Below are 55,074 nucleotides of genomic sequence, written 5' to 3'. Positions count from 1 at the left end.
TCTATGTCGGCTCGCTCTTTGCTCTCCTGCTGCAGAGCTTCTTCTCGATCGACGACTTCTCCGGCCTGATCAATTACGAGTTCACCTTCGCCACCTACCGCCAGCTGCTGAGCGAAACCAATCTCGACATCATCCTGCGCACCGTATCAATGGCGGCAATCGTGACGCTCGCCTCGGCGCTCATCGCCTTCCCGATCGCCTATTACGCGGCGCGCTACGCGCAGGGAAAATGGAAGGTGCTGTTCTATCTCGGCGTCATGCTGCCGCTCTGGTCGAGCTACCTGGTCAAGATCTATGCCTGGAAGCTGATCCTGGCCAAGGAAGGCATCGTCACCTGGTTCCTCGCGAAGCTGCATCTTCTGTGGGTGCTCGATGCCTGGCTCTCGCTTCCCGTCGTCGGGGGCAACTCGCTCTCGGTCAGCTACACCGGCACCTTCATCGTCTTCGTCTATGTCTGGATGCCGTTCATGATCCTGCCGATCCAGGCAGCGCTGGAGCGCGTGCCGACCAACCTGATCGAGGCCTCCTCCGATCTCGGCGGCACGCCGGCCCAGACCTTTCGCCACGTGCTCTTCCCGCTGGCGCTGCCGGGCATCGTCGCCGGCTCGATCTTCACCTTCTCGCTGACGCTCGGCGATTACATCATTCCGCAGATCATCGGCTCCTCCCGGCTGTTCATCGGTCAGGCGGTCTATGCCCAGCAGGGCACTGCCGGCAACATTCCGCTTGCCGCCGCCTTTACCGTGGTGCCGATCGTCATCATGGGCGCCTATCTCTGGATGGCCAAACGCATGGGGGCCTTCGATGCGCTCTGACCGCCTCAACCGCTCGCCCCTCGGACTGAAGATCGCAGCTGCCGCCGGCCTCGCCTTCATGCATGTGCCAATCCTGCTGATCTTCCTCTATGCCTTCACCACGGAGGAAAAGAGCTACCAGTTCCCGCCGCCGGGGCTGACGACACAATGGTTTGCGGTTGCCTGGAACCGGCCGGATGTCTGGGCGGCGCTGACGCTCTCGGTCAAGGTCGCCTCGATCGCGACCGCGGTCGCCCTGGTGCTCGGCACGCTCTGTGCCGCCGCCGTCAGCCAGACCCGCTTCTTCGGCCGCGAGACGATCTCGCTGCTGGTCATCCTGCCGATCGCGCTGCCCGGCATCATCACCGGCATCGCGCTGCGCTCGGCCTTTTCCATGGCGGAGATGCCATTCTCCTTCTGGACGATCGTGCTCGGTCACGCGACCTTCTGCATCGTCGTCGTCTACAACAATGCGGTGGCCCGTTTCCGCCGCATATCGGGCTCGCTGATCGAAGCCTCGATGGACCTGGGTGCCGACGGCTTCCAGACCTTCCGCCACATCATCCTGCCGAACATCGGCACCGCACTTCTTGCCGGCGGCATGCTCGCCTTCGCGCTGTCCTTCGACGAGGTGATCGTCACCACCTTCACCGCCGGCCAGCAGTCGACGCTGCCGATCTGGATGCTCGAAGAACTCATCCGCCCGCGCCAGCGACCGGTGACCAACGTGGTCGCCATGATCGTGGTGCTGGTCACTTTCCTGCCGATCCTCGGCGCCTACTACCTGACCCGCGACGGCGACCAGATCGCCGGTGCCGGCAAGTGAACTCGACTTTCAAGGGAGAACAGACATGGACACCCAGCTTTTGATCGGATCGCGCTTCGAAGCCGGAACCGAGGCCGAAGAGCATATCCTGAACCCGCGCACCGGCGGAAAGATCATCGACCTCGCCGAAGCCTCGCACATTCAGGTCGAGGCGGCGGTGAGCGCGGCAGAACGCGCCTTCGTCTCCTGGTCGATGACGACACCCGGCGAACGCTCCGGTTACCTGCTCAGGATCGCCGACGCGATCGAAAAGCACGCCGACGATTTCGCAGCCCTTGAAGCGCTCAACTGCGGCAAGCCGATCAATGCGGTGAAGAACGACGAACTGCCGGCGATCGTCGATTGCTGGCGCTTCTTTGCCGGCGCCATCCGCAATCTGCACGCGCCGACATCGGGCGAGTATCTGCCGGGGCATACCTCCATGGTTCGTCGCGATCCGGTTGGCATCGTCGGCTCGATCGCGCCCTGGAACTACCCGCTGATGATGATGGCGTGGAAACTGGCACCGGCGATTGCCGGCGGCAACACCGTCGTTTTCAAGCCGTCCGAACAGACGCCTTTGACGGCGCTGAAGCTCGCCCGTCTGCTCGCCGACATCCTGCCGGAAGGCGTGGTCAACGTTGTCACGGGCCGCGGCGAAACCGTCGGCAACGCGCTGATCAACCACCCGAAGATCGCGATGGTCTCGATCACCGGCGACATCGCCACCGGCAAGAAGGTGCTGACGGCCGCCGCCAAGACGGTGAAGCGCACGCATCTGGAGCTCGGCGGCAAGGCCCCTGTCATCGTCTATGACGACGCCGACCTCGAAGCCGTCGTCAACGGCATCCGCACCTTCGGCTATTACAATGCCGGCCAGGACTGCACCGCCGCCTGCCGCATCTATGCCGAAGCCGGCATCTACGAAAAGCTCGTCGCCGACCTGAGTTCGGCCGTCTCCACCATCCGTTACAATCTCGCCGACGACACCGAAAACGAGATCGGCCCGCTGATCTCGCGGCGCCAACGTGATCGCGTCGCAAGCTTCGTCGAACGTGCGGCCGACCAGAAGCATATCGAGATCACCACCGGCGGTGCTCCTGGCAGCGCCGACGGTTTCTTCTTCCAGCCGACGGTGATTGCCGGCGCGACGCAGGAAGACGAGATCGTCCGTCGCGAGGTGTTCGGCCCTGTCGTCTCGGTCACCCGCTTCACCGGCAAGGACGATGCCGTCGGCTGGGCCAACGACAGCGATTATGGCCTCGCCTCTTCGGTCTGGACGAAGGACATCTCCAAGGCGATGAAGGCCGCCTCGCGCCTGCAATATGGCTGCACCTGGATCAACACCCACTTCATGCTGACCAACGAGATGCCGCATGGCGGCGTCAAGCAGTCGGGCTATGGCAAGGACATGTCGGTCTATGCGCTCGAGGACTACACTGCTGTCCGTCACATCATGATCAACCACGGCTGACGCCGGCAGGACGTTGGCCGCGGTGCGGACAAAGCATGCAAACGAAGATAAACGGGAGGAAAATGCCATGTATCGCCGTCAACTGCTTGCTGCTGCAGGTGCATTGGGTCTGAGCACACTTCTTCTGGCGCCCGCCGGCCTCGCCGCCGACGCGGCGCCTGATGTCGTCGGTGCCTATGTCGCAGCGTGGAATGCCCATGACTCGAGCAAGGCCGCATCCTATTTCGCCGACGACGTCACCTATTACGACGCGTCCGTCGGCAAGCCTGTCACCGGCAAGGATGCCGCCAAGACCGGTGTCATCGACAATTTCCTGAATGCGGTTCCCGACGCCGTCTGGACCATGAAAGGCGACCCCATCGCCGCCGGCGACAAGGTCTCCTTCGAATGGGAATTCTCCGGCACCAACTCAGGCGCCTGGGCCGATGGCACGGCCGCGACCGGCAAGAGCTTCAAGTTCACCGGCGCCTCGGTCTTCACGGTCAAGGACGGCAAGATCGCCACTCAAAGCGACTATTACGACGCGCTCGGCTTCTACAAGCAGCTCGGCCTGATGTAGGCGGCCGTCGAGCCCGCGGCACCGGCCCTTCAGTAGCCGCAAGCCCGAGCTTGCGGCTGTCTCGCGCCTCGCCCGCGCATTAAAACATGCGGACAAAACTCATAAAATAACTTGCACAACGAATAAACATGAGTAACACGATCATCTTATGAATGTCTGACCCGTTCAGAAGGTGTCGCATGGTTGCAAGATGGCGTCTGTCCGCCCCCGCATTTGTGTTCGCGACGGCTCCGCGCGGCAGGCCTCGCAACGGCAGTGGGCCGGCCACGGGCCACACGCGGGTGCCCCAATGACTGCCGTATCCGAAGCGATCATGGAGACAGGCGCCCCCAAGGTTCTGTCTGCTGCCTTTTCCGGCCCGCACGCCTGGTGCAACGAAAAGATGGTGCTGTCGGACGATCTTTCCGACGGCATGGTCCTGCCCGAGTTCTTCGCCTCCGGCGCCTTCGACCGCGCCCTCGACACCTACGCTGAAAGGTCCGGCGGCACCGACCGCCGCGCGATCGCCTCCATGTGGTCGCTCTACTACTTCTCGGCGCTCACCATCCCCTATCTCGTTGCTCGCGTGCTCGACCATCAGGTGTTGCCGGTCGCCTTCAACCGCATGAAGGTGGCGCTGGCAGAAGATGGCCTGCCCCGCGCCTTTGGCGTCGCCGATGCCGGTAACTGGCAGGCGGGCGATGACGACGACGTGTTTGCCACCCTGGCGCCGCTGATGGGCGAGCACCTGCGCGAAGTGGTCGGCTACCTCAAGTCGAGTGGCGGCATCGCGCCGAAACTCGCCTGGAACAACGCGCTGGTTTACATCGACTATGCCCTGCGCGCCGCCGGCGTCGAGCCGCTTCATGCCCAGGCCGAAGCCCTCATCGGCAGCAGATCCCTGCCCGACGGCTCGCCCAACCCCTTCTTCGATTGCCTGCGTCACGAGGAAGAGGACGGTGCGCGGGTGTGCCGGCGCAAGATCTGCTGCCTGCGCTATCTGCTGCCGGGGGTCCGCAGCTGCGGCAGCCTCTGCGCCCTTCCCACCCAACGGAAACAGTAGTTTTGCTTCTCCTATCGCGATCCACGGTCCGGGCCTTGCTGGCCATCTTCGTCACCACCACGCTTTTCGCCACTGGCGCCCGGGCCGAAAACCGATGGCCGCTGACGGTGAAGGACGCGGCCGGGCGCGAGGTGACGTTAGCGGAAAGGCCAAAAGCCATCCTGCTTGGCAGCGGCTTCAACCTGGTCGCGCTTTCGCTCATTCATCCGGACCCCGTCAGCCTGCTGGCCGGCTGGTCCGGAGACATGAAGGGCGACAACCCTGAGATCTACGAGAGCTTTCGCAAAAAATTTCCTGCAATCGCCGACGTGCCGCTGATCGACGACGGCGGCACCGGCGCCGCACTGTCTTTCGAAACGCTGCTGACGCTGAAGGCCGACCTCGCGATCCTCGCCAACTGGCAGGCCGACACCGAGCCGGGCCAGCGCGCCATCGACTATCTCACCAGCACCGGCGTGCCGGTCATCGTCGTCGACTTCAACAGCGATCCCCTGAAGAGCACGCCGGATATGATGCGGCTCCTTGGGCGTATCTTCGAACGCGACGAGCAGGCCGAAGCCTTCGCACGCTACTACGAAGACAAGCTGGCGCTGATCCGCTCCCGTGTCGCCGCCAAGCCCGAACCGCGCCCAACCGTGCTGATGGATGCGTTTCCCAAGCCTGACCGTTGCTGCTGGGCCTATGGCGTCGGTGGGCTCGGCGAATTCCTGACGATCGCCGGCGGCCGCAACATCGCCGAAGGCGCGCTGCCGCGCGTCGGCGGCACCGTCAATGCAGAAGCGGTGATGGCGGCAAACCCCGACGTCTACATCGCCACCTCTTCGCCCGGCGGCACCTATAGCGGCTTCTCCATCGGTCCCGGCGTTGCCAGGCAAGAGGCGCAGCAGACCTTGGCTGCGGCCGTCGCAACGCCGGCGCTATCGAGCGTTGCGGCGGTCGAGAACGGCCGCGTCCATGGCGTCTGGAACTTCTTCAACGCCATCCCGCTCAATATTGTCGCTGCCGAAGCCTTCGCCCACTGGCTGCGGCCCGACATCTTCGCCGATCTCGACCCGGAAAAGAGCCTCGCCGACATCAACGAACGCTTCGCAGCCGTTCCTTTCGAGGGCACCTATACCGTCAGCCTTGGGGCCGTTACGCCCCGGTAGAAGCGCCCAAAAGCCCGCAACATTTGCAATCGCCGCAAGGGGTTGACGAAATCGCTCGCCGTTCAATCCACCAAATGTCGCAAGCGTGACCTTCGACCAGAGCCACGCGATGTTGCCACCCGCTCCTCACACTATATAAGGGTCGACGAGGAGGAGCTTCATGCTTTGGTTGGTAGCGTTGGTTGGCGTGGCGATCGTGTATCTGGCGGCGCGTTTCAGCCGCTTTCGCCGGTGGGCCGAGCCCATCCTCTCGGTCGCAGTGGCGATCGCCCTGCTCTCTGCCTTCGTCGTCTGGATCAGCGACCGCGGCGAGCGCAAGGCTGCAGCACCTGAGCCGGTGGCGACGGCCCCGGCGGCTCCGGCCGCCCAGAACATCAGCCTCGACGGCATGACGTTCGAACAAAGCCAGCCGGAGCGCAGCTTCCGCCTGCGCGGCACCGTCAGCAACAATGGCGCAACACCGCTCGAATATTTCCGGCTTTCCGTGACGCTCGAAGACTGCCCGCAGGACGCATGCGCGAAGATCGGCGACGACTCAGCCCTGGTTCTCGCCCGCGTGCCCGTCGGCCAGGCAAGGCCTTTCGAGACTTTCCTCACTTTCCCGAGCCGAGAGGGCGAAAGCCTGACGACGCCGAAATGGACCTACCAGGTACTGGAAGTCCGCGGCGCCGCCAGCCGATAAGCCACTGCACGCGTTGCGGCGTCCTTACGCTGCCGACGCCGGCCGCATGGCCGAAATGATTGCCGCCGTGGTCGTCACCTCCGCGAATTCCGCCCGCAGCGTTGCGACATGGGCACGGTGGATGTCCCGCGCCGGGATCATGTCGCCGTCGCCATCCGGCTGGTCGAAGCAGTCGCAGGCATCTTCCACCAGGACCACCCGGTAACCGAGATTGGCGCCGACCCGCACCGAGGTCGAAACACACATATCAGTCGAGATGCCGAAGAGGACGATCGTATCAACGCCGAGCCGGCGCAGGCGAAGATCGAGATCGGTGCCGATGAAGGCGGCGTTGACGCTCTTGTTGACGAGCGGTTCGTCGCCAACGGGCTCGAAGCCCGGGCGCGGCGCGTTGCCAGACGCACCCGGCCTCAAGGTCGAGCCCGGCGCGACGCTGTCGTGCCGCACATGGATGATCGGCCGGCCGGCCGCGCGCCAGGCGGCAAGCAAGGCGCGGCCGTTGTTGTCAACGTCCCCGTTCCAGCGTGGCGGCCAGGGAGCGGCATCAAATGCCTGCTGCATGTCGATCGGGATGAGGACGGCATTGTCGGGAAGTCTCGGAATGGTCATGGCTAACGCTCCCTGATTGCCTCGGGAAGCTAGCCGTCCTATCGTCCGGTTTCACTGGACATGATGGCGGAAGACCGGACGATTGTCCGGCAAAATGACCAAGGGGACGACACATTGACCGAACTTGATGAAAAGGACCGGCTGCTGGTGGCCGCCCTGCGGCAGGATTCGCGCCAGAGCCTGGTGGCGCTTGCCCGCCATGCCGGCTTGTCACGCAGCGCCGCCCATGAACGTCTGCGCCGGCTCGAAACCAAGGGCGTCATCGCCGGCTATACGATCCGCATCGGCATCGAGGACAAGGCGCCGGTCGTGCGCGCGCTGATCGCGATATCCTTCCAGCCCGGTAAGAACTGCGACCACATCGTACCGCATCTCGCCGGCATGCCGCCGGTCGTCAGCTGCTGGTCGCTCGCCGGAGAGACCGACCTGATGCTGCTGGTCGAATGCGCTTCGAACGGCGATCTTGACACCATCCGTCGGCGGATCTCGTTGATATCGGGCGTCGCCACCGTGCAGACCCATGTGGCGCTGCGCACCCATTTCGATAGGCGTGACTGATCGCGCTGCGCCGGTAGACGATGCCTGGCGTTGTTTCGGCCTCCATGCCGCAACTGAGACCACGGATACCTACCTCATTCCTGTGCTCGTCACAGGAATCTAGCGACGGCGCGTCCGCGCCGTCAGTGACATTCTTCGTCACATCAGGCGTTTTCAGAATTCTTTCACACCGCCGACGCGGCGCTGCTGGATCCCTGTGACAAGAACAGGGATGATGGTTGCGAAGGCCGGCTGATCTCGTCGAGATACCAGTTGATGTAGCGCAGCTCGTTCTGCTCCATCGGCGCGATCGGGCCCGGCACGAAATAATGCGAGCGCACGCCGCGCGAGGTGTGCTCGATGATCGCCTTGTCCTCATCGGTCGTGACCTTCCACAGCCAGGTGAGCTTTTCGAGGTCGTAGTCCTGCCCCTCCTCGGCCTTGCCGTCGACAAGCCAGATCAGCTCCATTTCGCAGGTGCCCGCCGTCTTCGGAATGAAGCGGTAGATCATGCCGTGATCGGGATAGCAGACGAGGAAGGTCGTGCCGCCGAGGTGGATGGAGGTGACGCCGCCGTCGAAATCGCTGAACCGGCCCATCAGGGTGCTAAGCGGCTGGCCGTCCTTGCTGCCGGTCTTGACGCCGTCATAGAGCGCATAGCGGAAGGCATGCACCGTCTCCTTGCCGCCGGCGGAACTCTGCCAGTGATCGCCGGAACCGACCTCGATGCCGAGAGCGCAGGTGCGCGCCTCCATCTTGGCGTTCAGCTCCTCGATCATGTGCAACGGCTGTTCGAGCGCGTGCGTCTCGGAATACTCAGGATGCGCCGGGCCGCAATGGTAGCACTCGACATAGTTCTCGACCGCGAGCTTCCAGTTGGCGTCGACAGGATAGGACTGCCGGTGCGCGACCTTGGCCTCGGCCCAGCCATATTGGCCGCAGGTGGCATGCAGCAGGTTCTCGACCTCGGTGAAATCGAGCGGCTGTTCGGCAAAGGAGATGAAGATCAGCCCCTCGACGACGCGCACATGAAGCTTCTTCAGCCCATGGTCCTCACGCTTGAAATCCTTCGGCATCAGCCGCGCCGCCTTCAGCGCACCGTCATTGCCGTAGGTCCAGGCGTGGTAGGGACAGACGAAGGCGCGGGCGTTGCCCTTTTCCTTGGTGCAGACCTCGGCGCCGCGATGGCGACAGACGTTCAGCATCGCATGGATCGCGCCCGTGGCCGTGCGGGTGACGATCACCTGCTCGGCGGCCATGCGAAAGACTTCGAAGTCATTGGGGTTGGGGATCACGCTTTCATGCGCGACGCAGTGCCAATGGCGGCGAAACACCCGGTCGAGATCACGCTCGTAGATATCCTCGTCGTGGTAGAAGGCCCGCACCAGCCCATGGCCCGGCCGATGCGCAGCGACCAGCTGATCGATGCGGTCGCCCGCGACAGTCGTATTGGAAAGGTCCGATGCGAACATGGCCCTGAACTCCTGAAAGAAGAACCGGAAGAACCGCGTCCCGGCGCGCGCATGCTAAATTTGCCTTGATGTACGAGGCTGCCCCCACCCCCACCCTCTCCCCGCACGCGGGGGAGAGGGAGAGCGCTCCACCCGCACCTCAACCGCGCCCTTACTCAGGCACGGCGGTCGCCACACGTCTCCTTCTCCCCGTCAAACGGGGAGAAGGTGGCCGGCAGGCCGGATGAGGGGCAGCCTCAAACGCCGTCGTTACATCCTCACCCGCTCGGAACGCGGATCGTACATCGCCTTCAGCGACGCCTCCGCCTTCACCCGCGTGCCGGCGATCTCGATCTCGAAGCTGGAGCCGAGCACGTCGGCGTCGCTTTCGCCTTCCGACGGCACATAACCAAGGCCGATGGCACCGCCGAGATGGTGGCCGTAGTTGCCCGAGGTGATGGTGCCGACGATCTGGCCGTCGCGCACGATCGCTTCGTTGTGGAAGAGCAAAGGCTCGGGATCGGCCAGCCGGAATTGCACCAGCCGGCGCGAAAGCCCGCGATTGTGCTTGGCCAGCACCGCCTCGCGACCGATGAAATCGCCCTTGTCGGGTTTCACCGCAAAACCGAGCCCGGCTTCGAGCACATGGTCCTCGTCGGTGATATCGTGGCCGAAATGGCGGAAGGCCTTTTCGATACGGCAGCTGTCGAGCGTGTGGATGCCGCAGAGTTTCAGCCCGACATCCTGCCCCGCCTCCTCCAGCGCCTCGAACACATGCGCCGTCTGGTCGGTCGAGACGTAGAGCTCCCAGCCGAGTTCGCCGACATAGGTGACGCGGTGGGCGCGGGCGAGCCCCATGCCGATCTCGATTTCGCGCGCCGTGCCGAAGGGATGCGCCGCATTCGAGAAATCGTTCGGGCTCACCTTCTGCATCAGTTCGCGCGCCTTCGGCCCCATGACGCAGAGCACGCTTTCGCCGGCACCGACATCGGTGATGACGACGAACTCGTCGCGCACATGCTTGCGCAGCCAAGCAAGATCACGTTGAAGCGTGGCGCCCGGAACGACGAGCAGGAACGCGGTTTCAGAAAGGCGCGTGACCGTGAGGTCGCTTTCGATGCCACCACGGCCGTTGAGCATCTGGGTGTAGACGATACGGCCGGCCTCGACATTCATCTCGTTGGCGCAAAGCCGCTGCAGGAAGGAAAGCGCATCGCGCCCCTCCACCCGGATCTTGCCGAAGGAGGTCATGTCGAACAGGCCGACGCCGTTGCGAACCGCCAGATGTTCGGACTTCTGGTTCTCGAACCAGTTCTGCCGTTTCCAGGAGTAGCGGTATTCGCGCTCCTGGCCGTCATTCGCAAACCAGTTGGCTCGCTCCCAGCCGGCCACTTCGCCGAAGACCGCGCCACGCGCCTTCAGATGCTCGTGCAGCGGCGAGCGGCGCACGCCACGCGCCGTCGCCATCTGGCGATAGGGGAAATGGTCGGCATAGAGCAGCCCCAGCGTCTCAGAGACCCGATCCTTGAGGTAAGCGCGGTTCTTCTGAAAGGGCTGTGCCCGGCGGATATCGACCTCCCAGAGATCGAAGGGCGGCTCGCCGTCGTTCATCCATTGGGCGAGCGCCATGCCGGCGCCGCCTGACGATACGATGCCGATCGAGTTGTAGCCGGCCGCGACCCAATAGCCTTTCACTTCCGGCGCCTCGCCGAGATAGTAGCGGTCGTCCGGCGTAAAGCTTTCCGGCCCATTGAAGAAGGTATGGATGCCCGCCGTCTCCAGCATCGGCATGCGGTTGACGGCCATTTCGAGGATCGGCGAGAAATGGTCGAAATCGTCTGGCAACTGGTCGAAGCAAAAATCCTCACGGATACCGTCCATGCCCCAGGGTTTGGCCTTCAGCTCGAAGGCGCCGACCAGCATCTTGCCGGCATCCTCCTTGTAGTAAGTGCATTCATCCGGCACGCGCAGCACCGGCAGGCGCTTGAGGCCGGGGATCGCCTCGGTGACGATGTAGAAGTGCTCGCAGGCATGCAGCGGCACGGTGACGCCGGATTGTCGCGCGAACTCCCTGCCCCACATGCCGGCGCAGTTGACGACGTTGTCGGTTTCGATCGTATAGCTTTCGCCGTTCTGCTCGCAGGTCACGCCCGTTACCCGGCCGTCCTTCTTCAGAACCGCGGTCACCTTGACGCCCTCGATGATCGTCGCGCCGTTCTGCCGCGCACCCTTGGCGAGCGCCATGGCGATGTTGGCCGGGTCGCACTGGCCGTCGAGCGGCAGATGCACCGCCGCCTTCACATCCGAGGTGTTGAGATGCGGATACATCGCCTTGACTTCGTCAGGCGTGATTTCACGCACATCGACGTTGAAGGCGCGCGCCAGCGAAGCCTGGCGGTAGATCTCCTCCTTGCGTTCTTCCGTCAGCGCCACGGTGATCGAACCGTTCTGGCGCATGCCGGTGGAGATGCCGGTTTCGGCCTCCAGCTTGACGTAGAGGTCGGCGGAATATTTTGCCAGCCGCGTCATGTTCTGCGAGGCGCGTAGCTGGCCGATCAGGCCGGCCGCATGCCAGGTCGTGCCCGACGTCAGCTGCTTGCGTTCGAGCAGCACCACGTCGGTCCAGCCGAGCTTGGCGAGGTGATAGGCGACCGAACAGCCGGAGACGCCGCCACCGATGATGACTGCCCGGGCTTTCGAGGGAATCGGCTTGGTCATGCGCGCAGTCTTTCATTGGAGGGATCCCAGAGCGGCTGGTCGGCCTCGACGGTCGCCTTGAAGCGGTCGCCGAAGATCTCGACCTCGATCTCGTTGCCGGGCACGGCGAGATCGGCGCGCAGCATGCCGAGCGCAATCGACTTGCCGACGCGGTAGCCCCAGTTGCCCGAGGTCGTTTCGCCCACCACCTGGCCGTCCGACCAGAGCGTCGACATATACGGCGCGTCGCAGCCGTCGGCGGCGACTGTCAAAGTGACGAAACGTTTGCTGACACCCTGCTGCTTTTCGCGCTCCAGCGCCGCCTTGCCTTTGAAGCCGGGCTTTGCCCAGTCGACGAAGCGCTCCAGCCCGCCCTGCAGGATGGTGTAATCGGTGGAAAGGTCGCCCTTCCAGGCGCGGTAGCCCTTCTCGATGCGCAGGCTGTCGAGCGCCTCCATGCCGAAGGGTTTCAGGCCATGTTTCTCTCCGGCAGCCCAGACGGCATCGAAGATCGCGGCGGTATCGTCCACCTTGGTGTGGATCTCCCAGCCGAGTTCACCGGCAAAGGATACCCGCACCAACTGGCAGTAGCGCCCGGCAATCTGCGCTGTCTGGTGCGTGAGCCAGCCCTTGGCGAGATCCGCATCGCTGACATCGGCAAGGATGTCGCGCGATTTCGGCCCGGTGAGGATCTGGCAGCTAAACTGCGTGGTGACATCGTCAAGCGTGAACGCGGCATCGGCGGGCCGATGTTTCTGCAGCCATTCGAGATCGTGCCACTGCGCCGTTGCCGCCGTGATCAGGAAGAAGAAATCCTCGTCCAGCATCATCACCGACATTTCGGTGACGATGCGGCCCTTGTCGTCGGAGAAATAGGCAAGGCCGATGCGGCCCGGCTTCGGCACCCGGCCGGTGATCAGGCCCGAGAGCCATTCGGTCGCGCCCTTGCCCTTGATCCGGAAGCGCGAGAACCCCGGCAGGTCGAGGATGCCGGCGGCATCGCGCACGGCGAGACACTCTTCCTCGATGCGCTTGGCCCACGGCCCCGCCCGCCCCCAGGTCTGCGTTGCCTCTTCGGAGGTGTCGTCACCTGATTTGGCGTACCACATCGCCCGTTCCCAGCCGTTATAGGGCTTGAATTGCGCGCCGAGTGCCTGGATCCGGTCGTGGATCGGCGACAGCTTCTTGCCGCGACCCGCCGCCCAATAGTGCTTCGGAAAATGCATCGCGTACTCGTGGCCGTAGATCTCCATGCCCTTGGCGATGCAATAGTCCTGGTCGGTATAGTCGGTGTACCGGCGTGGATCGCAGGACCACATGTCCCATTCCGTCTGGCCCTCGGTGATCCACTCAGCCAGCACCTTGCCGGCGCCGCCGGCCTGGCAGATGCCGAAGGTGAAGACGCAGGCCTCAAACGCGTTCGGCACGCCGGGCATCGGCCCGATCAGCGGATTGCCGTCGGGCGCATAGGGGATCGGGCCGTTGATGATCCGCGACAGCCCCGCGGTCCCAAGGATCGGCACGCGCTCGACAGCGTCGTTCAGATACCATTCCAGCCGATCGAGATCGTCAGGGAAGAGCTGGAACGAAAAGTCCTCGGGCATCGGATCGTCTGATGTCGTCCAGTGTGCTCGGCAGTTACGCTCATAGGGCCCGAGGTTCATGCCGTTCTTCTCCTGGCGGAGATAATAGGAGCTGTCGACATCGCGCAAGAGCGGCAGCTTGTGTCCGACCTCCTTCGACCAGGCGGCCAGTTCCGGGATCTCGTCGAACAGCACGTACTGATGGCTCATCACCATCATCGGCACGTCGCGGCCGAACATCTTGCCGACCTCGCGGGCATAGTAGCCGGCGGCGTTGACGACGTATTCGCAGCGGATTTCGCCCTGCGGCGTCGAGATCACCCATTCGTCGTTTTCGCGGCGCGCCGCCGTAACGGGACAGAAGCGGATGATCTTTGCGCCCATGTCGCGCGCGCCCTTGGCCAGCGCCTGCGTCAGCTGCGCCGGGTCGATGTCGCCGTCATAGGGGTCGTAGAGCGCACCGGTCAGCTCGTGCGTTTCGAGGAACGGATAACGGCTGCGCATCTCGTCGGGCGTCAGGATGTCGAGGTCCATGCCCTGGTAGCGACCCATGCCGACGACACGCTTGAACTCCTGCAGCCGCTCCTTCGAGTGGCCGAGCCTTATCGAGCCGGTGACGTGGTAGTTCATCGGATAATCGACGAGCGCACCGAGATCGCGGTAGAGCGAGGCGGAATAGCGCTGCATGTTCATGATCGACCAGGACGACGAGAAGGTCGGCACGTTGCCGGCCGCATGCCAGGTCGATCCGGCCGTCAGCTCGTTCTTTTCCAGAAGCACGCAGTCGGTCCAGCCGGCCTTGGCAAGATGGTAGAGCGAGGAAGCGCCGATCGCTCCCCCACCGATGATCACGACACGCGCGTGAGACGGCAAATTCGACATGCACTGTTCCCTCGTTTTGCCGGAATTCTTGCCGTCGAAACGAGGCGCCATCAAGCGATGGAAACAGGCTTTATTGATCGAAGAATTCGATTAGATTGAGTGGAACTTCGAAACCGGATGGGATGCCGATGCAAGTGGATCTGATCGAGACGTTTCTGGACCTGATGGAAACCCGTTCCTTCAACCGCACGGCCGAGCGGCTGAACATCACCCAGTCCACCGTTTCCCACCGCGTCAAGGCGCTGGAGGCACAGTTCAATCGCAAGCTCTTTACCCGCAACAAGGGTGGAACCGTGCCGACAGCCGCCGGACTCAGGTTTCTAGACTACGCAATAGCCTTGCAAAACCAGTGGCATGAGGCAACGCGCGCGGTCACCAATGCCGGCGCGCTGGAGCGCTCCATGCGGCTCGGCATCCAGCACGATCTGGCCGAAGCCTTTGCCGGCGAATGGCTATTCACGATCAGGCGTGAGCTGCCGACAACCGAAATCTACATGGAAGCGGATTATTCCAACCAGATGAACCGGGATCTCGGCGCCGGCAACCTCGACCTCGCCATGCTCTATACCCCGCACTATCTGCCCGATCTTCATTACGAAAGGATCGGCGATCTGCATTACATGATGGTGAGCACGGAAGCGGCTGCGCTATCGGATATCAGGGTCGAGACCTATATCCAGGCGATCTATTCGCCGGCCTTCGATCGCGCTCACCGGCTGGCTCTGCCGCATCTCTCCGCAGCGCCTGTTGCGACCGGCCAGAACATGGCGATCACCATGCTCCTGCATTCGCTCGGCGGAGCCGCCTATGTCACCACCGCAACGGCCAGACGGCTGACGCAATCCGGCCACGTCGCCCTTGTTGCCGATGCGCCGGTGATCCCGCAGACGGTCTACGCCGCCACCAGTCTGCGCACCCGTCATGCCCATCAGCACCGCAAGATCATCGGTGCGATGGAGGTGCTGCTTTCCGCAGGAAATGAGGAGGAAGCCTAATGTACGTTACGCCATTCGGCGCTGGATCAGCCGCTGTAAAAACATCAGGATCGAGACGATCGCAAGATAGTAGACGAGTGCTGCCGAATACCATTCGACGAAGCGGAAACTCGACGCGATCGCGTCGTTGACGACGGCCATGATCTCCCGCATCGAAATCACATAGGCAAGCGAGGTCAGCTTGATCAGGTTGATGAACTCGTTGACGAGCACCGGCATGACGATGCGCAAGGCCTGCGGCAGGACGACGAGGCCGAAGGTCTGCAGGCGGTTGAGCCCGAGCGCGCGTGCCGCATCTGTCTGCCCCTGGCCGATCGCCGCGAGCGCCCCGCGCATCGCTTCGGCCATATAGGCGGTCGTCACCAGCGTGAAGGCGATGAAGGCGGCGGCAAAGGGCGTGTACCAGGGCGCGCGCGTCAGGCCGGGAAAGAGCTGCGGCGCACCGTTCCAGACGATCAGCAGCACCAGGATGAGCGGCGACGAGCGAAACAGCCAGACATAGAGCTGGGCCGCCGTGCGCCGCACCGCCGCCATCGAGTTCAGGGCGACGGCGAGCGGCAGGCAGAGCAGAAACGAGGCGACCTGAACCAGGATGGACAGCAGGATCGCGATGGCCGCCCCCTGCAACATGACCGGCATGGTCAGGGCATCCAGAAACAGTTTCGTGTCGAAGTTCATGCCCTGTCCACCTTTTCAAGCCTCAACGATCGTAATCGACGTCGAACAGCGCCGGGTCCAGCCCGTATTTCTTGGCGATGCCGGCAAAAAAACCCTGCTCCTTCAGGGCCTTCAGCCCAGCCTTGACCGCGGCCGCATCGCTGCCTTCCTGGCGGCTGTAGATGCCGTAGGTGAAATCCGATGCCCACGTGTAGGGAAGCTGCAGCGTCCCGTCGGAACGCGAGGCGCGGTAGGCGCCTTCGGCCTCTTCGGTCATCGTCGCATCGACGCGGCCGACGAGGACCTGCTGGTAGGCCGCCTGCTGGGTCGGATATTCCTGGACCTCGACCGGCGGCTGACCCTTGGCGATCAGTTCCTTGTTCAGGGGCTCGATCCGCTCCTGCTTGTAGTAGGCGCCGGCTTCGAGCGCGATCACCTTGCCGCTCAGATCCTCCGGCGCCTTGATTGTGTCGCTACCGGCCTTGGTCACCATCGCGGTGGCCGATTTCATGTAGGACACGCCGTCATAAGTCTCGCGGCGCTTGGCGTTGATGTAGATGCCGCTGACGATCAAGTCGCAGCGCCCGGCCCCGAGCGTCGGCAACAGCCCGGCAAACTCCGTGACGGTATAGTTGACCTTGGCATTCCAGAGACCGGCGAGCGCTTCGACGATCTCGATATCGATGCCGGTCGGGGTTAGATCGGCCGGACTTTCCTTGAAGGTCAGCGGCGGAAAGGCCGCGGTGGTGCACACACCGATATCGCCATCGGCGGCAAAAGCCGGCGGCTCCGCCTGGGCAAGCCCCGCCGACAGCAGGATGGTTCCGAGAAGGGTTGCATGCGATGCCAGTCTGATCATCTCTATTCCCCTCATTGTGTTGGTGAAACGCGCCCGACGATGTCGCCATAGGTCTGGCTGTCGAAGGCGGGAAGGATAAGCGGGTCGACGAACCCGTCGCGTCGTGCCGTCAGCACGTATTGCATCATCGACGCATTATCAGGCATCTCGAAAACCTGGACGAAATCATAGGTTCCGAGCGTGGCGTAGAAGGCGACCGAGCGGCCGCCGAGCGAAGAAACGCGGTCTTCGCTCACCTTGCGCCGCGCGCCGCTGTCGGCGAGTTCGGCCAATCCCTTGGCCGTCAGTTTCATTAGCGAGATATATCGTTGCATGGGGCATCATTCCGTTGAAACGGTTGGCATCAGAACCGGTGATGTGGTGTTGGCGTCAGTGTTAGCGGCTAGCTTTTGCCAGGCCGGCGATGACCGCGTCGCTGGTCGAGACCGTGCCGAAGATGCCGTTCTCGATCGAGATCATGTTGATCGCCGCCTCATGCGCCCATTGCTCGCCGCTGGCGCAGCAATCCGAGATCGTCAGGCACTGGAAATTGCGGTCGCAGGCCTCGCGCAACGTCGTATGCACGCAGACGTCGGTGGTGCAGCCGGTAAACAGCATATGGGTGATGCCCTGCGCTCTGAGCACATGCTCGAGATCCGTATAGGTGAACGAGCTGTTGCAGGTCTTGTCGATGATGACGTCGCTGTCTGCGACATCGAGCTCGGGTAGCAGCTGAAAGCCGGGGCTCGAGCGCAGCAGGACCTCGGTGTTTTCCAGCCCCGAGCGCTTGCGGCGCCATTTTTCGTAAGGCGTCATGTCGGCGAGGTCGGCACGATAGCCCTGGCGCGTATGGATGATCAGGCATCCGGCTTGCCGCGCCGCGGCGATGACACGGTTGACGGCCGGCAGAATTGCCCTAAGCGGCGCCGGATCATAGCCCATCGAAGCGAAGTAGCCGTCGGGCGAGCAGAAGTCGATCTGCAGGTCGATCACCATCAGCGCGGTCTGCGACGGAACCAGCTTTCCGTCATAAGGAAAATCAAATGGTTGGGCCTCGATCATGCATGTCTCCCTCTCTCCGATCCAATTCATAGGAGCAAAAATCGATTGGGAATAGCGATTTTTTGTGCTTGATATTGTCTAGTTTTGCTAAACAATTGCCATTGCTTTGCACGCGACAGTCGATTGTCAATCAAGGCGGAAGTTCGAATGAAAGCTTTGCATTTCCTGCCTTATCTCAGGGCCTTCGAAGCCGTCGCCCGGATCGGCTCCGTGCGCCAGGCGGCCGACGAACTGGGCCTCAGCCCCGGCGCGGTATCGCTGCAGCTGCGCCGGCTTTCAGAGACGACGGGGCTGACACTTCTGGAGAAATCGGGACGCAATATCCGCCTGACGGCGGCCGGACGTGATTTCGCCCAGACCGTCTCCCATGCCATGGGCAATCTTGCCGTCGCGGTCGAGAATGGTGCCGAGCGGCAGCTCGAAAACCACCAGAAGAAGCTGACGGTCGCCCTGCCGCCGGCGCTGGCGATCGCCTGGATGGCCAGCCTCCTGGTGCAGTTCGCCGATGCGCGCGGCGTCAGCGATCTCGCCATGCGCAGCTGCATTCGCGCAAGCGACGTCCTCTGGGACGATGTCGACCTGGCGATCGTCTACGACAATCCGCCCTTCGACGGCCTGTGGTGGCAGGTGGTCAGCGACGTGAAGCTCAGGACCATATGTTCGCCGTTATTGTTCCCGCGGCTGGAAGGCTCGCACCGCGACAGGAAGCTGCGCGACGTCACATTGCTGCATGAGGATGACGGGCGGGAATGGACGCGCTGGTCGGCCGCCTCGCGCATCTCGCTCGAAGGCAGCCGCAGCGTTCGGGTGCCCTCGGTCGCCGTCGCCGTCGCATCCGCCCTGCAGGGACAGGGCATTGCGCTCGTCTCGGACGTTCTCACCCGCTCCTACCTGCAGGAAGGCCGGCTGATCCAGCCGTTCCCGACGGCGATACCGGCATCAGCAGGCTACTATCTTCTCTGTCCGACGGAGAAGGCCGAGGAACCGCTGATCCAGGCGCTTGCCCACCAGATCGCCGCCCACCTGCGTGGCGACTGACTGGCGCCGTACCCTTCAATAGCGCCCTTTGAGCAGCGCCTTCAGCCGCACCGCATCATCCGCGGTTACGCCCGGCGGATCGACAACCTGCATCCACGCATCGATATAGTGTTCCGGCGCATAGACGTGGCCGTAGCCGATCGGCGTCGTCGTGCCCATCGCCATGTCGGCCAGAAGCTGGAACATCGTCACGACAGGAAACCATCGAAGATCGGGCGAGACGTCATGCCCGCGCGGCGCTTTCATCCAGTCCGGCTCGCGGTAGAAGGAATACGGATCGAAGAAGGTGATCGGGTCGCTGGCATATTGCAGGTAGACGATGCGGACATTGCCCCATTCAGCGCCCGGAATATCAAGCGTATTCGCCTGGTTGGTGAAGCGGATCACCGATCCGTCGCGATAGAGCGGGCGCCATTGCGGAGACCCTGGATTGCGATTGCGGGTGATCGATAGCCAGGTCTTCGTCGGAAACGGCGAGCCGACCCAGAGCGCGCCCTGGAACGGATCGCTGATGATGTCGAACGGGTCGACCGAACCCTGCGAATTCATCGAGCCGAGGCTGAGGCCGTAGAGATAGAGCCGCGGCCGCTTGTCCTTGGGCAGCGTCGTCCAGTAGCCGTAAACCGCGTCGAACAGGGCGTTGGCTGTCTCGGCGCCATATTCCGGCTCGACCAGCAGAGAGAGCCAGCTCGTCAGGTAGGAGTATTGCACCGCGACACTGGCGACGTCGCCTTTCAACAGATATTCGAGCGAATCGAGCCCCGGCGGATCGATCCAGCCCGTTCCGGTCGGCACAACGATCATAAGGTTGGAGCGCTCGAACCCGCCGACGCGCTTCAGTTCTTCGAGCGCGAGCTTCGCTCGCTCCTTTGCCGTCTCGGCCGAATTGAGCCCGGCATAGACCCGCAGCGGCTCCTTCGCCCCGCCATTGAAGAAGGCGCCGATGTCCTTGGCGCTCGGCCCTGACGCGATGAACTGGCGTCCCTGCCGCCCGAGTTCATCCCAGGTCATCAGCGACGCGCCACTGCCCGTCTTCATCGGGTCAGTCGGCGGCGCCACATCAGGATCGATCAGCGCGTCGAGCCGTTGGAACGAGCTGTCGGCCGCATGCAGAGCGTAGCGGAAGATCACCCCGTCGGTGGCCGACCAGAACAGTGCAATTGCCGCCGCTACTGCGGCGAGCTTTGCCAGTGGCCGCGTCAACACATACTCGAAGCGCCTGGCGAGAACGCGGAACGTCAACCGAAACAGCCGTGCCAGCAGGACGATGAAGATGAAGACGAGCACGGCAATCAGGCCAAGCTTCAGCGGCTCCGCGCTCTCGACCGGGTCGAGGCCCATGAGGTTCCGCACGGTATTCTGCCACGCCGCCGCCCGCCAGAGGAAGGCGAGTGCAACGGCGGTGCAGCCGAGGGCAGCCACCAGCTTGAGGATCAGCCCGGTCCGTGGCCGCACATCGGGCAGCTCGAGAAACGACCACAGCCAACGAAGGAACACGCCGATGGCATAGCCGGCAGACAGCGAAAGACCTGAGATGACCGCTTGGATGACATAGGGGCGCGGGATCAGGCTTGGCGTCAGCGATGCAGCGAAAAACAGCACCCCGACGATGAGGCCCGTCGTCGAAAACGACGCCCTATGCCCGGACACGAACTGTGGAATGGGCCACTTTGCCACGCGCAGACCTGTCTCTTGAAGGTGATCCACCGGCAGGCTCCTTGTTCACGGTCGTTCATCGAGCGCGCCATTCCGATCGACGCGTTACCCGATTGATAACCGCCAGTCACCGCGCCGACAACCTCGTATCGGCCCTGCAACCGCTACGGGCGCGACAACCCTTGCCAAAGCGGCGAATGCGGCATCCCCTTACACGCGGTGGGTGCGGATCAGCTCTTCTGGAAGGCCAGGTGAACGCCGAGCCCGACGAGCACACCACCGCCGACGCGTTGCATGGCGCGCTGCGCCATGCTCGAACGCTTGAGCCGGGTGATCAGCACGCCCGCGAGGATGACGCAGGCAATATCAGCCGACGAAAACATCAGGTTGACGATCGTGCCGAGGATGACGAACTGCAGCCAGACCGGAAACGCCGCGGATGCATCGATGAACTGCGGCAGGAAGGCGACGAAGAAGATCGCCGTCTTCGGGTTCAGCACTTCGACGGTGATGCTCTCGAAGAAGGCGCGCCGGCCGGATTTCGCCTGGATGCCGGGCAAGGCGCGCTCCCCTTGCGTCTTGGCGCGAAACAGCGAGATGCCGAGCCAGACGAGATAGGCCGCACCGGCAAACTTGACGACCATGTAAAGCACCGGCACCGCATGAAACAGCACCGACAGGCCGGCAGCCGCCGCGAAAACATGCACATAACCGCCGAGGTGAATGCCAAGCGTCGCCATCAATCCGGACCAGCGGCCGCGCGCCATCGTCTGCGCCGCCGCATAGAGCATCGCAGGACCGGGGATATAGGCGAAGATCGCCGTGGTCGCGAGGAAAGCCAACAGCAGTTCCATTGAAGGCATCGATGTGCTCCCGATAGGCTGGACGGTGCGGATAAGCTGGCAATAGACAATGCCTGCGCTTGCTTGGCAAGGCGAATGGGCCAATGCGCGCACGCAGACATTGCGGGCCGGCCCGACCTTGCCACGCCCACCTGCCTGCCGTTTTGGAATCTACAAGCCGGAATGCGGCGCGCATCTCCCAGCCGAGGGCGACCGACGCGCAGGCCGCAACGTCGCCTCCCATAGTTGTCCAGTCCGGTGTTGCGAGCCCAAGACGTGTGCAGCGTCGGGCGTTTCATCGTCCTCCACACCACCCGCGTAGCGGCGTTCCGCTTCACGCGCGGGTCACCTCGACAGGTGTCTTCATGATGATTTCACGATGCGGGAACGGGATGGAAATGCCGGCCGCCTTGAACGCATCCCATAGCGCCATCAGCACTTGACCGCGAATATTCGTCAGCCCGTTGCTCGGATCGGAAATCCAGAACCTCAATTTGAAATCGAGCGATGATGCACCGAAACCGGTCATCCAGCAGACCGGCCGGGCATAGGTGCTGGCGACCCGCGGAATCGATGCGGCGGTCTCGATGGCGATGCGCGCGACCTCGTGCGGATCGCTGTCATAGGATGTTCCGAAGTCGATCTCGATGCGAACATAGTCGCTGGAAAACGACCAGTTCACGACTTGCTGCGAAATGAAGTCTTCGTTTGGAATGAGGTATTCCTTGCCGTCTCTCGTGATCACCGAGACGAACCGGGATCGCAGGTCGCGGACCGAGCCGAAGGTATCGCCGAGTGTGATCGTGTCGCCCGGTTTGATGGATTTATCGAGCAGGATAATGATCCCCGAGATGAAGTTGGAGACCACCTTCTGCAGGCCAAAGCCGATGCCGACACCGACGGCACCGGAAAAGATCGTCAATGCGGTCAAGTCGATACCGGTGGCGTTCAGGGCGATTAAGCCGGCGAAGCAGATCAATGCGATCTTGACCAATTTGCTGATGAGGACCTTGAAGGAGGGGGTGAGATCCGCAGACCTCTGTATCCAATGCGCCGAGACGTTACCGAACAGGACGGCGAGCCAGATCAGCGCAAAGGAAAGGACGATAGCCTTCAAGACAAGCAACAGCGAAAGGCGAACCGCGCCGAGATTGAACGCCACGCCATCGAGCGTCGTCAGGATCACGCGATCGAGGCCAATCGCGTAGAGCGCAAAGTAGATCCAGCCAGTGACGGCAACAACACGCGCCAGCGTCTGATTTCTGATGATGCGCGTGAGGACCGAGATAACAAACCACGCCGCCGTAAGCGTAAGCGCGGTGCCGACCAGCCATCGGTATGACGGCCATCCAAAGCGCAACAGCATCGCATCGGCGATCCACAGCCATATAATCAGAAATAGCCACCGTAGCCGCCGCATGAAAGCGATGATGACGCGCAGCAAGTCCGGATTGCCCTTGATGGTGCGTGCGCGAGCTTCGACTGCCGGCTCTATCCGCTTTGCCAGGAGGCCACAAACCAGGTAGCCGGCGACAATCAGGGCGAGTTGATAGAACGTCCACTCGTTGAGAAGGACCGTCCGCATCCAGGAACCAACGGCGTCGAACGCTTCTACGAAATCCATCGCCTTTCTCCGCGAGCGCCATGCGTCCATCTGAGCGCACGAGAGCGGGGTGAGGAAAAGTGGGCGCGGTTTCCGCCCGCATCCCGCCCTAGCCAGAATCGATCACGTTCATGATCGTGGGTCGATCGACCGAAAATCATCGTGATCCAGGGACGCTCTCTTTTGAAACTAGCGCACCCTTTGCACTTTCAAAGCCGCCGCCCGAAAACCTGGTGCGGTCGCGTCGGGAAAATGCGACCCGCATACAGCGCAGTCCTCTCAGATCCGCCGCTCCTTGATCGTGTTCATGACGAAGCTTGTCTCGATCGAGGCCACGCATTTGAGCCGCGCGATCTTCTCCTTGATGAAGCGCTCGTATTGTTCGAGCCCGGCGCTCATCACCTTCAGCACATAATCGCGCGAGCCGGTGACGAGGTGGCATTCGAGCACTTCGTCCCAGCCGCGGATCGCCTGCTCGAACATGACGATCTCGTCCTCGTGCTGACGACTGAGCCTGACGGTCGCGATCGCCGTCATCGTCCAGCCCTCGACCGCCGGGTCGATCAAGGCGGTATAGCCGCGGATCACGCCGGTCTCCTCCAGCCGCCGCAGCCGGCGCAAACAAGGCGACGCCGATAGCCCGACGCGCTCGGCGAGCTCGTTGTTGGTGATGCGCGCGTCGGCCAGCAATTCCTTCAGAATTCGGCGGTCGGTTTCATCGGCAATTTTCTGCGTCATATTCCTTCAGTCCTGGCAATAGTTTGCGCAACTCAAGGGTATGTGATCGCAAATAGCAAGGATCGGTCCAGGCGTCTGATATAATTTGCCTGTCAGTCGCCCCGTTTCGCTTCAGGAGAAAGCCATGACCGCGCCGCACCCCTACAAGACTCATATCGGAAACCACAAGCTGCATCCCGAAACACTGATGCTGAACTATGGCTACGATCCTGAACTGTCGGAGGGGGCCGTCAAGCCGCCGGTGTTCCTGACGTCCACCTTCGTCTTCCGTTCGGCCGAGGAAGGCCGCGACTTCTTCGATTTCGTCTCCGGCCGCCGCGAGCCGCCGGCGGGTGTCGGCGCTGGTCTTGTCTATTCGCGCTTCAACCACCCGAACAGCGAAATCGTCGAAGATCGCCTTGCCGTCTATGAGCGCACGGAAAGCTGCGCGCTGTTTTCCTCCGGCATGTCGGCGATTGCCACGACACTGCTCGCCTTCGTCAAGCCCGGCGACGCGGTGCTGCACAGCCAGCCGCTCTATGGCGGTTCGGAAACGCTGCTGGCGAAAACCTTCCTCAATCTCGGCGTTTCGGCCGTCGGCTTTGCCGATGGCGTCAACGAGGCGGCGGTGACCGCGGCCGCCGAAGAGGCGATGGCCAAGGGCCGCGTCTCGGTCATTCTCATCGAAACGCCTGCCAATCCGACCAACAGCCTGGTGGACGTCGCCATGATCCGCCGCGTCGCCGACGCGATCGGCGCCAAGCAGGGTCACACGCCGGTGATCGCCTGCGACAACACCCTGCTCGGACCGGTCTTCCAGCGGCCGATCGAACACGGCGCCGATATCTCGCTCTATTCGCTGACCAAATATGTCGGCGGCCACTCCGACCTCATCGCCGGCGCAGCCCTCGGCTCGAAGGCGGTGATGAAGCAGGTGAAGGCGTTGCGCGGCGCCATCGGCACGCAGCTCGATCCGCATTCCTGCTGGATGCTCGGCCGCTCGCTCGAAACCCTGTCGGTGCGCATGCACAAGGCCAACGATAACGCCCGCGTCGTCGCCGAGTTCCTGCGCGACCATCCGAAGGTCGAGCGTATCCACTACCTGCCCTTCCACGACGAAGCCTCACCGCTCGGCAAGGCCTATGCGGCGCAATGCACTGGCGCCGGCTCGACCTTCTCCTTCGATATATCAGGCGGCCAGGAAGCGGCCTTCCGCTTCCTCAACGCACTGCAGATCTTCAAGCTTGCCGTCAGCCTCGGCGGCACGGAATCGCTGGCGAGCCACCCGGCGGCGATGACCCATTCCGGCGTGCCGATCGACGTGCGCCGCCGGATCGGCGTTCTCGACACGACGATCCGGCTTTCGATCGGCATCGAACATCCCGACGATCTGGTCGCCGACCTCGCCAACGCGCTGACGCTCGCCTGATTTCGAGAACCTGACATCAGCAGACCGGCCGCCGACGCCTTCGCGACCGGTCTGCTCAATGGGACAGGATGTTGATCACGTTGCCGAACGGGTCGCGGAGATAGAAGCGCCTGACACCCCAGGGCTCATCGGTAATGTCATAGACGATCGCCACGCCCTTTTCCCGGGCTTGGGCATAGACCGCATCGACATCGTCAACCTCGATCGAAAGCACCGGCACCGGCGTGCCGTTCCCGCCCTCACTCGCCACGCTCACCTGCGGCAATGCCGTCTGCCCTTTGGCCGCGAATGTCAGAATCCAGCCGTGATCCATCACCAGCTCGAGCCCGAGCAGATCTGCGTAAAAGGCGTGCGCGGCCTGCGGATCTGACGCGTAAAGATTGGACACGATACGTTTGACTGCCATGTCGTCCTCCCGGTTTTGCCACTCGGCAATCTGTATCGCCACGACAAGTTTGCCAAGAGCAGTGGTGCCTACTCCGATCGCGGCAGCACGGTCCGGATCGCGGTTTCGACCACAGCCTTGAAGCGCGCGATCTCCGGCCGCCGCTGCTGCTGGCGCGAGGTCTCCAGAAAGACCGTTCCCTCGGTGCCGTCGATTGCGAGCGGGCGGATGACGAGCGCCGGATGCAGGCCCGCCAGATGCCGGGCGAGTGACGACGGAACGGTGGCGACCAGCCGGCTCGCGGTCAGTGCATCGCCGATCCCCAGATGCGATGGCATGATGAGCATGATACGGCGCGAGCGCCCGTCCCGCGCCAGCAGCCGATCAAAATGGTTGTCCGAGACCGGCCACGGCAACGAATAGAGATGCGAGGCTGACAAATAGCCTTCGACCGTGACCTCATCCGTCGGAGCCAACGGGCAGAGCGGACCGAACAGGCAGACGAGGCGGTCGATCGCAACCGGGGTCCGGTCAACGAGGCTGCGGTCGTCACGATCGCCGCCGACCGAGATGACCGCATCGACTTCGCCCTGCGACAGTTCGGTGGCGTAGGAGCGGCGCTCGAAGGAGCGGATCTCCAGGCTATGGCACGCATGGTCCTGTTGCACGCCCTGGATCAGCACCGGCAGCAACTGCTGGCGCAGGCCGTCGGGCACCACCAGGGTAAACCGGCGCGCCTGGGGCAACGCTTCCAAAGCGCCGGATGAAACCGCGAGCGTAATGCTGGCAATCATCTCGCTGAGCGGCACCGCGATCTCTTCCATCCGCGGCGACGGCGCCATGCCGGTTGGCGTGCGCACGAACAGTTCGTCGGAAAAATCCTCCCGCATGCGCCGCAGCCTGTGGCTGATCGACGACGCCGTCACCCCGAGCCGCACCGCCGCCCGCCCGACATGGCGTTCCAGCATCAGTGCATGCAGCACTTTCAGATTGTTGAGGTCGATGCGACGCCAGTCGAGCATGCTGAATTCCGTTCAATGCGAGATGAGGAGCGATCATTTTCCAGCGATCGTTGGCCTTGCTACAGCGGCTCCTTAACACAGGAGACCTCAATGCTTGACCTGAAACGGATCGCCCGCAGCACTTTGCTGCCGCTTCTGTTGCTGCCGGCGCCATCCATCGCCGAAGATGGCGGCCCGCACGTTACCAGCTGCGAAGCGATCTTCCATATGGTTGCGGGCTGGCAGAAGCAACCGCCGGAGTGGCCCGATGTCGAGCTGACGGCCGAGGTCGTGTCGTTGGAGGTTCAGGATCCGATCGCCGTCACCACCCTTTGCCCACAAACCAGGACCCGCGTCGTTTGCCTGGAATACAACAACAGCGCCTTGAAGCCGGGAGACCGGGTCGATGTCAGCGGGCTGGTCTCCGGCACTTTCGAAGACGGCGTCGTGCTCGATCCCTGCGGCACCATCAAGGTCGAAGCTGACGAAAAAACCTGACGACAGAAACCCGAGATCAGCGGGCAGCCGTCGCCACACGCACGAGGGTCGCTGCCGCCTTGCCGGCACTCTCCATATAGCTCGCATCCCGGTGCAGGAGCACGACTGCAAAACTGCCGTCGAGCAGCAACAGCATCTGGCGCGCCAGCTCGCCTGCATCATCGATGCCCGCCACGGCAAACATCTGCGTCAGCCAGGCCTCGAACTTCTTCTTGTGGGCGGCACCGATGCGGATAGCGGGATGGCCGGGCATGTTCGCAAGCTCGGCCGACGTGCGCAGGAAGCCGCACCCCTTCCATTTCGAATGCCGCGCTGCCCGGGCGAGATTGACGAAGATCGCCTCGACCTTCGCGGCAAGATCGCCGTCTGCTGCATCGAACCATCTGCGGAAGAGCGCCAGGTTCGGCTGGTCGCGCCCTTCGAGATAGGCGGCGATCAGCTCGTCCTTGCTCCCGAAATGGTAATAGAGCGTGCGTTTCGTCACCCCGGCAGCTTCAGCCACCGCGTCGACGCTGACGGCGCGAATGCCCTCGGCATAGAAGAGTTTCGAGGCGGCATCGATGATGCCTTCCCGGGTGGTGCGCTCTGGTTTTGCCATATCGATGTATACCGACTAGTGAATATACTTTTGATCTTCCCTCACCTAGCCTTCTTTCGTCAATGCCTCGCTCGACGCGAGGAAGGGAGAACACCATGTCCGACACCGTATTGCTGCAGATTTCCGATGGCATCGCGCTTCTGACGCTGAACCGACCGGCCAAGCTCAATGCGCTGAACTACGAACTGATCGATTGGCTTTTGGGTCTGCTCGACATGATCGAGGTGAACGACACCGTCGGCGCGGTGATCATCACCGGTGCTGGCGAACGGGCCTTTTCCGCCGGCGGCGACATTCCCGAGTTTTCCGGGAGCGTTGCCAAGGGGGCGAACACCGCCGTGCGTGATTTCGTCCGCCGCGGCCAGCGCCTGACCGCAAGGCTGGAGGCATTTCCCAAGCCCATCATCGCCGCCGTCAACGGTCTCGCCTATGGCGGCGGCTGCGAAATCACCGAGGCCGTGCATCTTGCCGTTGCCAGCGATCGCGCCCGTTTCGCCAAGCCCGAGATCAGGCTGGGCATGCCGCCGACCTTTGGCGGCACCCAGCGCCTGCCCCGGCTTGCCGGCCGCAAACGCGCGCTGGAACTGCTTTTGACCGGCGACGACTTTTCGGCCGAACACGCGCTCGAACTGGGGCTGGTCAACAGCGTCGTTGCCCACGACGAGCTCATGCCTGCCGCCCGCGCGCTTGCCAGACGCATCCTGCGACATTCACCGCTTGTCGTCCAGACGATCATCACCGCCGTCACCCGCGGCCTCAACATGTCGATATCAGAGGGGCTTCTGGTGGAAAGCGAACAATTTGCCCGCATGGTGCCGACCGCGGACCTCACAGAGGCGTTGGTCGCCTGGAAGGATCGGCACAGAGATATTCAACCAATCGGTTGACAATAACCGCGAGATCGGCGATATTCAACGACATGGTTGAATATATGAACGATCGGCTTGACGCCGTCTTCCATGCGCTGTCCGACCCGACGCGGCGGGCGATGCTGCAGGATCTGTCAGCGGGTGAGCGGCTGGTGGGCGAGTTGGCCGCACCCTTCTCGATCTCGCTTGCCGCCGCATCGAAACACATCAAGGTGCTCGAAGGCGCCGGTCTCGTGCGGCGCGAAGTGCGCGGCCGGGCGCATGTCTGCCGGCTCGACGCCGAGCCGATGCATGCCGGCATGGAATGGATGCGCCATTACGAAGCCTTCTGGCGTCAACGCATCGATGTGTTGGAGGCACTGCTTCTGGCCGAGGACGCCGCGAAGGCCGCAGACAGGCAGACCACGACGCCGCAGCAAACGGAGAAGAAGCGATGACACCGCAAGCCGGCATGGACGACGGCGGATATGCCCGGATCGTCGCGCCGGATGCGGCACGCATCGAGCGGTTGTTGCCCGGCCCGATCGAGCGCATCTGGGCCTACCTGACGGAGGAGGACAAGCGCCGCCAGTGGATGGCGTCGGGCACCATAGGTGCTATAGCCGAATCGACGGTCGAACATATCTTCCGCCATGAGGACCTCGGCACGGATTGCGGTGAGCCGCCAACCAAATATGCCGCCCTTGCCGGCGAAAGCCGTATCCATGGCCGCATCATCGCCTGCAAGCCGCCGTACCTGTTGGCCTATACCTGGGGCGAAGGCACGCCGACGCCGTCGCAGGTGCGCTTCGATCTGGAGGCCAAGGGCTCAGAAGTGCTGCTGGTGGTCACCCATTCGCGCATCGCGACACAGGAGATGATGGCAAGCGTGGCTGCCGGCTGGCACACCCATCTCGACATTCTCGCCGATGTGGTTTCCGGCCGCACCTCGCATGGCTTCTGGAACAAGCATACTAGGCTCGAACAGGAATATGCGCGGCAGATCGCTGCGCGCTAGTACCCGTTAACACATCATACTTGCTGCACGGTTTTCTCCCTTGGATCGATATCGATCCAGGGGCCCATGCCGCACGCCCATTCACCCCAACAGGATCAAGGGAGGCTACAATGTTGCTTCAGGATAAGAGTGCGATTGTTTATGGCGGCAGCGGCGCCATCGGCGGTGCTGCGGCGCGTGCCTTTGCCCGCGAAGGCGCGAGTGTCTTTCTCGTTGGACGAACGGCCGAAACCCTGGATCGTACGGCCAAGGCAATACGGGCGGCGGGTGGAAAGGCGGAGTTCGACGTCCTCGACGTGATGGATCAAGCCGCCGTCGAGCGGCATGCGCAATCGGTTGTCGACCGAACCGGCAGGATCGACGTGGTCCTGACCGCTGTCGGCTTTGCCCACATTCAGGGCCCGCCGCTTTCTGAGCTGACGCTGGAACAGTTCGAGCACCCGATTGCAGCCTATACCCGCGCCAACTTCATCACCGCCAAGGCGGCAGCAGCGCAGATGGAAAGAAACGGCAGCGGTGTCATCCTGACGCTTTCGACGCCCGGCTCGCGCATGTCCGGCTCGGGTTTCCTCGGCTACGGCACCACCTGCGGCGCCATCGAGACCTTCTCGCGCATTCTCGCCGGCGAACTCGGCAGCCATGGCATCCGCGTCATCTGCCTGCGGCCGGATGCCATTCCCGAGGCACTGCCAGCTTCGCATGCGCGCGCCGTCTTTCAAGGGTTTGCCGACCGGTTCGATACCACTGTGGAGGAGATGCTCGACGGTCGGGCAAAGTCCGGCACATTGCTCGGCCGTTTCCCGAGGCTCGACGAGGTCGCCGACTATGCCGCCTTCGTCGCCTCGGACCGGGCGGGCGCCATGACCGGCGCGATCGCCAACCTCACCTGCGGCTCGCTGGTTGATTGAAATGAACGACCGGCGGACCTTCACAGGGTCGCGTCGGTCGTTCTCTTCAGCTGCGCGCAAAACCCAGAATGAACAGCGCCAGAGCGCCGATCGAGGAAATCGTGCGCACATGGTTCCACCAGACCCAGTCGGTCAGGTAGTGCTGCTGCCAGATTTCGGTGGCAGCCTGCCCAGACGTGGCAGCCGCCAGCGCATCGTTCATCGGCACGTTGAAGATAATGGTGACGATCAGCACGCCGGCGACGTAGGCGATGCCGCCGGCCGCCAGCAGCAGGCTGCCGTTACCGCCCCAGATGAAGGCCGCGACGACCAGCGCGAGCCCCAGAAGCGCCGTGCCCATGAAGGTACTGAGGAACAGCGGATTCTGGATCACCACGTTGATGGCGTTCATCGCCGCGATCCCCTGCTCCGCCGGCAGCCGCGACAAAGCCTGCATGATGCAGACCGAGAAGATGAAGAACAGCCCGGCCATCAGGCCGGAGCCGATTGCGGCGGCAAACGCCAGAGCGGGGATCAGCGGGATCATGCGGCGATACTCCAGACACCAGTTGCAGCGGTCTCCCGGGCATAGTCGGCGAAGTCGCGCGGTTTGCGCCCAAGCACGCGCTCGACATCGGACGTCACTTGCGAATTGCGCCCGTCGAGCACCGACGTGAAGAGATAGCGGATGAGTTCGACATAGTCATCAGGCAATCCGTCGGCCCGCAACTGCACCGTGAAGTCGGCAACCGGCACGGACTGATAGCCGATCCGGCGGTTGGCAGCCGTCGCGATCTCGGCCACGGCCTGGGCAAAGGTCATCAGCCGCGGGCCTGTCAGCTCATAGACCTTGCCGACATGCCCCTCGTCCAGAAGGGCTGCAACTGCCACGTCGGCGATGTCGTCGGTGCTGATGAAGGGTTCGGTGATCTCATCCGGCGGCAGGAACACCGATCCGCTGCGAACGGAATCGGTCAAAAAATCCTCGCTGAAATTCTCGAAGAACCAGCTTGCCCGGATGATCGTCCAGTCGGCGCCGGAGGCCTGCAGTTCGCGCTCGGCCGCTTCCGCCTCGTCCTCGCCGCGCCCCGACAGAAGCACCAGCCGCTTGATGCCCGAGCGAACGGCAAGCCTCGAGAATTTGCGGATGGTTTCGACGGCGCCCGGCACCGCCAGATCCGGCTGGTAGCTGATATAGATGCGCTCGACATTTTCAAGCACGGGCGCCCAGGTCGCCTCATCCGTCCAGTCGAAGGAAGGCGATGCCGAACGGGCGCCGATGCGCACCGCGATACCCCGCTCCTCAAGGCGGGCCGCCACCCGCCGCCCCGTCTTGCCCGTACCGCCCAGAACCAGTGTGAGTTTGTCAGTCATCGCTTCCTCCTGAGGTTGATTGCAAAACATGAGCATCTCTCACATTTGCAAATGTGATAAATCCTCGTATTTTAGGAGTCAAGTCAAAATGTGAGCATTACTCATGATTCCCGATGCAAGCCCTTCCACAATCCCCGCTGACGACGAGCCGGCGCTGCGCCGCACGCCCAGCCAGAAGCGCAGCCGCGAGCGCGTCGAGCACATCCTTTCCTGCGCCACGGCGATCATCCAGGAGAAGGGCAGCGACGCCATGCGCATGAGCGAAGTCGCTGAAAAGGCTGGAATCTCGATCGGCTCCCTCTACCAGTACTTCCCCGACAAGGCGGCGATCGTGCGCACGCTGGCCGAGCGCTACAATGCGGTCTGCAATGAATGCATCGGGGCCGAGCTTGCCACGGTGACGTCGATCTCGGAACTGCGTGACGCCTTCTCCATGCTGTTCGACATCTATTACGATATGTTCCTGGCCGAGCCTGTGATGCGCGACATCTGGTCAGCGATGCAGGCCGACAAGGCGCTGCGCGAGATCGACCTTTTGCAAAGCCGTGCCGGCGGCCAGCTTCTGGCCGACGTCTGGGCTCGGTTTGCGCCCGACACGCCGCGCGAAACGATCGACAGCGCCGCCTTTTTGATCATGCATCTCGGCGATTGCACGATGCGGCTTGCGGTCTCCGTCACCAGAGCAGAGGGCGACCAGATCGTCGAAGCCTATAAACGCATGATCCTTCGTGATTTTGTCGCGGATGGACCGGGCGGCGGCGCAAGTCTAATTGACATCTCCGGGGTGCGATCCTAATCATCGTGGATCGATTGGTTCCCGCAACGCGAACGCGTTTCGGGAGTAAACGGGAACGTGACGGATGGACCCATGCTGGGCATTCAAATCACGGCCGACCCCGCGACTGTAGAGCGACGTGAATGCGCCGTTCCGGAGCGATCCGGAAGAAGCCACTGGAGACAAGACCGCGAGAGGGCGGCCCTTGCTCTGGGAAGGCGAGGCAAATCCAGGGTGATCTCACCCGACGTCCTGAGCCAGGAAACCTGCCAGTCGATGCGGGCATAGGGCCCAAACCGGGAAAGATCCCGACGCCATCACGGAGGTTGTCATGGCTACATCTACAGTTTCGAGCATTCCGCTCTCCCTCAGCGATCGTCTGACCGCAGGTATCATCGCGCTCCTCATCGGCGGCTTCCTCGTCTTCGGCGCAGGCCTGGCGAACTCGGCCGTGCTGCACGATACCGCGCACGACACCCGCCACTCCTATGGCTTCCCCTGCCACTAAGCGATGTTCCGGGACGCGACTTGCGTTCCGCATCGACATAGCTGCGGACAAAAACGCTTCCGGCAGACAGCCGGACGCGTTTGCTCGCGTCTGATGCAGATTGAAGATCTGCCGGACGGAGCCGTTCGCATATTTGCCAGTGGGACACGGCGCTGCCTGCCAGATGCATGGCGCGCCGATATCGAGGGATATCGAAAATGATTGTCAGAACGCTTCTGGCCGCGATCGTGGCTGGATTGATTGCCGGTGTCTTCATGACCGGCGCCCAGGAACTGCGCGTCGTACCGCTGATCCTGCACGCGGAAGAATTCGAAGGCGAGGCACCGGCCGCCGGCGAACAACCAGCCGTTCAGCCGGGAACGGCCGATCCGGCCGCAGCAAACCACGACCAGCATTCGTCGCTGAAGGCGGTTTCGCCGATTGGCGCTTTGCTTGACGCCCTGTCGCCGATCACGCCTGCCTACGCCCATGAGGGCGAACACGAGGAAGGCGGCATCATGTTCGGCATGAGCCGCTTTTCCGGCACGCTGATCGCCAATCTGGTGACCGGCTCCGGCTTCGCGCTGCTGCTCGCCGGCGTCAGCCTCGTCATCGGCTACCCGATCACGCTCAGGAACGGCGCGCTCTGGGGCGCCTGCGGCTGGCTTGCCGTGCACATGCTGCCGGCAATCGGTCTGCCGCCGGAACTGCCGGGCTTCCCGGCCGCGGAACTCGGCGACCGCCAGGTCTGGTGGGGTGCAACCGTGCTGTTGTCTGCCGCCGGTCTCTATCTGCTGGTCTTGCGGCAAGAGATCGCCGCCAAGATCATCGGCCTCGTGCTGATCGCGGCACCGCATGTCTATGGCGCGCCGCAACCGTCGGACATCTCCAGCAATGTGCCGGCCGTGCTCGGCGCTGAATTCGCCGTGGCAGCCCTTGCCACCACGCTCGCGTTCTGGATTGTTCTCGGCGTCGTGTCGGGCTTCATCAACGATCGTTTCGCCAAGGCGTAACAGACCGGCCAGATTTCGCCATCAACCCGGAGCCCCTGATATCGCCGATATCAGGGGCTTTGTCGTCGAGATGTCTCAGCGCGCCTGCAATGCCAGCAGATGCGCCTGCAACCGCGCGCGGCGGTCGTCCGGCGCCAGCATCACGCAACTGTCGCAGAAGCTGCCACCTTCCGTTCGATAATAGAGACAGCAGCCGCCGCGCAGGCGATAGGTGCGCGACAGCGCATGATTGCCGCCGATCTCGATCACGATGTCCTCGTAACGGAGCTTGTCGGAAAATAGCGACGTACCCGCGCGCTTGACGATCGCCAGCGCCCTCGCCATCGCGGTCTCCTCGTCGCCGAGGACGCGGCCGATCTCCAGGAACCCACCGGCAAGCGAATCCGCCGCAAGCCGCCATTGCGCGCCCGAGGACAGGCCGGTGCGACGCTTCAACATGACGACGATCGGCGCCAGATGCGCAGCGAAGGTTTCGCCGAAGACGTCCGCAGTCGCCGGGGCATGATCCCCGGCTGCGGGCAAGGCAAGGCTGAAATGAAACCGCTTGGCCGCGACAAGCCGTTCGCCATAGGCCCGCGAAAATTCTTCGAAGCGAAGGCCGCGAACGGCTGCCACGATGCCCCCACCGAGATAGAGGCCGCCAAGCGCGAGCGTGAGCTGGTTGCTGTAAAAGGCAATCAGATGGGCGGCGCGGATCTTGTCGTCCATGCCCTCGGCAAAGCGATCCTGATAGGCAAGGCTGTCTTCAAGCCCGACGCCCTCCTCCACCCAGAACCGCGCCTCGGGAAGAAATACGTCGCCGGCGGCCCCGAGCGAAAAGCCCACTTCGGGGAAAGACGACTGCAGGTGCGCGAGAACGCCAAGGGCGCTCTGGCGCAACGCCGCGTCCGCCTCGTCCTCCGCCGGGCGCTCGTCCTGCCGCTCGTGGCCCAAGCTCATGCCGTCTCCCTGGTCTCAAGCCAGCCGCCGCGAAAATCCGCCCGCTGCAATCCGCGCCGTATGGCCGGAATGCTGCGCGTCAGCTCCCAGACGAAACCGTTTCTGGCATTCTCGATCATCATCACGACAAGCCCCTGGTCAAGCCCGACCACGCGGTCGTCGACCCAACCCTCCGGGCCCACACCGGGCAGGCTCGGATTGAACCCGCCGGGAAACCGGCTCTCGCACAGAATGTCCGGGTAACAGTTCTCGAGCTCGGCGAGTGCCGACTGCGACGCATCGGCAGCGAAAGGCAGACAGGCAACCGGTGCCCAAGGTGCCAGCGTGCCATCGTCAGGACCACCGGGCGCGCCGCGCGCCGCATAGCCGAGCATCCGCTGCCAACGCCCATCGACAAGCCGCTGCCGCCCCGCCGGTCCACCGCAGGCGCTGAGGCCCCACATATCCCCGCCGTAACCGGCGAAATCGCCGGGATTGCGCTCGGCATGGGCTCGCTGCAGCGCGATCGCCCGGCAGGTATTGTCGAAATAATCAGTCGCCTCGTCACGCATCGGCGCATCGCCAATGCCGCGAAGGTCCAACCAGGCTTGCGGAAAGAGATGGACGAACAAAGGCGCGGCCTGCAGATGCGGCGCACCGTCGACCGTGGTCCACGCATAGGCGGCCGTGAATTCGCGGTAGTGCTCCGGGCCGATTGCATGGTGCGGCGCGCCGAGCGCGAGCACGTAGAGCAGCAGTGCCTCGCTGTAGCCCTGCCATCGATACTTAAGAAACCGCCCGGGCGGTCGCCAGCCCATCGTCAGTATCTCGCCACGGCCGAGCGCCCAGCGCCAATCCACCCGGGCATAGAGCTTATCCGCAAGCGCGCGGATTTCCCGCTCCCCCGCACTGTCGCCGGAGAAATAGGCGCCTGCGGTCAAAACGCCGGCAATCAGCAGCGCGGTATCGATGGTGGAAAGCTCGCACTGCCACACCCGCTCGCCGGTCTTCATGTGGAGAAAGTGATAGTAGAAGCCGCGATAACCGGTGGCGAGCGCATCGCTCCCCTGCCGGCTTTGCGCCAGAAACCGCAGGGTCATCAGCACCCGGCCGGCCGCTTCGCCGCGCCCGATCCAGCCGCGCTCGACGCCAACAGGGTAGCAGGAAAGCCCGAAACCGGTGGCAGCGATGCTTGAGGGCGCGTCGGGAAGCGACGTATCGGCGACAAGCCCGGTGCCGGCATCGCTATAGCGCAGGAAATAGTCGAAAGCGGCGGACTGCAGCCTATCGACCTGAAAACGCTCCGTATTCCGTGTCTGTTGAAGCATATCCTCAGCTCATGCAGGCCCGTCGGCACGGTATCGATCGGCAGTAAACCCTGTCGATATCACCTTTTATTGAAGGTCAGCCAACCCCAAACAGTCGCGATAAGCCAATCCTGTGCTACATTTCCTGAGATGACGCGGCTCGCAATGACGGGTTGAAGCGATGTTAACCATGCTGGCGTTGATCCTTTCCCTGACTGGTGGCCCGACCCAATCGACCGCCGCGCACACCGACGTCGATGTCGAACTGGTGCTGGCCGTCGACATGTCCGGCTCGATGGATCTGGACGAAGCCCGCGTCCAGCGCGCCGGCTACGTGCAGGCGCTGCGCCATTCCGACTTCCTCAATGCGGTAACGAGCGGTCGCTATGGCCGGATCGCCCTTGGCTATTTCGAATGGGCCGGCACCGTCAACGAATCCTCCGTCGTTGCCTGGCAGGTGATCTCCAACGCCGCCGAAGCGGACGCCTTTGCCGCGCTGATCGAGGCCCGCCCCGTCGGCACCCGCCGCGGCACCTCGATCTCCAACGCGCTCACTTACGGCACAGCGCTGATCGACTCCAACGCCTTTGCCGGCATGCGCCGCATCATCGACGTGTCTGGCGACGGACCCAACAATATCGGCCCACCGGTCATTCCCGCCCGCGACATCGCCATTGCCCGCGGCATCATCATCAATGGCCTGGCGATCCTGATTAGACCGTCCGTCTCGACCGGGCCGCTCGACCAGTATTATGCCGAGTGCGTCGTCGGCGGCCCGGGCTCCTTCGTGCTGCCGGTGCATGAGCCGGAAGATTTCGCCATCGCCATCCGCCAGAAGCTGATCCTGGAGGTCAGCGGCCTGCCGCCACCGCCGCGTGTGCGCCTCGTCGATGCCTTGCCCGCGCCCGACTGCCTGATCGGCGAGAAGCTCCGGCCAGGCTTCATCGACCGCGTCTATCCCGAACTTGACAAGTAGTCGGCCCACATTGGCAACGACGCTTTGCCATGCCAGATTGTCGTTTCCTTACTGCATGTTTCCTTAAATCCTATTCGATTTAAGGATAAAAACAGGCAGCCATTCAAAGTGCTACAGCGACATTTGCGCGTCTAACAAGACGCGCGGCGCTGTAGGGCGCGCGCGTCGATAAGATGCCGCGTTCAATCGTGGATCGATTTCCTTCATGTCCCTGACCACCCATCCTGCGGCGGCCGACGCGTCCACCGACACCAGCACCCGACAGATTCGCGACAAGCTGCGCGATGCGATCGTCGAACGACGGCTTGCGCCCGGAACCAAGCTGTCCGAAAGCGATGTCGGCGATCTGTTCAACGTCAGCCGTACGCTGGTGCGCGCCGCGCTGCAGTCGCTCGCCTATGAGGGGCTGGTCACTGTCGAGAAGAACCGCGGCGCCTTCGTCGCCCATCCCTCGCCGGATGAAGCCCGCCAGATTTTTGCGACCCGCCGACTGATCGAGCCGGGCCTCGTGCGCGCCGCCGCGCCGCGCATTGGCGCGGCTGATATCGATGAGCTGCGCCGCCTGCTTGCCGCCGAACATCAACTGACCGCACAGCGCGGCCGGTCGGCGCGCCGCGCCGAGATCAAGGCCTCGGGTGATTTCCACCTGGCGCTCGCCGATCTCAGCGGCAATGTCATTCTCAGGCGCTTCATGGATGAGCTGGTGGCGCGCTCCTCGCTCGTCATCGCGCTTTATGGACAATCGAGCGTCTCGACCTGTGGCCACGACGAGCATGGCGACATCCTGACTGCGATCGAAACCGGCGACATCGACACCGCCTGTGCGCTGATGATCCGCCATATCGATCACATCGAGGCCGATCTCGACCTCAGGGAGCGCAAGCCGACCGACCTCAGGGCCGCGCTCGATCTCTGATCGCTGACAGCCAAAACGCTTGAACGGTTTCAGGGAGACGGCCTGCACCCGGCCGCAGGCCCCTCGCCGCTCCCCACGCCTCCATCATTCGAAAAAATCTTTCGCAAAAATTGTCACGGCGAAAGCGTGCCGGCTCTCGTCCGAAAGCCTTGTCTTCCAGGGCTTCCGACGGCCCCCCATCTGGCCGAACACATCGGGTCGGCATCGTCATGGTTAAAAAAGTGCAGCCGCGGAGGGAACCATTGGCGCTCCCCGGCGTTGGCCTCGCGCTCAAAAGACGATGAACGAGGAATGCAAGATGAGCGAAAAAACCTTCGCAACGCCGATCCACCTGAAACTGTCGTCCAAGCGGCAGACCGTCGTCAGGACGGTCTGGGAGGCGCTCGAACTGCTGCGGCAATGGCCGGGCAGACGTGGACGGGAATATCGTGCCGCCCTTCAGCGCTGCCTGGATGCGCTTGACGGGCTGACCAGCGTCAACAGGGCAAGCCAATGCTTCACCGCGGCCGCCCGTGAATCGGGCCTTCTGCTTGCCTGAGAAAAACTCCAGTTTTCCGACATTCACGCACCGGCTGAACGGCCGGTGCGTCCACCGCTCTTAAACCGCATGCCGTTTTCGCAAAACCGCTGCACACTTTTGCGCGACATGCATCAGCCGCTATTGCGTCGGCCGGCCGACGATTTCGACCTTGTCGGAAACAAGTGCTGCCAGCGCGGCCTTGTCCAGCCGCCAGTCCGGCGAGCCATAGCCAAGCGGCCACTTGTAAGGCTCCCTGTCGTTGAAGAACACCACGGCCGTCAACAGCGGGAAACGCGCGCGATAAGTCCTGCGATCGAAGATTTCTGCGTACCAGGCGCGCTTGTAATCCGCTGAACCGGCAACCCCAAGCTCGGCAATCATCACAGGCTTTCCAAAGCCTTCGACGCGGCGGTATTTTTCGCCAAGCGTCTCGCCGAAGCTGCGCTCCCGCCCCCAATAGTCCACATCCATCTTCTGCAGACCCCACACGGGAATGCCGATGGCATCGACGACATCGTCGCCGGGATAGTAGCCGGCAAGGTTGCGATGGCCCTTGGGCGACCAGACGAAGCGAGCGTCAGGCGCCAGCTCCCGGCAGCTTCTAACGAAATAGCGAAACGCCTTCTTATAGCCGTCCATGTCGCGCCGCGCCCAGGGATAGCGGCCGTCAGGGTCCTCCATCTCGTGGCCCCAGCGCATGTAGACCGGCGCTGCAACCGCGCCGGCACGCCGGCAGATATCGCCGATCTCGCGGTCGAAACGACCGCGGCCGATATCGGCAAACAGCCGCTCGCCGCCCGCCCGCCAGTTGCTCGCATGGGTATAGGGCTCGACGGAGATCATCAGCGCCCGCCCTTGGCCCTCGGCAATGGCGATCTTGCGCTTCAGCATCGCCTTGTCGAGCGCCTGCCAATAGATGAAGACATGCTCGATCGTGAGCGCAGCGCTGCCCGTGACCGCGTCATGCGGATCGTAGACGCCGATCGCGACCTCGCCGCCGGGCGTGCCGGCAGACCGCGCCGCCGAGCTGATCGAGCCCGTCGTCAGCACGCGATCGACCGTGCCGCCGAGATCGGCAGCCGCAACCCGCGAGGCACCCGCCACCGGCAGAAGCGCCATGAGGCCGGCCAAAAACACCGATCTGAACATCGCAATCGACAAGAGCTGTCTCCGGCAGGAGGACTTTGAGCATTTCCAGGAAAAGCCCGGGAAGGTTCCGCCCGGAGTTGCCTGGAACACAAGGAGCTTGAGTATTTCCGTTCGTGCATCCAACGCGGAAACGGTCTAACGGCACTCGGAATGAAACGGGGTGCTGTGGCGCTCCGCCCTATGGGAATGGCTTTACAGCGAGCTTCTGAGGAAGCAGCGCGACGTATGGCCGAAACCGCTCGGCGAGCAGATATAGGGCGCGCGGCCGAGATAGGCGGAAACGCGCCGTCTTGCCGGCAGCGGCTCGACGATATCGTCCTCTTCCGCAACCTTGATCAGCTTGCCCTGCTTCGCGCCCGCGCTCGGTGCGCTTACGGCTGCCTTGGAGCCGGCAGACGCAAACAGCGGGCTTTCAGCCATACTCGCCGACGAACAGCCGGATGAGACAAGCAGAAGACCGAGAAGCGAGGCAGGTACGAGATACTTGAAACCCGAAACGGTGGTGCGGCGTGCGCCGCCCAAGGCGGTTAGGCTTCGCATAAGCATCCTTTCGAAGAAGCGGCCAGCGCCGCTTGGCAACTTCCCTACAGCGCCGCGCGTCTTGTTAGACGCGCAAAGGTCGCTGCAGCACTTTGAATGGCTGCATGTTTTGATCCTTAAATCGAATAGGATTTAAGGAAACATGCAGTAGCGGGAATCACCCAAGAAGTTCAACCTCCACTTCTTATTATTGACAGCTAAAATTAAGAGTTTCTTTCTTAGCGATGTCTTTTCACACGTACGGACGACCGAAATCGGCGCGGCAGGCACGGGCCTTCGCCTCGCCAGCCGCCGCCCAGCCAAGGCGCGATACGTGGCCGCAACAAAGAAACGCTGTGAGATCATCAGGCCGGGCCGCCAACCCACGCGCACCGATTTCAACCGCACACCGACGTCGACCATGCGCCAGTTGCGCGCCTGTCTTCCTTCCCTTCGCAGCGCCTGCCGCACCAGCCGCCATCGCCGCCATGCGCGCCGATCACCTGTCAAGCCGCAACAGCCGTTCGTCCGCGGGACGCTCGGCGCAAAACCGGGCCCGACCAAAGTCCCCCTCATTTCTGGCTGCCGGCTGTTTACACAGTGTTGACCTCTGTGACGCACCTTGGCTTCCAGGCGCAACATGTTTGAGCGTATGCGCCCACTCCAAAACTGCCCGCTCCGGCGGGCATTTTTTTGACCGCTCGGCGGTTATCTCACAGATGAGAAGTATCTAACCGTAGAGCAGCCAGGAGCGCGGTTCTCCAGCGCGACTGCTGTTGAGCCATTTTTAGGTCGCGGAAAGAACCCTGGTGGGCGCGAGGTCCCGGGCCGGCGCGAGCCTTTCATGAGAGACGTCCTTATCAGGCTCGCTTTGTCGGCCATTGCAATTTTTAGGCGTTTCACGTCTGCCTTGCATATAGCTTCAGCAATCAAGCGCGTGTTGTTAGCATTTTACAGGATTTCCGCTCACATCCTACGCGTTGCACGAGGATAGAGACCTCACGCCCGCTTTACGCTTCATCGAACGCAATGATTTAACAGGCTTGAGACGCAGATCTCGCAAACATTCGCCGGTAGGTTACAATGGTGGGCCCGGAGGGACTCGAACCCCCAACCAAGCGGTTATGAGCCGCCGGCTCTAACCATTGAGCTACAGGCCCACGCCGGATCAAAGATCCGGGACTCAGCGAACCAATGGCAGTTCGTGATCGGCAATGGCTCTAGCCGAAAACCTTTTTGACGACAAGTCATTGCCGCAATGCCCACACAATCGCTAAGCATGAAAGCAGCAGGGACAGAAACAACCGGAGAGACACGAACCATGACTTCCACACGCACTGCCCGCACGCTTTCCATTGCTGCCTTGGCCGCCGCCTTTGCGGGTATTGCCGCTGCCGGCGCGCACGCGCAAGATCCCGCCAAAAAGCGCGAAGCGATCATCACCGTGGCCGGCGAAGGCCGCTCATCGATCGCGCCTGACATGGCCATCCTGCAGCTGAGCGTCGTCAAGGACGCCAAGACCGCCCGCGAGGCGCTCGACGCCAACAACAAGACGATGGCCGAGGTTCTGGCTGCGCTGAAGGACGGCGGCATTGCCGAGCGCGACCTGCAGACGAGCGGCTTTTCGGTCAACCCGCAATACAACTACCCGCCCAACAATGACGGCGGCAACCGCCCGCCGGAGCTGATCGGCTACCAGGTGGCCAACGGCGTCAGCGTGCGCGTGCGCGACCTCGCCAAGCTCGGTGACATCGTCGACAAATCGGTGACATTGGGCGTCAACCAGGGCGGCGGCATCCAGTTCACCAACGACAAGCCGGAAGGCACCATCACCGAAGCGCGCAAGGCAGCCGTTGCCGACGCCATCGAGAAGGCCAAGGTTCTGGCCGAAGCTGCCGGCGTCTCGCTCGGCAACATCGTCGAGATCACCGAACAGGGCTTCCGCCCGGAGCCGGTGCCGATGATGCGCGCCGGCATGGCCAAGGAATACGCAGCCGACTCCGTGCCGATGGCAACGGGCGAAAACAGCTACAACGTGACCGTCAACGTCACCTTCGCGATCAAGCAGTAAGACCGACCGCTGAGGCCCGTCCCGCGGAAAGTGCGGGCGGGTTTTGCGGGCCTGCAGTTGGCTCGGTACGACGCTTCGCTTAGGCGGGCATCAGTCGCATAGCAAAGCCCCGTGCGGTTACAACCGCGCGGGGCTTTTTCTGTCCGGCTTGAGATTGAAGCATGTCGCGAAAGTGTGCCGCAGGCTTGCGATAACGACATGGGTAAAACAAGAGAACCCGGCCGCTGAGGATTATCGACCCCGTCTGGAGGCCAGAAGCATCGACCCCCTCCGGGTGGACCCTCTGTCGGCTAACCAGCGTCGCGGCCGATGCCAAGGCATCGCTCTGCGGTATGCTGCTCACCGGATGGAGCGCATACGGTCCCACGCACGACAGCGCCGCGCGTCGTATCAGACGCGCAAAGTCGCTGTAGCACTTGGAATTGCTGCGCGCTTTGATTGGCAGAGCCACGCTTTGCCCGGCCACTGAGGCAGCCCTCCCGCCAAACAACGCAAAGTGGGTCGCGGCTTCGCAACAGCGCCAGGTGGACCAGAGACTTGTGGCGTGCGGCCCAGCCCTGCTCTTCTGCGATGTGTCTCAGACAAAGAAAAACCCCTCACGCCTGGGGCGTGAGGGGGCGCATTTCCGCCGGCCGGGGGAGACAGGACGGAAAAGGCTTGGATTACCAGCGGCCGATAAAGGGGCAGCCGCGAACGTTGGCGAACGCGATCGTCTGGCGATAGCCGCGGCGGCTGCCTTCGACGACGACGCGGCGGTGCGAGACATCGGCGACATGGGCGCGGCGCAGGCCATGGTCACGGGCCTTGTCGACGGCCATCCAGGGGGCGCAACGGCTACGGCGGCCACCGCCATCCCAGCCACGGTCCGGACCGCGGCGCTCGCGACCCCAGTCGCGCTCGTCACCATAACCACCGTCGTAGTCGCGATACTGGACCTGGACGCCACCGCCCGAGCCGAAGCCGAATTCGACGGTTTCTGCGGAAGCGGTGGAAGCGGCGCCCACGAGGCCGGTCAAACCGATGACGACGGCGGCGGCTGCGTTGATGAGGGTATTCTTCATGGTCTTTCTCCGAGGGCTTGAAGGGTTCAATCTGCAATCACCGTCCCAAGCGATTGATCGGACAATAGCGGCGCCAAACTGAACGCTAGCGGAACTGCACATTCATGCGGGGTTCAGATTGCGGGCACCTGACGAAAACCGGCGGGAGACAAAGATTCGTTCGACTTTTAAGCGAGCCGCAACGGCGCGGTGCTGCCGCACCAGAACCGGATTTTCGCTAGAAATATCAGTTGATTAATGGAATCCCCGGCACGCAGGATTGCGATACCGCGCGCGACGGGCGGCATAAAAAGATCGCCACGATTTCCTTGAGGCGGCCGTGATGCGTCGCTGCCGATCAGCCGGCAAGTTCGGCTTCGAAAGCCCGCATGTTGCGATAATGGCTGAGCCGGGTGATCGACTGGTCCTCGATCTCGAATACGAAGACGGTGGGGATCGAATAGGTTTGGCCGGATGCGGCGGGAAAGCCCTCCAGCGTCTCACGATAGGTGCCGCGCGCCGTCACATCGGCGGCAATCCGCTGGCCGAAATTGTCGCGCATCAGCACGATGTCGCCATAGGTTTCGTCGAAATGCCGGAGATAGGTCATGATGCTTGCCCGCAGCGGCTCGACGCCGACGGTGCGCTGGCCGGTCAGCGAATCAAGCGCCACGTCCTCGTCGACAAGCCGCGCCAAGGCGTGGAAATCGCGGTCGTTGAGCGCCTCGATGAAGCGGCTGGCAATGGTCTGCGCGTCGGTCATATCTACCTCGATGCTGATTGCGTATGGCCATGCCTTTCGGACGGCAGACGAGGAAACGACGATCGAACGAACGCGCCGGCAAATTTCGTTCGCACCCCGTTCCCTAACCAATATGGAGGGGTGACAGTCCCCTTCAAGACGTTGCCGCGGTCAATCGGCAGATGTCATGGCCCCAGATGCAGCACGATCTCGCGGCGGTGCGGCCGGTCGCGGTGTTCGAAGAGATAGAGCCCCTGCCAGGTGCCGAGCGCCATGCGGCCCGCATTGACGGGCACGCCGATCGACACCTGCGTCAGCGCCGCCTTGATGTGAGCGGGCATATCGTCTGGCCCCTCCTGCGTGTGCACCACCCAGCGCATCGACGGATCGGAGGATGGCGGCACCAGCCGGGCGAAGAACTCGCGGAGGTCCCGCTTCACGTCGGGATCGGCGTTTTCCTGGATCAACAGCGAGCAGGAGGTGTGGCGGACGAACAGGGTCAAAAGCCCCTCGCCCGCGCCGTTGGCGCTGACGAAGTCTGCCGCCTCGTCGGTGAACTCGTAGAGCCCCTGGCCGCGGGTGGAAATGACGATCGTGGTCTGCGGCATCGGCGTTGGTTCTCCTCGGCTGGCGGCGGCAAGCGCGCCGCCACCTGAACGGGTTTGGCAAAAGCCGCTGCCAAGTCAAGCCCACTGCAGGTCTCCTTAAATCCTATTCGATTTAAGGATAAAACATGCAGCAATTCAAAGGGCTACAGCGACCTTTGCGCGTTTAATAAGACGCGCGGCGCTGTAGGCCTCCCGCCAAGTCTATTTCTCGAGAAAAGCCTCGAATCCGCCATAGATCATGCGCTTGCCATCGAACACATCCTTCCAGGCATCGCCTTGCAGCCGCGGATCCGCCATCACCTTGGCAACGATCGCGTCACGGTCGGCGCGCGACTTGTAGACGATCCAGGAAAAGACCACGGTCTCGTCGTCCTTGGCCTGCACGGCGCGGGGAAAGGACGTCACCTCGCCATAGGGCACGTCGTCGCCGAGGCATTCGGCATAGGAGAGTGCGCCATGCTCCATCCACACATCGCCCGCCTGCCGCGCCATGTCCTTGTAGGCCTCGATATTGCCCTTGGGCACGGCAACGATGAAACCATCCACGTAACTCATGTCGATATCCTCCTCGGTTGCTTCGACCAACAAAGGACGAACGGGATGGAAAGGTTCCGACAAAACCAGCGATTTTTTCAGATGATGAATGCTTGGGTGCCCTCGCCGCCTTTGCCGGCCGGCCTGTTGCGGCCACTCAAGGCTTTGAGAAAAAAATCCGGGTCGCCTGTCGGCACATCCGCTTTTCGTTCGTCCTTGGGAAGACCACCGCCCAAGGGAGCAACAGTCATGCAGAAGATCACGCCCTTTCTCTGGTTCGACAACCAGCTCGAAGACGCCATCCAGTTCTATACCTCCATCTTCCGCAATTCCCGCGTCACCGACGTCAAGAAAGGGCCTGACGGTAAGGCGTTCACCGCCTCGTTCGAGCTTGAGGGACAGGCGTTCATGGGGCTCAACGGCGGGCCGCATTTCAAGTTTTCCGAAGCCGTCTCGTTCTTCGTGCGCTGTGCCGATCAGGCGGAGGTCGACTATTATTGGGAGCGCCTGCTCGACGGCGGCACGCCGCAGCACTGCGGCTGGCTGAAGGACCGCTTCGGCCTTGCCTGGCAGATCATACCGGATGCGCTGATGCAGCACCTGAGCGATCCTGATCCGGCCCGCGCCGGCCGCGCCCAGCAGGCGATGATGGGCATGGTCAAGATCGACGTCGCCGGGCTTGAAAAGGCCGCCGCCGGCTGAGCCCTATGCCAGCTGCTGATATGACATCAGCTTCCGCAACCGTTGAGTTGGCGGCTATAGAGCGAGGCCATGCCAGAGGCGCGTTTGGCGCCGGTCTTGGCCGTGTCGCTCCAGTTGCCGCGGGCATAACCGGCATGCCCGTGATAATAGGCGATGTAGAGCCGATAGGCGTCGTTGAGCGCGATGCCGTTCTTCTGGCTGCTTTCGCGGTGATACCAGGCAATGAAGCGGATGGCGTCGCCGAAATCCGAACGCCGCGCCGTCCAGCGGCCGGTTTCGCTCTGGTAGCGCGCCCAGGTGCCGTCGAGCGCCTGCGAATAGCCATAGGCCGATGAAACGCGCGTCCAGGGAATGAAGCCGAAGAGTTTTGTGCGCGGCGGCTTGGCATTATGGCGGAAGCCGGATTCCGTATAGATCGTCGCCATCAGCACCGGAACGGGCACGCCATATTCGCGCTCCGCCTGATAGGCGGCGCGGCGCCAATTGTTGAAAAGGCCATCTCGCTGCTCGAAAACCGCGCACGCGTTCCGGGTGTCTCTCGGCACCGTTGCGCAACCGGCCAGCAACAGGAGGACGACGACAAAAACGCAACGCATCTTCGAACCTCTCGTTTCCGAGAGATTGATAAAACGTAAACGTTAAGGATCGGTTTTGAATCGAATACGATTGATTGCGGGGCTACCGCATACGTCCTGAAGTCGGATCCGATTTAAGGATAAATTATGCAGCAGGTTCAAAGTGCTACGGCGTCCTTTGCGCGTCCGCAGGTTTCCGAAGATCATGCGAGCGCGCGTCGACGGCGGCAGGCGCGAAACGAGGAGAGCGAAGACATGCGGTTTCCTGCTTTGATGTTTGCAACCCTTGTCGGACTGGTGGGCCTTGCACCCGCCGCATGGGCCGACGATTGCGCCAATGCCAGCGACCAGGCGACGATGAACGAATGCGCTGATAAATCCCTCAAGGCCTCCGACACCGAACTCAACACCCTCTACAAGCAGATCGAGGCGCGCCTGAAGGACGACCAGGACACCACCAAGCTGCTCATTGCCGCACAAAAGGCATGGATCGCCTTCCGTGATGCCGAATGCGATTTTTCCGCCGCCGGGGTTACGGGCGGCACCGCCTATCCGATGATCGTCCTTCTGTGCCGCGATAACCTGACCCAGAACCGCGTCAAGGATTTCAAGGGCTATCTCAGCTGTCAGGAAGGCGACCTCAGCTGCCCGCTGCCGCCGGTAAACTGACGGGCTGATGGGCAGGCTAGCCAAAACGCTTGTGATGACCGCAGCGATCATCGGGCTGTTGTGGACCGGCGCGCAAGCCGCCGACCGGACGGCGCTCTATGTCAGCGATGCGATCGTCACAGGCACCGGCGAGCAGAACCGGCAGATCGGCTTTCGCGAATGCCTGAGCGAGGTTCTCGTCAAGGTCTCCGGCGATTTCACGCTCACGGGGAGCACGGCACTTGCCGCCCTGCAGGTGCAAGCCGCAGAGTTCGTCGCCTCGTTCTCCTACCGCGACCGGCTGGAAGGCGTCCCGATTCATGACGAGCAGGGAACGCATGACCGCCCGCATGACCTTACCTGCCGTTTCGATCCCACCACCATCGATCCGCTCCTGGCAAAGCTCGGGCGCAAGCCGTGGCTGTCGCCGCGGCCGACAATCGCCGTGCTGCTTGCCGTTCACGATCAGAGGCGCCGCTTCGTGCTGACGCGCGACGGCAGCGAGAGCCCGTATATGGCGGATTCGCTTGCCGTCGCGGCAGTACCGCTGGCGCTCTCGGTGCGGCTGCCCGATGCTGCAACGCTCACAAGCAAAGACCTTGATTTCGTCCATCTATCGCGCCAGCGGCCGGCCGAGCTCAAACAGCTCGCAACGGATATCGGCGCGGAAGTGCCCCTCGCCGGCACCCTCGTATGGTCCGATGCCGCCCGCGGCTGGATCGCCGACTGGCGCATCACCGAAAACGGCAGGGAGTATCGCTGGCAGATCCGCGGCGTCAGCTTCGACGAGGCCTTTCGGGATGCCATGCGCGGCGCCGCGCGCATACTCTCCGGCAACGGCGCGCCGTAGATAAGCATCGTATTGCCGATTGTTGCGCTCAGCGCCTGCTGATCTCAGCCCAGGGACGCGACCAACTCGCGATAGGCGGCTTCCGGGAAGGCCTTGAGCGTCCGCGTGCGCACATTGCCACCCATGCCGAGCGTCATGGCAAAGCGCGCCGCCACCGCATCGTCAGGCGCCTCGCAGATAGCCACCATGTCGTACTCGCCCATGGTCAGAAAGAAATGTTTGAAGGAGCCGCCCATGTCGGCGAGCATCTTCTTGGCCGCGTCGAGCCGCTTGGGAGACTCGCGCACGTTCTTAACGCCCTGCTCTGTCCAGTTGAGGAGCACGACATAAGTGGTCATTTCACACCTCCATGAGGGCACGCTTCACGCCCACGGTGCGACTGCCCGTGCTTCAAGCCGGGTGCCCCAATTGCTCCGAAAGGGGAAGTATAGTCCTGTGCGGAGACACCTACAAGAAAGCATCGGAACAACAAAAAAGCCGGGCTGAGCGCCCGGCTTCTTGATGGTTCGACCTTCGACCGCTTAGCTGTCGAGGAACGAGCGCAGCTTGCGCGAGCGGCTCGGATGCTTGAGCTTGCGCAGCGCCTTCGCCTCGATCTGACGGATACGTTCGCGGGTAACCGAGAACTGCTGGCCGACTTCTTCGAGCGTATGGTCGGTGTTCATGCCGATGCCGAAGCGCATGCGCAGGACGCGCTCTTCGCGCGGCGTCAGCGAGGCAAGAACGCGGGTCGTCGTTTCGCGCAGGTTCGCCTGGATGGCGGCATCGATCGGCAGCAGCGCATTCTTGTCCTCGATGAAATCGCCGAGATGCGAATCCTCTTCGTCGCCCACCGGGGTTTCGAGCGAGATCGGCTCCTTGGCGATCTTCAGGACCTTGCGGACCTTTTCGAGCGGCATGGCGAGCTTCTCGGCCAATTCTTCCGGCGTCGGTTCGCGACCGATTTCATGCAGCATCTGGCGCGACGTGCGAACGATCTTGTTGATCGTTTCGATCATGTGCACCGGAATGCGGATCGTGCGGGCCTGGTCGGCGATCGAACGGGTGATCGCCTGACGGATCCACCAGGTCGCATAGGTCGAGAACTTGTAACCGCGACGGTATTCGAACTTGTCGACCGCCTTCATCAGGCCGATGTTGCCTTCCTGAATGAGATCGAGGAACTGCAGGCCGCGGTTGGTGTACTTCTTGGCGATGGAGATGACGAGGCGCAGGTTCGCTTCGACCATTTCCTTCTTGGCGATGCGCGCTTCGCGCTCGCCCTTCTGCACCATCGAGACGATGCGGCGGAATTCGGCGATCGAGATGCCGGTTTCGGTCGCAAGGTTCTGGATCTCCTGGCGGATGTCGCGGATCGTCTGGTTTTCGCTCTTGGCGAATTCCTTCCAGCCCTTGCCGGCCAGGTTGCTGATCGACTTCATCCAGTTCGGGTCGAGTTCGGCGCCGGAATACTGCTCGAGGAACGAGTCACGCTTGACGCCGTAGGATTCGGCCAGGCGCAACAGGCGGCCTTCGTTCTGCATCAGGCGCTTGGAGATGTCGTAGAGCTGCTCGACGAGGCTGTCGACGCGGTTCTGGTTGAGCGACAGCGACTTGACCGCCTTGATCAGCTCGTCCTTGAGCTCCTTGTAGCGGCGCTCCTGGGCAGGCGACAGCGTGCCAGTGGCAGCCAGGCGGGCTTCCACCTGCTGGTCCTGCAGCTTGCGCAGCTTCTTGTAGGTCTCGGCGATGATGTCGAGGGTTTCCATGACCTGCGGGCGCAGTTCCGCTTCCATGGCGGCGAGCGAGAGGTTCGACTCGTCGTCGTCTTCCTCTTCCTCCTCGCTCGGCATGACATCGCCGCCGACATTGGTGATGTCGTCGTCGTTGGCGGCGCGAACCTTGCGGGTCTTTTCCTTTTCCTCGGCAGCCTTGCGGTCAGCCTCGATCTTTTCCGGGCTCTGGAACTGCGGAGCAGCCTTTGCCTCGGGACCGGAATAGGTGGTTTCGAGATCGATGATCTCGCGCAGCAGCGTCTGGCCTTCGTTGAGTTCGTCGCGCCAGATGATCAGCGCCTGGAACGTCAACGGGCTCTCACAGAGACCAGCGATCATCGTCTCGCGGCCAGCCTCGATGCGCTTGGCAATCGCGATTTCGCCCTCGCGCGACAGAAGCTCTACCGAACCCATTTCGCGCAGATACATGCGCACCGGGTCATCGGTTCTGTCGGTCGGCTCTTTCTTCTTCGTCGCCGCAAGCGCCGTGCCGCCGGAAGGGGCCAGTTCGCCGCCTTCGCCGTCGTTGTCGTCGTCGCTGCTTTCGTCGTCGCTGCTGCCGCCGGCGGCTTCCTCAGCTTCCTCGTCTTCGATGACGTTGATGCCCATGTCGGAGAGCATCGCCATCGTGTCTTCGATCTGCTCGGAGGTGACTTCTTCGGACGGCAGGACGGAGTTCAATTCGTCCATCGTCACATAGCCGCGCTTCTTGGCGGCCTTGATCATCTTCTTGACAGCGTCATCGGAAAGATCGAGAAGCGGGCCGTCCGGAGCGCCTTCGCGTTCAACGTCAGCTTCTTCGTTTTCTTTGACTTTGGTTGCCATTTAGTTCGTCGCTTTCCTTGTCGCAACCGGCGTGAGCCCGGTGCAAATGCCGCTCGAAGGTCCGGGTGCGCCGCGCACCCGCCACCGAATCATTTCCCCTGACGTAACGGGATGATGTTTAATTCCTGATTAACCACGATAGCGATCGTGGCAAAGCGGGCAAGCTCCGACAGTCCTGCCACTGAAGCACTACTGGCATGATATCCTAACCGCCGTGTCATTTCGCCATTTCTTGCTTGGAAATGGTGATTCCCAGAATTTTCGATCCCGTCAAGCATTTCCGCTGAAAAACCGCCCGATTCGGCAAAAATCGCCTCAGTTCATGTTTTTTGGTGTTTATCAGCGTCCGCTGAACATGTAGGCGCTGCCCGTCAAAAGACAAGGGTCGATACCGCTTATCGGCAAGGCTCCGTTGTGCCTTGGCCAACGGCGCAACCATGACTATACGCGTTGGCACCCTCACACCGAAAGCCCGTCATATTTGACGATCTTCACTGCCTCAATGTCGAACTCCGGCAGACAGCGCAGGTTGACGGCCGCCATGGGTCCGTTCGGACCGGCCCCTTCGCCGAAGGGTGCGATGCCACAATGGTTGCAGAAATGATGCTTGATGACATGCCTGTTGAATTCATAGGTCGAGAGATCAGCTTCCGGCGTCTTCAGCCTCAGACTGTCGCGCGAAACGAAGGCCAGCAATCCGCCACGCCGGCGACACATCGAACAATTGCAATCGATCGCCTCGGCGAAGTTCCCCTCAACTTCGAAGGCAATCTTTCCACAATGACAGCTTCCCTCATAGCGCATGCACGGGCTCCTCTGATCGTCTCAACCGCTGATCGCAGACATCGGCAGCGTCGGCAAAGATAGTGCACCGCAGCCGGCGAACAAGCCGGATCAACAAGACGCAAAACAATTCCTGAAACGGCGGACTTCGTCTTAGAGTTCGCAACATTATTCCGGTTTTTCGCTTGCCCGCGACCCGATCTCGAAAGACCTTCCGCCCTACTGCATGTTTCCTTAAATCGTACCCGATTTATGGACAAAAACATGCGGCAATTCAAAGCGCTACAGCGACCTTTGCGCGTCTGAAAAGACGCGCGGCGCTGCAGGAAACGGAGGCCAGAATGAACATCAAGGAAACCGACGCCATGCGCGTCATCAGCATTGCGCGCAGGATCACAATCCCGGACGTCAGGCATGCAGCCGCCGAGCTGGCACCGCTGATCGAGGCGGAGATCGGCCGGGCGGGGCGCAAGCCCGCAGGGCCTTGGATCTTCATCGCGCAGAACCTGCCGAAGAACGCCAGAACCGTCTTTGACTGGCGCATCTGCCGACCCGTCGAGCGTGGCGAGGGCTATCGCGGCGCGCTGGATATGATCGAGCTCGAGCCGATCATGGTAGCCTCGACCCTGCATCAAGGCCCGATGCGAAGCCTCTTCACCCAGGGCTATGCGCCGCTGGTGGAAAAGATCGAGATGAGCAGACACAATTTCTCCGGCGAGAGCCGCGAGATTTATCATCGCTGGGCCGGCCCGGGCGCCCGCTACCACGAGATCGAGATCCAGTTCGGCCTTGCCAACTAGAGCATTTCCAGGAGAAGTGCGCAGCGGTTTTCCGTCAGGAAATGCGCAAAAACAAAGAGATATAGCGTTTCTGCGACTCCGTCTAAACGGGAAACGCTGACGAAAAAGCCGCGCATCCGTGGAACGCGCGGCCTGGTGGTTTCCGGCACTGCGCCGAAGCGTCCCGCTTACCAGTCCATGACGACCTTGCCGGAGTTGCCGGAGCGCATGGCCTCGAAGCCGTCGCGGAACTCGTCGATGCCGATGCGGTGGGTGATGNGTCCCGCTTACCAGTCCATGACGACCTTGCCGGAGTTGCCGGAGCGCATGGCCTCGAAGCCGTCGCGGAACTCGTCGATGCCGATGCGGTGGGTGATGACCGGTGACAGGTCGAGCCCGCCCTGGACGAAGGCGATCATCTTGTACCAGGTCTCGAACATCTCGCGGCCRTAGATGCCCTTGAGGTTGAGCATCTTGAAGATCACCTTGTTCCAGTCGATCTCGAATCCGGCCGGCGCAATGCCGAGAATGGCGATCTTGCCGCCATTGTTCATCTTGTCGATCATGTCGCGGAAGGCGGGTGCTGCCCCCGACATTTCCAGCCCGACATCGAAGCCCTCGGTCATGCCGATCGCCTTCATCACGTCGGYSAGGTTTTSCTTCGACGCATCGACGACATGGTCGATGCCGACCTTGCGGGCAAGCTCCAGCCGCGTCGGGTTGATGTCGGTGATCACCACCTTGCGCGCGCCCGAGCGCTTGGCAACCAGYGCCCCCATRATGCCGATCGGCCCGGCGCCGGTCACCAGCACATCCTCGCCGACCAGATCGAACGACAGTGCGGTGTGCACCGCATTGCCGAAGGGATCGAAGATCGCGGCGATCTCGTCGGGAACGTCTTCCATGCCGATCGGCCCGGCGCCGGTCACCAGCACATCCTCGCCGACCAGATCGAACGACAGTGCGGTGTGCACCGCATTGCCGAAGGGATCGAAGATCGCGGCGATCTCGTCGGGAACGTCTTCGGGGATCGGCACGACATTGTATTCCGGCAGGCAGACGAATTCGCCGAACGAACCCGGCCGGTTGACACCGACGCCGAGCGTGTTGCGGCAAAGATGGCCACGGCCGGCGCGGCAATTGCGGCACTTGCCGCAGACGATATGGCCCTCGCCCGAGACCCGCTCGCCGACATGGTATTTGGTGACGGCCGAGCCGACCGCGGCGATCTCGCCCATGAACTCATGGCCGACGACCATCGGCACCGGAATGGTTTTCTGGGCCCATTGGTCCCAGTTCCAGATATGCACGTCGGTGCCGCAGATCGCCGACTTCTTCACCTTGATCAGCACGTCGTTCGGTCCGACCTCCGGCNTTCTGGGCCCATTGGTCCCAGTTCCAGATATGCACGTCGGTGCCGCAGATCGCCGACTTCTTCACCTTGATCAGCACGTCGTTCGGTCCGACCTCCGGCACCGGCACACGTTCCATCCAGAGCCCGACCGCCGGCTTCGTCTTGACCAGCGCCTTCATCATCTTCGTCATTTGGTTGTCTCCAAAATCAACTGCCCGCCTGGGGCCGCCCCTCATCCGGCTGCCGCCACCTTCTCCCCGCGAGACGGGGAGAAGGAACATGCCGAGGGCTAGGGTGAGGGGCAGAGCTCTACACTCACTTGATCACACCGAGCTCGCGGCCGACCTCTTCGAATGCGGCRATCGCCCGGCGCACGTCGTTTTCGCTGTGGGCGGCCGACATCTGCGTGCGGATGCGCGCCTGGCCCTTTGGCACCACCGGGAAGGAGAAGCCGATGACAGAAGCCGATGACGTAGACGCCCTTCTKSAGCATGCGCGCCGCCATCTCCTGCGCCAGTGCGGCATCGCCGAGCATCACCGGGATGATCGGATGGCCCTCGCCGGCCAGCGTGAAGCCGAGCTTCGACATCTGGTCACGAAACAGCGCCGCATTGTCCGACAGCCGCGCCCGCAGCCCATCGCCGTTGTCGATCAGGTCGAACACTTTGAGCGAGGCGGCGGCAATCACCGGCGCCAGCGTGTTGGAAAACAGATAGGGCCGCGAGCGCTGGCGCAGCCAGTCGACAACCTCGGCCTTGGCCGACGTRTARCCGCCCGAGGCRCCGCCGAGCGCCTTGCCGAGCGTGCCGGTGATGATGTCGACGCGGCCCTCGACRCCGCAATGTTCGGCCGAGCCGCGMCCGTTYYTGCCGACGAAGCCGACCGCATGGCTGTCATCGACCATGACCATGGCGCCATACTTCTCGGCGAGGTCACAGACGCCCCCGAGATTGGCGATGATGCCGTCCATCGAGAACACGCCGTCGGTGGCGATCAGCTTGAAGCGACTGCCTTCGGCCTTCTTCAGCTCTTCCTCSAGCGCCGCCATGTCGTTGTTGGCATAGCGGAAGCGCTTGGCCTTGGAGAGGCGCACGCCGTCGATGATCGAGGCGTGGTTCAAGGCGTCGGAGATGATCGCGTCCTCTTCGCCCAGCAGCGTCTCGAACAGGCCGCCATTGGCGTCGAAACAGGAGGAATAAAGGATCGTGTCTTCCAGGCCGAGGAAGGCGGAGATGCGCGCCTCCAACTGCTTGTGCTCTTCCTGCGTGCCGCAGATAAAGCGCACCGAGGCCATGCCGTAGCCGTAACGGTCGAGCGCCTTTTTGCCGGCCTCAGTCAGTTCCGCATTGTCGGCCAGGCCGAGATAGTTGTTGGCACAGAAGTTCAGCACCCGCTCGCCCGAGGCAACCTCGATCTCGCCCGCCTGTTTCGAGACGATCACCCGCTCSGACTTGTAGAGACCGGATGATTTCAAGCCATCGAGTTCGGAGCGGAGGTGGGAAAGAAAAGCATTGGTCATG

Annotated in this window: 58 protein-coding genes, 1 tRNA gene, 2 pseudogenes and 1 riboswitch (1 of these 62 only partly in view); of the genes and pseudogenes, 27 read left to right on the top strand and 34 right to left on the bottom strand. The window is 62.6% G+C overall.

Annotated elements, in window-relative coordinates:
- The 7 genes from ASD03_RS27800 to ASD03_RS27770 form a co-directional block, all read left to right on the top strand.
- Positions 1-815, top strand: partial view of an ABC transporter permease gene (locus tag ASD03_RS27800; protein WP_025427832.1) — the 3' portion only. Its footprint begins 136 nt before the window's first position; the window shows 815 of its 951 coding nt (coding positions 137-951); its start codon lies beyond the left edge, outside the window; the stop codon is at positions 813-815.
- Positions 805-1,620 (top strand): ABC transporter permease, encoded by an 816-nt coding sequence (locus tag ASD03_RS27795; RefSeq protein ID WP_025427833.1) that lies wholly within the window; start codon positions 805-807, stop codon positions 1,618-1,620. Before ASD03_RS27800 ends, ASD03_RS27795 begins: the two co-directional genes overlap by 11 nt.
- Before the next feature lie 25 nt (positions 1,621-1,645).
- Positions 1,646-3,073, top strand: a complete 1,428-nt coding sequence (locus ASD03_RS27790) for a gamma-aminobutyraldehyde dehydrogenase (protein WP_025427834.1) — start codon at positions 1,646-1,648, stop codon at positions 3,071-3,073.
- 67 nt (positions 3,074-3,140) lie between these two features.
- Positions 3,141-3,632, top strand: a complete 492-nt coding sequence (locus ASD03_RS27785) for an ester cyclase (protein WP_025427835.1) — start codon at positions 3,141-3,143, stop codon at positions 3,630-3,632.
- Between the two features lie 289 nt (positions 3,633-3,921).
- Positions 3,922-4,674 carry a siderophore-iron reductase FhuF gene (gene fhuF, locus ASD03_RS27780; RefSeq protein ID WP_025427836.1) on the top strand — a complete coding sequence of 251 codons (753 nt, stop codon included), beginning with the start codon at positions 3,922-3,924 and terminating at the stop codon, positions 4,672-4,674.
- Between the two features lie 2 nt (positions 4,675-4,676).
- Positions 4,677-5,822 carry an ABC transporter substrate-binding protein gene (locus ASD03_RS27775; RefSeq protein ID WP_025427837.1) on the top strand — a complete coding sequence of 382 codons (1,146 nt, stop codon included), beginning with the start codon at positions 4,677-4,679 and terminating at the stop codon, positions 5,820-5,822.
- Between the two features lie 160 nt (positions 5,823-5,982).
- Positions 5,983-6,504: a hypothetical protein gene (locus ASD03_RS27770; protein WP_025427838.1), complete on the top strand. Its 522-nt coding sequence runs from the start codon at positions 5,983-5,985 to the stop codon at positions 6,502-6,504.
- A 24-nt stretch (positions 6,505-6,528) separates the two neighbouring features.
- On the opposite strand, the gene ASD03_RS27765 is transcribed toward ASD03_RS27770, so the two are convergent.
- The gene (locus ASD03_RS27765) at positions 6,529-7,113 is read right to left on the bottom strand and encodes a cysteine hydrolase family protein (protein WP_025427839.1); all 585 of its coding nucleotides are present in this window, start codon (positions 7,111-7,113) and stop codon (positions 6,529-6,531) included.
- 114 nt (positions 7,114-7,227) lie between these two features.
- Between ASD03_RS27765 and ASD03_RS27760 the strand changes: the two genes are divergently transcribed.
- Positions 7,228-7,671: an Lrp/AsnC family transcriptional regulator gene (locus ASD03_RS27760; RefSeq protein ID WP_244494709.1), complete on the top strand. Its 444-nt coding sequence runs from the start codon at positions 7,228-7,230 to the stop codon at positions 7,669-7,671.
- Positions 7,672-7,835: 164 nt separating this feature from the next.
- Here ASD03_RS27760 and ASD03_RS27755 read toward each other — a convergent pair whose 3' ends face one another.
- From ASD03_RS27755 to ASD03_RS27745, 3 genes are all read right to left on the bottom strand, one after another.
- Positions 7,836-9,122: an aromatic ring-hydroxylating dioxygenase subunit alpha gene (locus ASD03_RS27755; protein WP_025427841.1), complete on the bottom strand. Its 1,287-nt coding sequence runs from the start codon at positions 9,120-9,122 to the stop codon at positions 7,836-7,838.
- Between the two features lie 249 nt (positions 9,123-9,371).
- Positions 9,372-11,819, bottom strand: a complete 2,448-nt coding sequence (locus ASD03_RS27750) for an FAD-dependent oxidoreductase (RefSeq protein ID WP_057211084.1) — start codon at positions 11,817-11,819, stop codon at positions 9,372-9,374.
- Positions 11,816-14,263: an FAD-dependent oxidoreductase gene (locus ASD03_RS27745; protein ID WP_057217677.1), complete on the bottom strand. Its 2,448-nt coding sequence runs from the start codon at positions 14,261-14,263 to the stop codon at positions 11,816-11,818. Before ASD03_RS27745 ends, ASD03_RS27750 begins: the two co-directional genes overlap by 4 nt.
- A 128-nt stretch (positions 14,264-14,391) precedes the next feature.
- Between ASD03_RS27745 and ASD03_RS27740 the strand changes: the two genes are divergently transcribed.
- Entirely contained in the window at positions 14,392-15,258 is an 867-nt protein-coding gene (locus tag ASD03_RS27740) for a LysR family transcriptional regulator (RefSeq protein WP_025427844.1), read from the top strand.
- A gap of 6 nt (positions 15,259-15,264) precedes the next feature.
- Here the strand turns inward: ASD03_RS27740 and ASD03_RS27735 are convergent, their stop codons facing one another.
- The 4 genes from ASD03_RS27735 to ASD03_RS27720 form a co-directional block, all read right to left on the bottom strand.
- Entirely contained in the window at positions 15,265-15,936 is a 672-nt protein-coding gene (locus ASD03_RS27735) for an amino acid ABC transporter permease (RefSeq protein ID WP_025427845.1), read from the bottom strand.
- A 22-nt stretch (positions 15,937-15,958) separates the two neighbouring features.
- Positions 15,959-16,774, bottom strand: a complete 816-nt coding sequence (locus ASD03_RS27730; RefSeq protein ID WP_025427846.1) for a transporter substrate-binding domain-containing protein — start codon at positions 16,772-16,774, stop codon at positions 15,959-15,961.
- Between the two features lie 11 nt (positions 16,775-16,785).
- Positions 16,786-17,088, bottom strand: a complete 303-nt coding sequence (locus tag ASD03_RS27725; protein WP_038576291.1) for a GYD domain-containing protein — start codon at positions 17,086-17,088, stop codon at positions 16,786-16,788.
- 61 nt (positions 17,089-17,149) lie between these two features.
- Positions 17,150-17,815 (bottom strand): isochorismatase family cysteine hydrolase, encoded by a 666-nt coding sequence (locus ASD03_RS27720; RefSeq protein WP_025427847.1) that lies wholly within the window; start codon positions 17,813-17,815, stop codon positions 17,150-17,152.
- Between the two features lie 147 nt (positions 17,816-17,962).
- On the opposite strand from ASD03_RS27720, the gene ASD03_RS27715 reads away from it, so the two are divergent.
- The gene (locus ASD03_RS27715) at positions 17,963-18,853 is read left to right on the top strand and encodes a LysR substrate-binding domain-containing protein (RefSeq protein ID WP_025427848.1); all 891 of its coding nucleotides are present in this window, start codon (positions 17,963-17,965) and stop codon (positions 18,851-18,853) included.
- A gap of 15 nt (positions 18,854-18,868) precedes the next feature.
- Here the strand turns inward: ASD03_RS27715 and ASD03_RS27710 are convergent, their stop codons facing one another.
- The 4 genes from ASD03_RS27710 to ASD03_RS27695 all read right to left on the bottom strand — a co-directional run bounded on the left by ASD03_RS27710 (position 18,869) and on the right by ASD03_RS27695 (position 23,692).
- Positions 18,869-20,560 carry an alpha/beta-hydrolase family protein gene (locus tag ASD03_RS27710; RefSeq protein ID WP_057217676.1) on the bottom strand — a complete coding sequence of 564 codons (1,692 nt, stop codon included), beginning with the start codon at positions 20,558-20,560 and terminating at the stop codon, positions 18,869-18,871.
- Positions 20,561-20,739: 179 nt separating this feature from the next.
- Entirely contained in the window at positions 20,740-21,372 is a 633-nt protein-coding gene (locus ASD03_RS27705) for a LysE family translocator (RefSeq protein ID WP_025427850.1), read from the bottom strand.
- Positions 21,373-21,685: 313 nt separating this feature from the next.
- Positions 21,686-22,975: a mechanosensitive ion channel domain-containing protein gene (locus ASD03_RS27700; RefSeq protein WP_057217674.1), complete on the bottom strand. Its 1,290-nt coding sequence runs from the start codon at positions 22,973-22,975 to the stop codon at positions 21,686-21,688.
- Between the two features lie 258 nt (positions 22,976-23,233).
- A complete protein-coding gene (locus ASD03_RS27695) occupies positions 23,234-23,692 on the bottom strand; it encodes an Lrp/AsnC family transcriptional regulator (RefSeq protein WP_025427852.1) in 459 nt (152 codons plus the stop codon).
- Between the two features lie 124 nt (positions 23,693-23,816).
- On the opposite strand from ASD03_RS27695, the gene ASD03_RS27690 reads away from it, so the two are divergent.
- Complete coding sequence (locus ASD03_RS27690; RefSeq protein ID WP_025427853.1) at positions 23,817-25,100, top strand: cystathionine gamma-synthase family protein; 1,284 nt, start codon at positions 23,817-23,819, stop codon at positions 25,098-25,100.
- Between the two features lie 55 nt (positions 25,101-25,155).
- On the opposite strand, the gene ASD03_RS27685 is transcribed toward ASD03_RS27690, so the two are convergent.
- Positions 25,156-25,506, bottom strand: a complete 351-nt coding sequence (locus ASD03_RS27685) for a VOC family protein (protein WP_025428215.1) — start codon at positions 25,504-25,506, stop codon at positions 25,156-25,158.
- Positions 25,507-25,574: 68 nt separating this feature from the next.
- A complete protein-coding gene (locus ASD03_RS27680; RefSeq protein WP_057217672.1) occupies positions 25,575-26,507 on the bottom strand; it encodes a LysR family transcriptional regulator in 933 nt (310 codons plus the stop codon).
- A gap of 90 nt (positions 26,508-26,597) precedes the next feature.
- On the opposite strand from ASD03_RS27680, the gene ASD03_RS27675 reads away from it, so the two are divergent.
- Positions 26,598-26,984 (top strand): hypothetical protein, encoded by a 387-nt coding sequence (locus tag ASD03_RS27675; RefSeq protein ID WP_025427854.1) that lies wholly within the window; start codon positions 26,598-26,600, stop codon positions 26,982-26,984.
- A 16-nt stretch (positions 26,985-27,000) separates the two neighbouring features.
- On the opposite strand, the gene ASD03_RS27670 is transcribed toward ASD03_RS27675, so the two are convergent.
- Entirely contained in the window at positions 27,001-27,582 is a 582-nt protein-coding gene (locus ASD03_RS27670) for a TetR/AcrR family transcriptional regulator (RefSeq protein ID WP_038576295.1), read from the bottom strand.
- A gap of 95 nt (positions 27,583-27,677) precedes the next feature.
- Between ASD03_RS27670 and ASD03_RS27665 the strand changes: the two genes are divergently transcribed.
- From ASD03_RS27665 to ASD03_RS27650, 4 genes are all read left to right on the top strand, one after another.
- Positions 27,678-28,469, top strand: coding sequence for a crotonase/enoyl-CoA hydratase family protein (locus ASD03_RS27665; RefSeq protein WP_025427855.1), 792 nt, complete (start codon positions 27,678-27,680; stop codon positions 28,467-28,469).
- Positions 28,470-28,513: 44 nt separating this feature from the next.
- Positions 28,514-28,888, top strand: coding sequence for a metalloregulator ArsR/SmtB family transcription factor (locus ASD03_RS27660; protein ID WP_225906551.1), 375 nt, complete (start codon positions 28,514-28,516; stop codon positions 28,886-28,888).
- Positions 28,885-29,448 (top strand): SRPBCC family protein, encoded by a 564-nt coding sequence (locus tag ASD03_RS27655; protein WP_025427857.1) that lies wholly within the window; start codon positions 28,885-28,887, stop codon positions 29,446-29,448. The genes ASD03_RS27660 and ASD03_RS27655 overlap by 4 nt, the downstream gene beginning before the upstream one ends.
- A 110-nt stretch (positions 29,449-29,558) precedes the next feature.
- The gene (locus ASD03_RS27650) at positions 29,559-30,356 is read left to right on the top strand and encodes an SDR family oxidoreductase (RefSeq protein ID WP_025427858.1); all 798 of its coding nucleotides are present in this window, start codon (positions 29,559-29,561) and stop codon (positions 30,354-30,356) included.
- A 46-nt stretch (positions 30,357-30,402) separates the two neighbouring features.
- Here ASD03_RS27650 and ASD03_RS27645 read toward each other — a convergent pair whose 3' ends face one another.
- Positions 30,403-30,882, bottom strand: coding sequence for an anthrone oxygenase family protein (locus ASD03_RS27645; RefSeq protein ID WP_025427859.1), 480 nt, complete (start codon positions 30,880-30,882; stop codon positions 30,403-30,405).
- Entirely contained in the window at positions 30,879-31,709 is an 831-nt protein-coding gene (locus tag ASD03_RS27640; RefSeq protein ID WP_025427860.1) for an NAD(P)H-binding protein, read from the bottom strand. Before ASD03_RS27640 ends, ASD03_RS27645 begins: the two co-directional genes overlap by 4 nt.
- A gap of 103 nt (positions 31,710-31,812) precedes the next feature.
- Here ASD03_RS27640 and ASD03_RS27635 point away from each other — a divergent pair, with 103 nt between their 5' ends.
- From ASD03_RS27635 to ASD03_RS27625, 3 genes are all read left to right on the top strand, one after another.
- Positions 31,813-32,505, top strand: a complete 693-nt coding sequence (locus tag ASD03_RS27635; protein ID WP_057217670.1) for a TetR/AcrR family transcriptional regulator — start codon at positions 31,813-31,815, stop codon at positions 32,503-32,505.
- A riboswitch (cobalamin riboswitch) is annotated at positions 32,504-32,773 on the top strand. It overlaps the preceding gene by 2 nt.
- A 42-nt stretch (positions 32,774-32,815) precedes the next feature.
- Entirely contained in the window at positions 32,816-32,992 is a 177-nt protein-coding gene (locus ASD03_RS27630) for a CbtB-domain containing protein (protein WP_025427862.1), read from the top strand.
- A 197-nt stretch (positions 32,993-33,189) separates the two neighbouring features.
- Positions 33,190-33,984: a CbtA family protein gene (locus tag ASD03_RS27625; RefSeq protein WP_025427863.1), complete on the top strand. Its 795-nt coding sequence runs from the start codon at positions 33,190-33,192 to the stop codon at positions 33,982-33,984.
- A 75-nt stretch (positions 33,985-34,059) separates the two neighbouring features.
- Here the strand turns inward: ASD03_RS27625 and ASD03_RS27620 are convergent, their stop codons facing one another.
- Together ASD03_RS27620 and ASD03_RS27615 are read right to left on the bottom strand one after the other, a co-directional pair.
- Positions 34,060-34,923, bottom strand: coding sequence for a (2Fe-2S)-binding protein (locus ASD03_RS27620; RefSeq protein ID WP_025427864.1), 864 nt, complete (start codon positions 34,921-34,923; stop codon positions 34,060-34,062).
- Positions 34,920-36,230 (bottom strand): glucoamylase family protein, encoded by a 1,311-nt coding sequence (locus ASD03_RS27615; RefSeq protein WP_025427865.1) that lies wholly within the window; start codon positions 36,228-36,230, stop codon positions 34,920-34,922. Before ASD03_RS27615 ends, ASD03_RS27620 begins: the two co-directional genes overlap by 4 nt.
- 160 nt (positions 36,231-36,390) lie before the next feature.
- Between ASD03_RS27615 and ASD03_RS27610 the strand changes: the two genes are divergently transcribed.
- The 3 genes from ASD03_RS27610 to ASD03_RS27600 all read left to right on the top strand — a co-directional run bounded on the left by ASD03_RS27610 (position 36,391) and on the right by ASD03_RS27600 (position 38,639).
- The gene (locus ASD03_RS27610) at positions 36,391-37,185 is read left to right on the top strand and encodes a DUF1194 domain-containing protein (protein WP_025427866.1); all 795 of its coding nucleotides are present in this window, start codon (positions 36,391-36,393) and stop codon (positions 37,183-37,185) included.
- A 205-nt stretch (positions 37,186-37,390) separates the two neighbouring features.
- Entirely contained in the window at positions 37,391-38,101 is a 711-nt protein-coding gene (locus tag ASD03_RS27605; RefSeq protein ID WP_025427867.1) for a GntR family transcriptional regulator, read from the top strand.
- A gap of 298 nt (positions 38,102-38,399) precedes the next feature.
- Entirely contained in the window at positions 38,400-38,639 is a 240-nt protein-coding gene (locus ASD03_RS27600; protein WP_025427868.1) for a DUF982 domain-containing protein, read from the top strand.
- Positions 38,640-38,759: 120 nt separating this feature from the next.
- Here ASD03_RS27600 and ASD03_RS27595 read toward each other — a convergent pair whose 3' ends face one another.
- The 3 genes from ASD03_RS27595 to ASD03_RS27580 all read right to left on the bottom strand — a co-directional run bounded on the left by ASD03_RS27595 (position 38,760) and on the right by ASD03_RS27580 (position 41,449).
- On the bottom strand, positions 38,760-39,782 hold the full coding sequence (locus ASD03_RS27595; protein WP_051509175.1) for a glycosyl hydrolase: 1,023 nt from the start codon (positions 39,780-39,782) through the stop codon (positions 38,760-38,762).
- Between the two features lie 180 nt (positions 39,783-39,962).
- A complete protein-coding gene (locus tag ASD03_RS27590) occupies positions 39,963-40,310 on the bottom strand; it encodes a hypothetical protein (RefSeq protein ID WP_038576297.1) in 348 nt (115 codons plus the stop codon).
- 1,063 nt (positions 40,311-41,373) lie between these two features.
- Positions 41,374-41,449 (bottom strand) — tRNA-Ile (locus ASD03_RS27580).
- A gap of 161 nt (positions 41,450-41,610) precedes the next feature.
- Here ASD03_RS27580 and ASD03_RS27575 point away from each other — a divergent pair.
- A complete protein-coding gene (locus ASD03_RS27575) occupies positions 41,611-42,360 on the top strand; it encodes an SIMPL domain-containing protein (RefSeq protein ID WP_057210308.1) in 750 nt (249 codons plus the stop codon).
- Positions 42,361-43,022: 662 nt separating this feature from the next.
- On the opposite strand, the gene ASD03_RS27565 is transcribed toward ASD03_RS27575, so the two are convergent.
- The 5 genes from ASD03_RS27565 to ASD03_RS39405 form a co-directional block, all read right to left on the bottom strand.
- A complete protein-coding gene (locus ASD03_RS27565; RefSeq protein ID WP_025427873.1) occupies positions 43,023-43,421 on the bottom strand; it encodes a hypothetical protein in 399 nt (132 codons plus the stop codon).
- Positions 43,422-43,758: 337 nt separating this feature from the next.
- Complete coding sequence (locus ASD03_RS27560; protein WP_025427874.1) at positions 43,759-44,163, bottom strand: ketosteroid isomerase-related protein; 405 nt, start codon at positions 44,161-44,163, stop codon at positions 43,759-43,761.
- 164 nt (positions 44,164-44,327) lie between these two features.
- On the bottom strand, positions 44,328-44,750 hold the full coding sequence (locus tag ASD03_RS27555; RefSeq protein WP_025427875.1) for a secondary thiamine-phosphate synthase enzyme YjbQ: 423 nt from the start codon (positions 44,748-44,750) through the stop codon (positions 44,328-44,330).
- A gap of 201 nt (positions 44,751-44,951) precedes the next feature.
- Positions 44,952-45,305: a DUF1428 family protein gene (locus tag ASD03_RS27550; RefSeq protein ID WP_025427876.1), complete on the bottom strand. Its 354-nt coding sequence runs from the start codon at positions 45,303-45,305 to the stop codon at positions 44,952-44,954.
- Positions 45,306-45,382: 77 nt separating this feature from the next.
- On the bottom strand, positions 45,383-45,547 hold the full coding sequence (locus ASD03_RS39405; RefSeq protein ID WP_156408089.1) for a hypothetical protein: 165 nt from the start codon (positions 45,545-45,547) through the stop codon (positions 45,383-45,385).
- Between ASD03_RS39405 and ASD03_RS27545 the strand changes: the two genes are divergently transcribed.
- A complete protein-coding gene (locus ASD03_RS27545; RefSeq protein WP_025427877.1) occupies positions 45,534-45,986 on the top strand; it encodes a VOC family protein in 453 nt (150 codons plus the stop codon). The genes ASD03_RS39405 and ASD03_RS27545 overlap by 14 nt on opposite strands.
- Positions 45,987-46,012: 26 nt before the next feature.
- On the opposite strand, the gene ASD03_RS27540 is transcribed toward ASD03_RS27545, so the two are convergent.
- Complete coding sequence (locus ASD03_RS27540; RefSeq protein ID WP_025427878.1) at positions 46,013-46,582, bottom strand: transglycosylase SLT domain-containing protein; 570 nt, start codon at positions 46,580-46,582, stop codon at positions 46,013-46,015.
- Between the two features lie 234 nt (positions 46,583-46,816).
- Here ASD03_RS27540 and ASD03_RS27535 point away from each other — a divergent pair, with 234 nt between their 5' ends.
- Complete coding sequence (locus ASD03_RS27535) at positions 46,817-47,230, top strand: lysozyme inhibitor LprI family protein (RefSeq protein ID WP_025427879.1); 414 nt, start codon at positions 46,817-46,819, stop codon at positions 47,228-47,230.
- A 34-nt stretch (positions 47,231-47,264) separates the two neighbouring features.
- Positions 47,265-48,059: a DUF2066 domain-containing protein gene (locus tag ASD03_RS27530; RefSeq protein WP_158268959.1), complete on the top strand. Its 795-nt coding sequence runs from the start codon at positions 47,265-47,267 to the stop codon at positions 48,057-48,059.
- A gap of 44 nt (positions 48,060-48,103) precedes the next feature.
- Here ASD03_RS27530 and ASD03_RS27525 read toward each other — a convergent pair whose 3' ends face one another.
- From ASD03_RS27525 to ASD03_RS27515, 3 genes are all read right to left on the bottom strand, one after another.
- Entirely contained in the window at positions 48,104-48,397 is a 294-nt protein-coding gene (locus ASD03_RS27525) for a GYD domain-containing protein (RefSeq protein ID WP_025427881.1), read from the bottom strand.
- Positions 48,398-48,580: 183 nt separating this feature from the next.
- Complete coding sequence (rpoD, locus tag ASD03_RS27520) at positions 48,581-50,638, bottom strand: RNA polymerase sigma factor RpoD (protein ID WP_025427882.1); 2,058 nt, start codon at positions 50,636-50,638, stop codon at positions 48,581-48,583.
- Positions 50,639-51,097: 459 nt separating this feature from the next.
- Complete coding sequence (locus ASD03_RS27515) at positions 51,098-51,442, bottom strand: GFA family protein (RefSeq protein WP_025427883.1); 345 nt, start codon at positions 51,440-51,442, stop codon at positions 51,098-51,100.
- Positions 51,443-51,762: 320 nt separating this feature from the next.
- On the opposite strand from ASD03_RS27515, the gene ASD03_RS27510 reads away from it, so the two are divergent.
- Positions 51,763-52,221: a hypothetical protein gene (locus tag ASD03_RS27510; RefSeq protein WP_025427884.1), complete on the top strand. Its 459-nt coding sequence runs from the start codon at positions 51,763-51,765 to the stop codon at positions 52,219-52,221.
- Between the two features lie 266 nt (positions 52,222-52,487).
- Here ASD03_RS27510 and ASD03_RS40805 read toward each other — a convergent pair.
- From ASD03_RS40805 to ASD03_RS27500, 3 genes and pseudogenes are all read right to left on the bottom strand, one after another.
- Positions 52,488-53,574, bottom strand: a pseudogene (locus ASD03_RS40805) (alcohol dehydrogenase catalytic domain-containing protein); the annotation flags it as partial.
- Position 53,575: 1 nt separating this feature from the next.
- Positions 53,576-53,745, bottom strand: a 170-nt coding sequence (locus tag ASD03_RS40800; RefSeq protein WP_162250542.1) for an alcohol dehydrogenase catalytic domain-containing protein, incomplete at its 3' end; no start/stop codon positions are given.
- A gap of 124 nt (positions 53,746-53,869) precedes the next feature.
- Positions 53,870-55,073, bottom strand: a pseudogene (locus ASD03_RS27500) (glycine C-acetyltransferase).
- Position 55,074 lies beyond the last annotated feature (1 nt).

The sequence above is a fragment of the Ensifer sp. Root127 genome (genome assembly GCF_001425225.1).
In the GTDB taxonomy this organism is placed as follows: domain Bacteria; phylum Pseudomonadota; class Alphaproteobacteria; order Rhizobiales; family Rhizobiaceae; genus Ensifer; species Ensifer canadensis.
The sequence above is the reverse complement of the archived record's forward strand: the minus strand, read 5'-3'. Positions and strand labels throughout refer to the sequence as shown.

Coding starts and splice junctions, on each gene's coding strand:
- ASD03_RS27795 (WP_025427833.1), top strand. CDS start 805: ATGCGCTCTGACCGCCTCAACCGCTCGCCCCTCGGACTGAAGATCGCA.
- ASD03_RS27790 (WP_025427834.1), top strand. CDS start 1,646: ATGGACACCCAGCTTTTGATCGGATCGCGCTTCGAAGCCGGAACCGAG.
- ASD03_RS27785 (WP_025427835.1), top strand. CDS start 3,141: ATGTATCGCCGTCAACTGCTTGCTGCTGCAGGTGCATTGGGTCTGAGC.
- fhuF (WP_025427836.1), top strand. CDS start 3,922: ATGACTGCCGTATCCGAAGCGATCATGGAGACAGGCGCCCCCAAGGTT.
- ASD03_RS27770 (WP_025427838.1), top strand. CDS start 5,983: ATGCTTTGGTTGGTAGCGTTGGTTGGCGTGGCGATCGTGTATCTGGCG.
- ASD03_RS27765 (WP_025427839.1), bottom strand. CDS start 7,113: ATGACCATTCCGAGACTTCCCGACAATGCCGTCCTCATCCCGATCGAC.
- ASD03_RS27755 (WP_025427841.1), bottom strand. CDS start 9,122: ATGTTCGCATCGGACCTTTCCAATACGACTGTCGCGGGCGACCGCATC.
- ASD03_RS27750 (WP_057211084.1), bottom strand. CDS start 11,819: ATGACCAAGCCGATTCCCTCGAAAGCCCGGGCAGTCATCATCGGTGGC.
- ASD03_RS27745 (WP_057217677.1), bottom strand. CDS start 14,263: ATGTCGAATTTGCCGTCTCACGCGCGTGTCGTGATCATCGGTGGGGGA.
- ASD03_RS27740 (WP_025427844.1), top strand. CDS start 14,392: ATGCAAGTGGATCTGATCGAGACGTTTCTGGACCTGATGGAAACCCGT.
- ASD03_RS27735 (WP_025427845.1), bottom strand. CDS start 15,936: ATGAACTTCGACACGAAACTGTTTCTGGATGCCCTGACCATGCCGGTC.
- ASD03_RS27730 (WP_025427846.1), bottom strand. CDS start 16,774: ATGATCAGACTGGCATCGCATGCAACCCTTCTCGGAACCATCCTGCTG.
- ASD03_RS27725 (WP_038576291.1), bottom strand. CDS start 17,088: ATGCAACGATATATCTCGCTAATGAAACTGACGGCCAAGGGATTGGCC.
- ASD03_RS27720 (WP_025427847.1), bottom strand. CDS start 17,815: ATGATCGAGGCCCAACCATTTGATTTTCCTTATGACGGAAAGCTGGTT.
- ASD03_RS27715 (WP_025427848.1), top strand. CDS start 17,963: ATGAAAGCTTTGCATTTCCTGCCTTATCTCAGGGCCTTCGAAGCCGTC.
- ASD03_RS27705 (WP_025427850.1), bottom strand. CDS start 21,372: ATGCCTTCAATGGAACTGCTGTTGGCTTTCCTCGCGACCACGGCGATC.
- ASD03_RS27700 (WP_057217674.1), bottom strand. CDS start 22,975: ATGGATTTCGTAGAAGCGTTCGACGCCGTTGGTTCCTGGATGCGGACG.
- ASD03_RS27695 (WP_025427852.1), bottom strand. CDS start 23,692: ATGACGCAGAAAATTGCCGATGAAACCGACCGCCGAATTCTGAAGGAA.
- ASD03_RS27690 (WP_025427853.1), top strand. CDS start 23,817: ATGACCGCGCCGCACCCCTACAAGACTCATATCGGAAACCACAAGCTG.
- ASD03_RS27685 (WP_025428215.1), bottom strand. CDS start 25,506: ATGGCAGTCAAACGTATCGTGTCCAATCTTTACGCGTCAGATCCGCAG.
- ASD03_RS27680 (WP_057217672.1), bottom strand. CDS start 26,507: ATGCTCGACTGGCGTCGCATCGACCTCAACAATCTGAAAGTGCTGCAT.
- ASD03_RS27675 (WP_025427854.1), top strand. CDS start 26,598: ATGCTTGACCTGAAACGGATCGCCCGCAGCACTTTGCTGCCGCTTCTG.
- ASD03_RS27670 (WP_038576295.1), bottom strand. CDS start 27,582: ATGGCAAAACCAGAGCGCACCACCCGGGAAGGCATCATCGATGCCGCC.
- ASD03_RS27665 (WP_025427855.1), top strand. CDS start 27,678: ATGTCCGACACCGTATTGCTGCAGATTTCCGATGGCATCGCGCTTCTG.
- ASD03_RS27660 (WP_225906551.1), top strand. CDS start 28,514: ATGAACGATCGGCTTGACGCCGTCTTCCATGCGCTGTCCGACCCGACG.
- ASD03_RS27655 (WP_025427857.1), top strand. CDS start 28,885: ATGACACCGCAAGCCGGCATGGACGACGGCGGATATGCCCGGATCGTC.
- ASD03_RS27650 (WP_025427858.1), top strand. CDS start 29,559: ATGTTGCTTCAGGATAAGAGTGCGATTGTTTATGGCGGCAGCGGCGCC.
- ASD03_RS27645 (WP_025427859.1), bottom strand. CDS start 30,882: ATGATCCCGCTGATCCCCGCTCTGGCGTTTGCCGCCGCAATCGGCTCC.
- ASD03_RS27640 (WP_025427860.1), bottom strand. CDS start 31,709: ATGACTGACAAACTCACACTGGTTCTGGGCGGTACGGGCAAGACGGGG.
- ASD03_RS27635 (WP_057217670.1), top strand. CDS start 31,813: ATGATTCCCGATGCAAGCCCTTCCACAATCCCCGCTGACGACGAGCCG.
- ASD03_RS27630 (WP_025427862.1), top strand. CDS start 32,816: ATGGCTACATCTACAGTTTCGAGCATTCCGCTCTCCCTCAGCGATCGT.
- ASD03_RS27625 (WP_025427863.1), top strand. CDS start 33,190: ATGATTGTCAGAACGCTTCTGGCCGCGATCGTGGCTGGATTGATTGCC.
- ASD03_RS27620 (WP_025427864.1), bottom strand. CDS start 34,923: ATGAGCTTGGGCCACGAGCGGCAGGACGAGCGCCCGGCGGAGGACGAG.
- ASD03_RS27615 (WP_025427865.1), bottom strand. CDS start 36,230: ATGCTTCAACAGACACGGAATACGGAGCGTTTTCAGGTCGATAGGCTG.
- ASD03_RS27610 (WP_025427866.1), top strand. CDS start 36,391: ATGTTAACCATGCTGGCGTTGATCCTTTCCCTGACTGGTGGCCCGACC.
- ASD03_RS27605 (WP_025427867.1), top strand. CDS start 37,391: ATGTCCCTGACCACCCATCCTGCGGCGGCCGACGCGTCCACCGACACC.
- ASD03_RS27600 (WP_025427868.1), top strand. CDS start 38,400: ATGAGCGAAAAAACCTTCGCAACGCCGATCCACCTGAAACTGTCGTCC.
- ASD03_RS27590 (WP_038576297.1), bottom strand. CDS start 40,310: ATGCGAAGCCTAACCGCCTTGGGCGGCGCACGCCGCACCACCGTTTCG.
- ASD03_RS27575 (WP_057210308.1), top strand. CDS start 41,611: ATGACTTCCACACGCACTGCCCGCACGCTTTCCATTGCTGCCTTGGCC.
- ASD03_RS27565 (WP_025427873.1), bottom strand. CDS start 43,421: ATGAAGAATACCCTCATCAACGCAGCCGCCGCCGTCGTCATCGGTTTG.
- ASD03_RS27560 (WP_025427874.1), bottom strand. CDS start 44,163: ATGACCGACGCGCAGACCATTGCCAGCCGCTTCATCGAGGCGCTCAAC.
- ASD03_RS27555 (WP_025427875.1), bottom strand. CDS start 44,750: ATGCCGCAGACCACGATCGTCATTTCCACCCGCGGCCAGGGGCTCTAC.
- ASD03_RS27550 (WP_025427876.1), bottom strand. CDS start 45,305: ATGAGTTACGTGGATGGTTTCATCGTTGCCGTGCCCAAGGGCAATATC.
- ASD03_RS27545 (WP_025427877.1), top strand. CDS start 45,534: ATGCAGAAGATCACGCCCTTTCTCTGGTTCGACAACCAGCTCGAAGAC.
- ASD03_RS27540 (WP_025427878.1), bottom strand. CDS start 46,582: ATGCGTTGCGTTTTTGTCGTCGTCCTCCTGTTGCTGGCCGGTTGCGCA.
- ASD03_RS27535 (WP_025427879.1), top strand. CDS start 46,817: ATGCGGTTTCCTGCTTTGATGTTTGCAACCCTTGTCGGACTGGTGGGC.
- ASD03_RS27530 (WP_158268959.1), top strand. CDS start 47,265: ATGACCGCAGCGATCATCGGGCTGTTGTGGACCGGCGCGCAAGCCGCC.
- ASD03_RS27525 (WP_025427881.1), bottom strand. CDS start 48,397: ATGACCACTTATGTCGTGCTCCTCAACTGGACAGAGCAGGGCGTTAAG.
- rpoD (WP_025427882.1), bottom strand. CDS start 50,638: ATGGCAACCAAAGTCAAAGAAAACGAAGAAGCTGACGTTGAACGCGAA.
- ASD03_RS27515 (WP_025427883.1), bottom strand. CDS start 51,442: ATGCGCTATGAGGGAAGCTGTCATTGTGGAAAGATTGCCTTCGAAGTT.
- ASD03_RS27510 (WP_025427884.1), top strand. CDS start 51,763: ATGAACATCAAGGAAACCGACGCCATGCGCGTCATCAGCATTGCGCGC.